The following is a 46887-nucleotide window of genomic DNA, read 5'->3' as shown; positions in this document are numbered from 1 at the left end:
TGACCGTATCTTTATAGCGTCCATGAACACTATCGAATTCGAAGAGATGGGCGTTCATTTCAGGTTTGGCCAAATCGTTGATCGCAACGATCTCTACGTCTTGGCGCCCGGATTCCATTACGGCCCGCAGTACGCCTCGCCCGATACGTCCAAAGCCATTGATTGCCAGTTTCAGTGTCATTTTGCGCTCCGTCTGAATAGCCGTCCGGCTTCGGTTTCATGATCAGTTAGCGCTAACAAAATCAGGTGAGCGAAAAAGTCAAGCAAAACCTCTGTCAGCGCCAGAAGGCCAGCCAGTCAAGAAAGTCGTACAACTTCTTTCCAAGGAACAATAAATGCTCGGTCCCATAGAGTGCATAGTCGAGCATGAACCCGCCAAGAATTAAAATTCCGAGCCAGATGGCGAGTTGGTTGGTCATTACGGCCCCGAACAATAAAGCCCGCCCAGATAACCTGAGCGGGCAATGCTGTTCAAGCAATCAAGCTGATGTCAGTTAAGACGACCCATTGCGACGGCTACATCAGCCATACGAACCGAAAAGCCCCATTCGTTGTCATACCAGGCCAGAACCCGGACCATGCGATTGTCAACAACGCGGGTCTGATCCGGCGCAAAGATCGAGCTTTCTTCGGTATGATTAAAATCGGTCGAAACCAGTGGTGCGGGTTCGTATCCCAGAACGCGTTGCATCGGACCTTGTGCTGCATCCTGAACGATTGCATTCACCTCTTCTGCGGTGACGTCACGCGACGCGCGGAAGGTCAGGTCAACAGCGGACACATTTGGGGTAGGGACCCGGATGGCCGATCCGTCGAGGCGGCCTTTCAGGTTCGGCAGTACTTCACCCAGTGCCTTGGCAGCGCCGGTGCTGGTTGGAATCATCGACATAGCAGCAGCACGGGCGCGGTACAGATCGCTGTGGCGGCGGTCCAGGGTCGGCTGATCGCCGGTGTAAGCGTGGATCGTGGTCATGATGCCATGCTCGATACCGATGCCTTCGTCCAATACCTTGGCAAGCGGGGCAAGGCAGTTGGTGGTGCACGAACCGTTAGACACCATTTTGTCTTCGGTGGTCAGGTCATTGTGGTTCACACCAAAGACGATTGTCTTGTCTACATTCTTGCCCGGGGCCGAAAGCAGAACCTTCTGGGCGCCGCGGTCAAGGTGAGTTTTGGCTTTATGACCATCATTGAATTTGCCGGTGCATTCCAGAACGACGTCGCAGCCATCCCAATCCAGCTCGTTCATGTCGTAGGTCGAGAACATCTCCATCGGGCCGCGGCCCAAATCCATCGTGTTGCCATTGATGGATACGTCACGCGGGAAACGACCATGTATGCTGTCATATTTCAGCAGATGAGCCGAGGTTTCCAAGGGCCCGGTTGCATTGACCTTGATCACTTCGATGTCGTTGCGAGCCGATGCCGCGATGTGCGACAGGGTACAGCGGCCGATGCGGCCAAAACCATTGATACCGACCTTGATGGTCATCAGACGTCTCCAAATGCGCTTGCTTTGCAGGCCATATAGCCGCGAATTGACAATCTCAAAAGGGCAAAAGTGGCATATTTTTAAGGTGTTAGCGCAAACCTGCGCCGGTTGCGCTAACGCTTGCGCTAAGCGTTGGATCAGGTAGGTTCCGAATGCGGCAGGTGAAAGGAAAGGAAGCACCATGAGCGGTTTGTTGGCCCTGTTGGACGATGTAGCAGGGATAGCCAAGGTTGCGGCGGCGTCCGTTGACGATGTGGTCGCGGCTGCAGGTAAGGCCGGGGCGAAAACAGCCGGTGTGATTATTGACGACGCGGCCGTTACCCCAAAATACGTTCAGGGATTTGCGCCAGCGCGCGAGCTGCCGATCATCTGGCGCATTGCGCGCGGATCTCTGTTCAACAAGATTATCCTGTTGCTTCCGGTCGCCTTGCTATTGGCGAACCTGGCCCCCTGGCTGATAACACCTCTGCTTATGATCGGCGGGTCCTATTTATGTTTCGAAGGGGCCGAAAAGATCTTTCACGTACTGTTTCCGCATGGCAGTCACGTGATCGAAGACGACATGAATGTGCGCGATCCCGGCCATCTGGAAGAGCAAAAGGTCAGGGGGGCCATCAAGACCGACTTTATCCTGTCTGCGGAAATTATGACAATTGCGCTGGCGGCCATTGAAGCTCCGAATCTGTGGATGCAGGCAGCAACACTGGCGGTCGTTGGAATCGGGGTCACGCTGGCAGTGTACGGGTCTGTTGCGTTGATCGTGAAAATGGATGACGTCGGGCTGTACCTGGCGAATAACGCACCTACACCGATAGGGCGTGGTTTGGGGCGCGGGTTGGTCAAGGCGATGCCAGCTGTAATGAAAGTGCTTTCGATCGTCGGAACCGCTGCGATGCTGTGGGTTGGTGGGTCGATCATCATTCACGGAATGGAAGTGCTGGGTTTTGGCTGGTTGGGCCACCACATACACGACTGGGCCTATGCCATCGGGCATTCCGTGTCGGATCAGTGGACTGCAGTTGTGGAATGGGTGTCCAAAGCCACTATGGACGGCATTTTTGGTCTGGCTTGGGGGATGGTTCTGATTCCAGTGGCCACAAAGCTCATCGCACCGCTCCTGAGCAGCATATCGGGCGACTCTCAAAAGCACTGACGCAAGGTCACAGATGTCCAGGTCATGCCGTGTTCTTATGCTCGGCGTGACCTGAAGAATTGAGAGTCCCATGACCGAATGCACCCTTTCGGACGCCCTTGATGCTGTAGAATGCAGCGAGGGGCGCGTCCAATGTCCCTTGCCGCCGAACTGGATGCAGGGACGTACGAGTTTTGGCGGATTTACTGCCGCTATGTTGCTTAACGCTGCGCGTACACAGCATCTCGATCTGCCACCGCTTCGCTCGGCCCTGATCAATTTTACGGCTCCTATTGGCGAAGGGCCGTCCATCGAAACCGAGATGATGAGACAAGGTCGCAATGTCACCACGCTGAGCGCTCGGGCCGACATTGGTGGAAAGACAGCGGCGATGGGAACCTTCTCGTTCGGTGCGGCACAACAAAGCCTGGTCTCGGTTGCGTGTCCGCCCATACCCAGCCCGGCGCCAGAGGATACCCCCGGTTATCTGCCGCCCGGCGTCACCAAAGGACCGATCCCGTTTTTTAACAACTTTGATGTTCGGCTTATCGAGGGGGCGCTACCGTTCACCGGTTCAGACAGCGGGTATGTACGGGTCTGGGCTCGTCACAGAGATGAACGAATGCGGGATCGAATCGAAGGGTTGATAGCGCTGGCCGATGTGCTGCCGCCGAGTATTTTCTCGCTGTTGACAAAGCCGGGCGCGAATTCGTCGATGAACTGGATGGTGAACCTGTTGTCCGAGACGGTTCAAACCGACGACGGCTGGTGGCTGATGGAAAACCAACTGACTGCTGGTCGAGATGGCTATAGCTCGCAAGTGATGCGGATGTGGAATACGGACGGAGAGCTTGTGGTAGACGGGATGCAATCCGTCATCATCTTTGTCTGACAAGTAATGCATCCATTAAAAAAGCCCCGGTCGTGACCGGGGCTTTCTATAGCCTAGTTTGCCTGCGAAACGCGGGTTTAGCCTAGCAGTTCCTTAACCTTGGCAACAGTCGCCTCGGCTGTGATGCCAAAGTGCTTGTACAACTCGCCAGCGGGGGCGGATGCACCAAAGCTCGACATGCCAATGAAACCAGCCTTGGCTTCGCGGCCGCGTTCACCCAGAAGCCAGCGATCCCAGCCTCCGGCGCGGACGGCGGCCTCGATGCCGACGCGGACCGGACCACCGGGCAGAACGCGCTTGCGATAGCTTTCGTCCTGCTGTGCGAACAATTCCATGCAGGGCATGGAAACAACGCGGGTGCCGATGCCTTCAGCTTCGAGCATAGCCTTGGCTTCCATCGCCAAGGACACCTCGGAACCGGTGGCAATAAGGATGGCCTGACGCTTACCTTCGGCCTCTGCCAGAACATAGGCACCTTGTGCGGTCAGGTTCTTGGCTTTGTGCTGGGTCCGTACGGTCGGCACACCCTGACGGGTCAGTGACAGGACGGAAGGGCAGTTCTTGAAGGTCAGCGCCAGTTCCCATGCTTCGGCGGTCTCAACGGTGTCTGCTGGGCGGAACACATAGGTGTTCGGCGTTGCGCGCGAGATCGCCAGATGCTCGACTGGCTGGTGGGTCGGGCCGTCTTCACCCAGACCAATCGAGTCATGGGTCATGACGAAGACAGACGGCACCTTCATCAGTGCTGCCAAACGCATGGATGGACGCGCATAGTCGGTGAAGGCCATGAACGTACCGCCATAGGGGCGGATGCCGCCATGCAGCGCCATGCCGTTCATCGCGGCTGCCATGCCATGTTCGCGGATACCGTAATGGATATAGCGACCCTTGCGGTTTTCGGGCAGGAACACGCTCATATCCGAAGACTTCGTGTTGTTCGAACCGGTCAGGTCAGCCGAACCGCCTACGGTTTCCGTCATGATCGGGTTCACGACGTTCAGAACCTTCTCAGACGATGCGCGGGTGGCCAGTTTCGGTTGATCTTCCGACATCTGCTTTTTGAACGAGCGGATGACGCCTGCAAGTTTCTTGGGAGCTTCAAACGCATAAGCGCGGTTGAACTCGGCCTGCTTGCGCTCGGATAGCTGCGCGAAACGCTCTTCCCAGGCAGCGCGTTCGGACGCACCACGGGCTCCGATGGCTTCCCATGCTGATTTCACGTTGGCCGGTACTTCAAACGCGTCATGCGGCCAGCCATAACCGTCTTTGGCAGCTTTCAGCTGGTCCTGATCGGTCAGTGCACCGTGGCCTTTCGACGTATCCTGCGCAGCGTGACCCAGAGCAATGTGACTCTCGCATGCGATCATTGTCGGTTTGTTGGATTTCTTAGCCTGGATGATCGCCGCATCAATCGCCTTGGGGTCGTGGCCATCGATTTCGATGACATGCCAGCCTGAAGCTGCAAATCGACGAACTTGGTCCGTACGATCGGCGATATCAACTGTTCCATCGATGGTGATGTTGTTGTTGTCCCAGAAGACGATCAGTTTGCTCAGCTCGTGACGACCGGCGAGGGTGATCGCCTCTTGGCTGACGCCTTCCATCAGGCAGCCGTCGCCTGCAATCACGTAAGTAAAGTGGTCAACGACCTTCTTGCCGTAATGCGCGCGCTGAATTTCCTCGGCCATGGCAAAGCCGACGGCGTTGGAAATGCCCTGACCCAACGGGCCAGTCGTGGTTTCGATGCCATCCACCAGGAAGTTCTCGGGGTGGCCTGCAGTTTTGGCGCCCAACTGACGGAAGTTTTTGATTTCTTCCAGAGTAACGTCGCCGTGGCCAGTGAGATACAACAGCGAATAGACCAGCATCGAACCATGGCCAGCCGACAGGATAAAGCGATCCCGATCAGGCCAGTTCGGGGCCGATGCATCAAACTTCAGGTGCTTTTCGAACAGCACGGTCGCAACATCGGCCATGCCCATCGGCATGCCGGAATGGCCGGAATTAGCAGCGGCAACAGCATCAAGGGTCAGGGTGCGGATAGCCGCAGCCTTGTCCCAGTGTTCGGGGTTGGCAGTACGCAGCGCAGTCAGGTCCACGGGTGTTGTTCCTTTGGATTACAGGCAGATTGCGCGCTCAATACCATCCAACCCTCAAAGTGCAAGCAGAACCGGGCGTGACACGCCGTCCTTGGTTCAACAGTGGTGCTCAAGTACTTGAAAGCAAAGAGTGGGTATTTTCCGGAACATTCCGTTAGACTAGGGACGAGCGGGGCTGGATTCGATTCGGCCAACCGAGCAACAGAATGAACCTTGGTAAAGAGGTGACAGGGGCATGAGTCAGATCGAGGAACTACAGCGCCGTATAGTAGCCGCCATGGAGCGGATCGGTTCGGGCGTCGAGGCATTGGGTGAGGCGGCCCCCGCTGGCAGAAATCAGGATCAGGAACTGCGCGCAGCACTTGATGAAGAGCGGGTCGCGAATGCTCAGTTAGAAGAACGCCTCAAATCCCTGAAAGAAAGACACGATCAGGAAATCGACGCGATGCGCGCCGATATCGAGACACTGCGGGCGCAACCGGTAGATAGCGCCGAGGCCGATGGCTTGCGTCAACAGCTTGCTGAAGCCGCCGAGAAGCTGGCCGCAGTTGAGGCTGCACGGGCCGACTTGGTCGAGGCTAAGGCAGCACTGGAAGATCGTGATGAAGTTACGGCGCTCAAAGCCGAAATTGAATCGCTGCGAGCCGAACAAGAAAACGCCGAAGATCCTGCACCGTTGCGGGCAGAGTTGGAACAACTCAAGCCAATTGCGGGTAAGGCAGAGGAGCTGGAAACCGAAATTGCAAAGCTTCGGTCTGAGCTTGCCGACAGCGAAAGGGTTGCGGAGCTAAGCGCAGAACTGGATATGCTGCGGGCCGAACGCGCAAGCCACGGCGCGGCGATGTCTCGCCTTGATGACGATCTGCAGCGACTGCGCAAGGCGAACGATCAGTTGCGCGAAGCGGTTGAGGAATTGCGTGCCGCAGCCGAAGATGGTGTGCCGGATGCTGAATTGCTGAACCGCGCGACCGTTGCCGAGCTTGAGGCGACCCGGGCTGCACGTGCAACAGACGCAGCCGAAGCCCACGCTGTTCTGGCGCGGCTGGAGCCATTGTTGACCCATGCCAATCTGGCTGAAGGAGAGGTGGAATAATGCCCGAGGTAACCATTCATATCGGTGGGCGCGGCTTTGAAGTCTCTTGTCAGGAAGGCGAAGAGGTGTTCCTGCAATCTGCTGCCAAGATGTTGGACGACGAAGCACAGGTCTTGTCAGACCAGATCGGTCGCATGCCGGAATCACGGATGCTGCTGATGGCGGGTCTGATGCTGGCTGACAAAGCAGCAGCCAGCGAGGATCGTATCAAATCCGTCGAATCCAAACTGGCCGAAGTCGAAGCTGAACTGACAAACCTGAAGAATGCGCCCGCACCTGAACCCGAGCGTGTCGAAGTTGCCGTAGTACCGCCATCGGTCACCGATACATTGGCTGAATTGGCCGCAAGGGCAGAGGCGCTGGCGTCGGTTGTCGAGGAGAAATCTGCAAAATGAACATACTGCGCGCAATCGCCTGCGGAGCACTGTTGACGGTACCCGCCACCGCAGCGCTGGCCGAGATTGATATCCTCTCGGTCACTTTCACCTGTGAAAACAATGTGCCGGTGCCAGTAAGCTATTTCAACGCCTCAGACGGGTCCGGTGCAGCAGCCTTGATTGTGGATAACAGCCTGGTGGCAATGCGTCAGGTACCCAGCGGTTCGGGCATTCGGTATGAGTCAGTAGGGAGCGACGGAACATATATCCTTCGCTCCAAAGGCTGGAATGCTACGATCAGCTATCAGGCGGCAGGATCTGCCGCCAATGAGCAGGTCATTTATCAGGAATGTACCAGCCGGTAATGCCTGATCAGGCGTTAGCTTCACGGATTTTGTCGGCTGCTTCTTTGTTGTAGCCGACACCGTTGTCGTCAAACAGGGTGTCCAGCTCACCGGACAGCGTCATTTCGGTGATGATATCGCAACCGCCGACAAACTCGCCTTTGACGTAAAGCTGCGGAACGGTTGGCCAGTCGGAATAATCCTTGATGCCCTGGCGGACTTCCTCATCGGCCAGAACGTTCACGTCAGTGTAGTCCACGCCCATATAGTTCAGAACACCAGCCACGCGTGAAGAGAACCCGCATTGCGGCATTTCCTTGGTGCCTTTCATATACAGCACCACATCGTTGGCTTTGACGGTTTCGTCGATTTGGGTCTTAACGTCGCTCATTTCGCGTTTCCTTAATCTTACCCGTATGACCGGGCTGTCATTTCGTCAGAGGGATCGGCGGCTTTGCCGCGAACTCCGTTCTTCCATTTTCTGGTTCGCTTTGTGAACCTTGTCGATATCGGCAACTTTCGTAACCCCGTCAGGCTCCCAAGGTCGGCGTTTCAAAGCCTCAGGGTCCGGACGCATGTCTGATAGCCGCCGTTTGGTGTTGCGCTTCAGATAGGCCTCGATCAGCGCGGCGGCAACTATCAAAGCTGCGATTGCTGATATCCAAACCATCCATAAACTCATTTATTCGGAGCCATGATTTTGGCATACTCCTGAGGGTCTTTGGGGACACGAACCACAATTCCGTGTCCACCACCTCCGCCGGAGTCATAGCTCGCATTTACAAGCTGCTCGCCTTGCCCGGGTTCTATTCCACGCTCCGGTTTGGGATCTGATTTGGCTCTGCTGCGTGCCAATAGGGCCACGAGGATCACAGCTGCTAGAATTCCAGCAATGACCATCGCTGTTTGCATCACTCCGGCACTTTCGTTGTCAATGCCAGCGCATGAAGCTCACCATCGGGGCCGTCCATCTTGCCCTTTAGTGCTGCATAAACCGCACGTTGCTGTTGAACCCGATTTTTCCCGCGAAAGCTCTCGTCCACAACCATTGCAGACATATGAACACCATCATGCCCGCCGACCTGAATTTCCGCATCGGGAAAGGCTTCTCGCAGCAGGTGTTCAATTTCGTGGGCGCTCATCGGCATGTAGGTTTCTCCTGAAGGTCTTTATCAAGATGTAGAGCGATGCAGGAGCCCGTGCAAGGGTGTGCAGTGCTCTCAGAAATAGCAAATCCTGCGCCGTATATCAGGCGCAGGATATTGAGCTTTCGCTGTCTGTTTCCAGCAGTCAGGCCACGGCCTCGGCAAAGCTGGAGCGGAAGGTTGCTGTCAGCTCTTCCAAAGGTGCTTCGGATGCGCCGATCTTGACGCTGTCACCGGTGAAGCGACCCACAGATACCAAAGGAACACCTGCCTGACCTGCGGCGATCATCAGCGCTTCGGCCTGATCAAAATTGCAGGCAACCAGATAACGCGCCTGATCTTCACCGAACAGGAATTCGGTTGATGCGTCATCCAGGTGAATGCCGACTTTGGCGGCTTCGGCCAGTTCAAACGCTGCCAAAGCAAGGCCACCATCACCCAGATCGGTGCAGGCTTTGATCATGTCGCGGTTCGCGCGGATAAATTCGCCGTTGCGCTGCTCGGCCTCAAGGTCAACATGCGGCGCATCGCCGTCTTCGCGATTGAAAACTTCGGCCAGCAGGGCGGACTGACCCAGATGGCCATTGGTTTCCCCAATCACCATCGCAACGTGACCTTCACGCACTTCATTGCCAATGATTTCATCGGTGTGAGACAGCAGACCAACCGCACCAATGGTCGGGGTCGGCAGGATCGCCTGTCCATCGGTTTCGTTATAGAGCGAGACATTGCCTGACACGATTGGCATGTCCAAAGCAGCAACCGCAGCGCCGATGCCCTGTATCGCGCCAACGAACTGGCCCATGATCTCTGGCTTTTCCGGGTTGCCAAAGTTCAGGTTGTCAGTCGTCGCCAACGGTTTGGCACCAACTGCTGTCAGGTTGCGATACGCTTCGGCTACAGCCTGTTTGCCACCTTCTTCAGGGTTGGCCTGGACATAGCGCGGCGTCACGTCCGACGTGAATGCCAGTACCTTGTCGCTTCCATGTACCCGGATCATGCCCGCGCCCAGACCCGGCGTGCGGGCTGTGTCCGCCATAACCATAGTGTCATACTGTTCGTAGACCCACTGTTTGCCGGCATAGTTTGGTGAAGAGAGCAGGGCGCGCAGACCATCGATCGGGTCGATCTGAGGTACTTCTGCCAGTTCTTCAGCCTGGGGTGTCGCCACCCACGGGCGATCATATTCAGGAGCGGTCGAGGCGAGTTTGGACAAAGGCAGATCCGCTTTGACTTCGCCGTTGTGCATGATCAGAAAACGGTCTTCGGCAATCGTTTCGCCAACGATGGCAAAGTCCAGATCCCACTTTACGAACACCGCACGGGCCTCGGCCTCAAGTTCGGGCTTGAGAACCATGAGCATGCGTTCCTGAGACTCGGACAGCATCATTTCATAGGCTGTCATGTTCTCTTCGCGCTGCGGTACTGTTTCCAGATCGAGGCGTACGCCCAAACCGCCTTTATCGCCCATCTCAACGGCCGAGCAGGTCAGGCCCGCAGCGCCCATATCCTGAATCGAGATTACGGCACCGGTCTGCATCAGCTCCAGTGTCGCTTCCATCAGGCGTTTTTCGGTGAAGGGGTCGCCAACCTGAACGGTGGGACGCTTTTCTTCGATCGTGTCGTCGAATTCGGCCGAGGCCATTGTCGCACCACCAACACCGTCACGGCCTGTCTTTGCGCCAAGGTAGACGACGGGCATACCAACGCCAGAAGCTGCCGAGTAGAAAATCTTGTCGCTGTCCGCCAGACCGGCAGCAAATGCGTTTACGAGGCAGTTGCCATTGTATGCAGGGTGGAAGCGAACTTCGCCACCGACACAAGGGACGCCGAAGCAGTTGCCATAGCCTCCAATGCCTTCGACCACGCCGTTGACCAACTGGCGGGTCTTGTGATGACCCGGCTCACCAAAGGACAGGGCGTTCATCGAAGCAATCGGACGTGCACCCATGGTGAAAACGTCGCGCAGGATGCCACCCACGCCGGTCGCCGCGCCCTGATAGGGTTCGATGTAAGACGGGTGGTTGTGGCTTTCCATCTTGAAGACCACGGCCTGACCATCGCCGATATCGACAACACCGGCATTCTCACCGGGACCGCAGATGACCTGAGGGCCTGAAGTTGGCAATGTACGAAGCCATTTCTTGGAGGACTTGTAGGAACAATGTTCGTTCCACATCGCCGAGAAAATGCCCAGTTCGGTAAAGCTCGGCTCGCGCCCAATGATCTCAAGGATCATATCGTATTCTTCGGGTTTCAACCCGTGTGCAGCAATCAGATCCGGTGTGATGGCGGGCTCTTGCATGGTCTGTCCTGTTTTCAAGGTGGCCGAGTTTGGGCGCCTTTTAGGGCAAGGGCGCGCCGGTGGGAAGGGTCAAGAGCGCGCAGCCCCTTCAGAAGCGCTGTCCGACATAAACATAAAGCTGATCTTCATCCAGATTGTTACGTGCCCAGTCCACTGAAAAATCAACCGGGAACTTCTTGGACACGCGATAACGTGCACCCAAACCAAAGGCGGAATGCGTTCCACCATCTGAGAGATCGGAAAAGCTGTCGCCGGTTTGACCGACACCACCAAACGCAACAGCGCCGATACGCTTGGTGAATTGATGGCGATACTCTACCTGTAGCGAGGCTGAGCGAAAGTCGAGGAACTGGGTCACCGGGAACCCGCGAAAGGCGTCTGTCCCACCTAACGAGCATTGATCAAAGAACGGAGTCTCTTGCGATGCCGCGCACGTTGATACTCGAGCTGCGATAACGCCATTGGGGATGGGGTTGAAGTACTTGGTGAAGTTCACGAACGACTTGGAGTAATCACCAGTAATACCCTCGAGCGTGTAACTATGTGACGCCTCAAAGTTGAGATTGAACCCTTTTGTTGGGTAGATGGTATCGTCGCGGGTATCCCAGTTGGCCACCAAGGCGGGGGTGACAATTTCCATATTGAGAAATCGATCGAATGGCGGCGGTATAGGTGGCAAGCCTAGACCATCGGGGCTGATCGATGTGTTCAGATAACGAACCGCAATCCCTGCTGAAATATCTTGTGTGAAACCGTATGACAGTTCGAGCCGGCCAAGATCGCCTTCCTGGGTGATCGGCAGACGCCCGATGGGGGTGAAGAGATCGTAGTTGATATTGGCCTTTGCATAGAGCGATTTGATCAGCCAGCGATTATTGTCGAAGGCGAAATTTGCGGCGCCACCATAAGCCTCGCTGCCATTGCTGGATCGCAGAGTAGCCAAGCCAATCAGCGAAGGTTTTGAACTTTCATCAATTGTGAACAGATATCCTGCAGCAAGAGTAAGCCCGGAACCAATTGTTGGATCTGAGAAGGGAATGGGAACCACGATGACCGAGCCATTCCCAAACCCTACGGTTTCTTCTTCCTGTGCGTCATCGAAAGTATCGACATTAGGCTCAAGCGTGACTGAACCGGCAATGGTGACAGACGCGCTGCATGCAAGAATTGGCAGAACTAGAGTAATGGCATGAGGTCGCATGCACTTTACCTTATTCGAAAAGAAAAAGGGGCAGCGAAGATATCTCCGCTGCCCCTGAAAGTTGGTTGGGTCAGGCTGGTCCCTGTTCCTTGTTGACCGCATCACTTGCAGCCGCGCCAATTGCGGCCTTTTGCTGGTCGGACAGGTTTTCAGCCTCTTCGAGGCCCGGTATAGCAACGCGCACTTCGCGACGGGCAAAGTCGATGCCATTTTCCTTGAAGGCCGCTTTGACCCGGTTGAAGATTTCCTTGCGCAGCGTGAACTGCTTGCCGGGTTTGGCCATGAATTTACCGCGGATGATCATGCCGACATCGTCAAAGTCGAACACGCCCTGTGACTTGAACGGCTGGAGGAAGCCATCCTTGTGGGTTTCGTCCTCCATCATCTCGGCACCGATCTTTTTGAAGATCTTCTTCACTTTGTTCGGATCCGTGTCGAAAGGAACAGTGAATTTCAGCTTCATGATGACCCAGTCACGGCTGTAGTTGGTCAGCTTCTGAATCTCACCATAAGGAATGGTGTGAACCGGACCGCGGTGGTGACGCAATTGCATCGAACGGATCGAGATTTTCTCGACCGTACCCGTGGTTCCGCCGACATCAACGTATTCGCCAACACGGAAGGCATCGTCGATCAGGAAGAAAATACCACCTACGATGTCCGAAACCAGCTTCTGTGCACCAAAACCGATGGCCAGACCAAGGATACCAGCACCGGCCAGCAGCGGTGTGATGTCCATGCCTAGTGCGCCTAGCGCGAGCAGGCCGAAGATAACCGCAATTGCGACCTGTGCCGTAACGCGCAGCAGCGGCAGTACGGTTGCCAGACGTGAACCGCCTGTACCGCCGCCTTCGCCCGCTTCCTCATCCGGGCTTTGGCCTTCGGTCTCTTCTTTCGCGAGTCGACGGTTTATCCAGAGTGAGACGACCTCGTTCAGGATGTAGCCGAAGGCAACGAGGATGAAGAATTGGATCACACGTCCGCCAGCATCAGTTCCGGCGCCTGCGATTTCCTGCAGGTCCAGGTCCCAGGCATTTGCGATCATCAGAACGATGAAGATACCTGCCAGAACACGACCGATGCGAATATAGCTGCGTTTCGTGGATTTGTAGGCACGTTCAGCGATTGCGCCATGTCCCATGATGGGCGGTTGCAAATGCCGTACCAATCCTCTGATCAGCGTGTCGAGCGCTGGCAGGATCAGCAACCAGAACATTGTCGCAAAGTGTGCACCTTCGGCGGCCATCGCGACCAGTTGCGGGTCTTTGGTGGCTGCAAGATATTCAACCACGAACCACATGACGAAGGACACGCCGATTGCGAAATAGGGATAAAATTCGGCTACCCATTCATCAAACTCGGTCCGGTCGGGATCGGTGCCGCGCATCATGTCGCTCAGTCCTTTGCGTGCGGTCCAGGCAATCAGGCCGATATAGATATGGATCGATGTGTTCAGCCAGAAACCCAGTCGGGTCTCGCCCATTTCGACACCGTTGAGGGTGTTGAAGCGGATGATGAACATGGTGAACCCGATCAGCAGGAACAGACCGATCAGGTTGCGATGCAGGTATTTGGCCCAATGATCGTCGATGTTAACCAGTCGAAGTTCGGATCTTTCAGGGGCGAGCACGAAACGGGAAATTGCAGCGCCAAGCCTTGGGAACCAAATCAGGAAAAATACGAATGGAGCAACCTGTGCGATTTGCTCGGGGTTCAGCAGTTGACGACCAACAAAGACGAGCGTGTAGTAGAAGACCACTAGACCCAGCAGTTCCCGGCAAAAACGTTTGATCAGGAACATGACTGCTCCGCGCAAATCGTGTTCGGCATCTCCCGGAACGGCTTTGATCCAGCGACGTGTCCAGATACCAACGATCTTTTCAGCGGCAAAACCTATGGCCAGCGCCAGGAAGGTAAAGCCGAACAAGGTCATTAAGCCGCTTGAGCCAAATGCCTTGCCAAAATTGGTAATTGCTTCGATCTGCAAAGTTACAAGGGACGGCAACTTTCTGATTACATCCACCCAGGATGCAGCCATTGCTGTGGCTGTTTCGGTGACGCGCGTTACCAGACCCTTCTTTGCAGGCGCCTGAGCCTGTTTGGCCGCAACAGCATCAAGCCGTTCAAGCAGTATCGAGCGGACCTGATCGTCAGACATACGGGCGACGAGATCGTCCACCTGATCGGGCGTCAGGTCATCTGGAATGGTGACCGGAGCGGGTGCGGAAGAGGAGGTGCTGGTTGATGGCACCTGTGCGAACGCTGGTACCGCGAAACAAATCGCGGCAAGCAACGCCAGCACAAGGCGTAGTGGGTGGAACATTTGCTTTCCCTCGAAGGCAGAAAATTTGTTTATTTTCCCGCATCATAGCCATATCGGGGGGAAATTCCCAGTGAAATTGGGATGGTGCGACCTTCGAAACTACAAAGTACGAAAAAAAAGGCCGAGCACTAAGCTCGGCCGTAGTCCAACAGGGAGGTATGAAGATGATGAGCGTTTCAGCATCACCGCCTTCGAGTGCTCATTTAGTTATCACTGTATGTACGTTCAAGATTTTTTCACAAACATTGGTACATGTCCGCTATGTCATAGGCGCATAGCTAGAGTTTTCCCAATTGCCTCAAATGTTTGCGGTGCGCGATGATCTCATCCTGAACGAAATCCCGGAAGGCGGCGACACGTTTAGAATGTCTTAATTCTTCGGGATAGGCGAGATAGACAGGCACATCGGCGCTTTCAATGTCTGAAAGTATCGGGACGAGATCAGGAAAATCCTCGGTCACATAGTCAGGCAGCACACCAATACCCAGATTGTGCAGTACCCCCTGCAATACACCGAAATAGTTGTTCACGGTCAGCAGCGAGCTTGGGTTGCAGGTCATGAGATGCCGCACCATCGAGGCACCAGCGCCAACCTGAGGCGCTGACGGGGTCTGGCAGATCAAACGATGCTTGGCGATGTCTTCGAGTGTCTGAGGCGCGCCACCATGGGTGTCCAGATAATCGCGGGTCGCATAAAGCAGCATTTGAACCGTCATCAGCCGTTTGCGCACCAGATCTGCCTGGCTGGGTTCTTTCATGCGGATTGCAACGTCAGCTTCGCGCATCGGAAGGTCCAGAACACGCTCTTCCAGCATCAGGTCGATGTTGAGATCGGGATATTGCTCATAAAGCTTCGGAAGGCGCGGGGCCAGCCAAAGGGTTCCAAACCCGAAGGTGGTCGTTACGCGTAGAACGCCGAACACTTCATCTTCGCTGTCCCGGATACGCGCAGCAGCTGCATCCAATCGTTTGGACATGGCAGAGGTTGCGTCGAACAGAAGTTCACCCTGTTCGGTCAGAATCAGGCCGCGTGCATGGCGATGAAAAAGGGTGGCATCCAGTGATTCTTCCAGTGCGCGAATTTGCCGACTGACTGCAGATTGGGACAGATTCAGCTTGTCTCCCGCATGAGTCAGACTGCCCGCGTCAGCTACTGCGTGAAATATTCTAAGCTTGTCCCAATCCATAACCGCAACTTTCGTTATCCTCACGCAGCCCTATATGAAAGAGGTAACAAATTCCACATTCAAACGGCGAAATCGTTACGCAATAGGGGAAAATCACTATACAGGTCAGCTTTTATGACCTAAAATGTTTACAAATACAGCACACTAATCCGACGAGGGGAGACGTCAGATGAGTCAGCCGAAAATATCGCTCAACGACCGTTTCGATCTATCCAAAAGCCCTGTTCTTCTGAACGGGACGCAAGCGCTTGTTCGCCTCATGATGATGCAAAAGGCGCGTGACCGTGATGCCGGGTTGAATACCGCCGGTCTGGTCACTGGGTACCGGGGATCACCTTTGGGCGCGGTAGACCTGCAAATGTCGCGGGCGCAAAAGCAGCTTGCCGAGAATGACGTCACTTTTCAGTTTGGATTGAATGAGGATCTGGCGGCGACCGCTTTGTGGGGAAGCCAGCAAGCCGGGTTGCGTGGAGATGGCAAGTTCGATGGCGTTTTTGGTCTTTGGTACGGCAAAGGACCCGGGGTTGACCGTTCCGGCGACGTGATGCGTCACGCGAACATGGCAGGAACCGGCAAGCATGGCGGTGTCCTGATGGCCATGGGCGACGATCACACGGGTGAAAGCTCGACTGTGTTGCATCAATCCGAATGGTCATTGGTCGATATGTATATGCCGGTGGTCAGCCCGGCGGGCGTACAGGAAATCCTTGATTACGGTATCTATGGTTTCGCACTCAGCCGGTTTGCAGGTGTCTGGGTTGGTTTGAAGACCATGAAGGATACGATCGAAGTAACCTCGGTTGTCGATGGTCGCCCAGATCGTATGCGGCTTGTCACACCCGAGTTCGACATGCCTGAGGGTGGTTTGAACATCAGATTGGGTGACACACCACATCTGCAGGAAACACGGGTTATTGATTACAAGCGCTTTGCGGCTGAGACTTTTTCTCATGCCAATAGGCTGGATCGCCGGGTTTGGGGTAAATCCGGGGCCAAGATCGGTATCGCCGCTGCAGGCAAGAACTGGCTGGATCTTGTCCATGCCATGTCGCTGCTGAACATCGACGAGAATGAGGCCGAAAGACTTGGGATTACCACCTACAAGATCGGGCAGACTTTCCCGCTTGATATGAAGGGGTTCCACGACTGGGCCGAAGGGCTGGACCTGATCATTATCGTCGAAGAAAAGCGCAAGCTGATTGAGGTGCAGGTTAAGGAAGCGATCTTCGACGACCGTCGCGGGCGCCGGGTGTACGGTTGGTATAAGGGTGGAGCAGGCACATTGCATCGTGAAGAGCTGTTCCCGACCCGAGGCGCGCTCGACCCGATCATGATTGCGGAAAAACTGGGCGAAATCCTGATTGAGGAGGGGCGTGATACCGACGGTGTCCGTGCCGGTCTGGACCAATTGAACCAGGCACGCCGAGCTGACAACGCGCAAGAGATTGCGACCCGTCTGCCCTATTTCTGTTCGGGTTGCCCGCATAACAGTTCGACCAAAGTACCAGATGGCAGCCGTGCCTATGCTGGGATCGGGTGCCACTACATGGTGCAGTGGATGGATCGGAATACCACCGGCTTCACCCAGATGGGTGGTGAGGGTGCCAACTGGATCGGTGAGGAGCCTTTCTCGACCACAAAGCATGTGTTCCAGAACCTTGGCGACGGTACCTACAACCACTCGGGTGTTCAGGCCATTCGCGCAGCCTTGTCTGCAGGAACCAACATTACCTTCAAAATCCTGTTCAATGATGCCGTTGCAATGACCGGCGGGCAGGATAACGAAGGTGATCTGACTGCCGAGCGCATCGTTCGTGAGGTCAAAGCCATGGGCGTGCGCCATGTGGCGGTGGTCTACGACGAGAAGGAAGATGTGAACTTCAAGGCGTTACCGTCAGACGTGGAAACATTTGAGCGCGCTGACCTGATGAGCGTTCAGGAAAAATTCCGAGAGATAGAGGGCGTGTCTGTCCTCGTATACATCCAGACATGTGCCGCTGAAAAACGTCGCCGCCGCAAGCGGGGCAGCTTTCCTGATCCGGACAAGCGGGTATTCATCAACACCGATATCTGCGAAGGCTGCGGTGATTGCGGCGTTCAGTCCAACTGTGTTTCGATTGTTCCAAAAGAGACTGAACTAGGCCGAAAGCGTGCGATTGATCAGTCAAGCTGTAACAAGGACTTTTCTTGTCTCAGCGGGTTCTGCCCATCGTTCGTGACGCTCGAAGGTGCAAAAATCCGCAAGGAGGCTACAACCGATCTGGACCTGCCAGACTTGCCAGATCCGTCTCTGCCGGTGATCAAGGGAACGCATAACGTAGTCATCACGGGCGTTGGCGGTACGGGTGTTGTCACCATCGGCGCGGTTTTGGCGCAGGCTGCCCAGATCGACGGCAAGGGCGCTGGTATGATGGAAATGGCTGGCCTCGCCCAAAAGGGCGGTGCGGTTCATATCCACTGCAGACTAGCCAACAAACCCGAAGATATCAGCGCCATCCGTGTGGCAACCGGAGAGGCGCACGCGTTAATCGGTGGTGATCTCGTAGTGTCGGCCGGGGCCAAGACGTTAGGTCTGACGCAAACCGGCCAGACAGGCGCCGTGGTCAACAACCACGAAATCATCACAGGCGATTTCACACGGGATACCGAATTCAATATTCCAAGCGACCGCTTGGAACTGGCCCTCGAGGCCCGCCTGAAAGATGGGCTGGATCTGTTCGACGCCACCGATCTGGCACGTGCGGTGATGGGTGACTCGATCTATTCCAACATGATGGTCTTTGGTGCAGCCTGGCAACGTGGACTGCTTCCGGTCAGCCATAAGGCCATTCTGCAGGCTATAGAACTGAATGGTGCTGCAATCGAACGGAACAAACGGGCCTTCGAGGTTGGTCGCTGGGCCGTTTTGCACCCAGATGAAGTAGACAAAATCCTGAAACCTGGCGTGACCGAACTGCCGAAAACACTGGATCAGAAGATTGATCTGCGTGCGGAGCATTTGACGGCTTATCAAGGGAACCGACTTGCCAAGCGCTATCGCAAGCTTGTTGACGCCATTGAGGACCGTGAGGTTAAGGAAGCGGTCGCCAAAGGATATCACAAGCTGTTGTCCTACAAGGATGAATACGAAGTCGCGCGTTTGTTGCTGAGTAGCCGTGAAAAGGCTGCGGCTGAATTTGATGGTGACTTCAAGATGACCTTCCATCTCGCGCCGCCTATTCTGGGTGGTAAGGGGTCTGATGGTCGCCCTCGTAAACGCGCCTTTGGTGAATGGCTGTCAGGGCCGCTTAAGCTGATGGCCAAAATGAAGGGTTTGCGTGGGACGCCGCTCGATATCTTTGGATACAGTGCTGAACGGCGCATGGAACGCGCGCTGATCCGGCAGTACGAAAAGGACATGAAAGAGGTATTGCCGAAGCTTTCGCCCGAGACAAAAGACGCTATTGCAGCTCTAGGTCGACTTCCCTTGGATATTCGTGGGTTTGGCCCGGTATTGATTGCCAATGAGACCAAGGCTGCCAAACGGCGCGAGGAATTGCTTGCGGCAATTCGGCAAGGTGGCGAAAAGCTCAAGGAGGCGGCCGAGTAGATCGTCACAGGACTGTCATGCAAGCTAGGCAAAACTGTTGCGACAACCTATGTAGCAGGCAGCAAACCGGAGACCTTTATGCCCTCGCGCCGCCACGTCGCTCGTGACATTTCTTATGCCTATTCTGCCGAAACCAAAGGCGGCAGAATGGTCATCAAGCTTATGGAAAACACAACAGGCCGTCTGCGCCTGATCAAGCGTGCGGACGGATATGAGCAAGAGGTGGTCAACGGTCGCGACTTCTGGTCCGTTATGGTCGAACGTTATGGACTGTCGCTGGATGTGGTCGGGGGATCGCTGACGAACATACCAAAGGACAGGCCACTGATCCTGATCGCGAACCATCCCTACGGAATTCTTGATGGTTTGATGATGGGTCACATCTTGTCTCAGGCTCGTGGCGATTTTCGCATTCTGGCGAACCACGTGTTTCGCAAGGCCGAAGACCTGAACCGAATTATCTTGCCGATCTCGTTTGACGAAACCAAGGAGGCCATGAAGCTGAACCTGGAAACCCGCAAAAACGCGTTGAATTATCTGGGCGAGGGTGGGGCCATCGGAATATTTCCTGGCGGGACAGTCAGCACGGCAGTCAAGCCATTCTCACACCCAATGGATCCAGGTTGGCGTGGTTTCACCGCACGTATGGTGGCAAAATCCAATGCTACTGTTGTGCCGGTTTTCTTCGATGGTCACACGTCACGTTTGTTCCAGATCGCAAGCCATCTTCATTATACCCTTCGCATGGGTTTGCTTATCAAAGAGTTCAAAAAGCGTGTCGATACACCTGTAAAAGTCGTGATCGGAGAGCCCATTGGCCGCGACGTATTGGACCCGCTGGCGAAGGATACGCGCAAGATGATGGATTTCCTGCGCAAAGCCACGTATGAGCTGTCTCCAAAGCCGTTGAAGTCGTATGACTACGGTTATGAATTTGAGGAACGGCATCGCGCCTGAAGGGGCAAATGGCAGTAGGTATCTTTGATTCCGGGTTGGGCGGTCTGACCGTCCTGGACGCAGCTCAGAAACGTCTGTCGGACGTTGATTTTCTGTATTTTGCGGATAGCGCACACGCGCCTTACGGCGTGCGCGATGCAGAAGATATCTATCAACTCACCCGCAAGGCAGTATCCGATCTGTGGTCGCGTGGGTGCGATCTGGTGATTCTCGCCTGTAACACAGCGAGCGCCGCCGCGCTGCGCCGGATGCAGGAAGAAGGTGTACCAGAAGGCAAACGCGTTTTGGGCGTGTTCGTGCCACTGATCGAAGCCCTGACCGAGCGGCAATGGGGCGACAACAGTCCACCTCGCGAAGTGGCGGTCAAGCACGTGGCGTTGTTTGCGACACCCGCAACCGTATCGAGCCGTGCCTTTCAGCGGGAGCTCGCATTCCGTGCAATCGGCGTGGATGTTGAGGCCCAGTCCTGCGGCGGCGTCGTTGACGCGATCGAAGACGGGGACATGATCCTGGCCGAGGCATTGGTCCGGTCCCATGTCGATGCGCTGAAACGCAAGATGCCCGAACCGCAGGCAGCTATTTTGGGCTGCACCCACTATCCGCTGATGGCCGAAACATTCCAGAAAGCGCTTGGGCCAGATGTCCAGGTTTTCAGCCAGGGTGATTTGGTTGCTCAAAGTCTTGCCGACTATCTGCAGCGCCATCCAAATATGCTGGGGACCGGCGAGGGTGGATTCGTGACAACCGGTAAACCGGACTTTGTCAGCGATCGCGCAACGCAATTCCTCCGACGACAAATCGCATTTGAGGCGGCCTGACTTAGGTCAAGGAAACAGCCGCATTGATTCTGTAGTTCGATGATCGTCACATCGGCGATCGATACGTATGACACTCAAATACAAAGAGGTCTGACATGACCCATAAAATCGCAATCCTTGGCGCGTCCGGCTATACCGGTGCGGAACTGGTGCGGCTGATCGCCGAGCACCCGAACATGGAAATCGTGGCTTTGGCGGCCGAGCGCAAAGCCGGTCAATCCATGGCACAGGTCTTTCCCCATCTGCGGCATCTAGATCTGCCGGTGCTGTGCAAAATCTCTCAGATCGACTTTTCCAAGGTTGATCTATGTTTCTGCGCGCTGCCGCACAAAACCAGCCAAGAGGTCATCCGTGACTTGCCCAAGACACTGAAGATCATCGATCTTTCGGCCGATTTCAGGCTGCAGGATGCTGAGGAATACGAGAAGTGGTACGGCAATCCTCATACGGCGCTCGAACAACAGGAAGAGGCTGTGTACGGTCTGACCGAGTTCTATCGGGAAGAAATCCGCAATGCCCGGCTTGTTGCCGGAACCGGTTGTAATGCCGCAACCGGGCAGTATGTCTTGCGGCCCCTTATTTCTGCGGGGGTGATTGATCTGGATGATATCATTCTCGACTTGAAATGCGCTGTTTCAGGGGCAGGGCGGTCGCTGAAGGAAAACCTGCTGCATGCAGAATTGAGCGAAGGGGCCAATGCCTACGCCATCGGCGGATCGCACCGGCATCTAGGTGAATTCGATCAGGAGTTCTCCAAGCTGGCCGGGCGGACTGTGCATGTGCAGTTTACACCGCACCTGATTCCAGCCAACCGGGGCATTCTGGCGACCACCTATGTGAAAGGTGATCCGCAAAGTGTTTATGAGACGCTGTGCGCCACCTACGAAAATGAACCATTCATCCAGATGTTGCCATTTGGCGAGGCACCGTCGACCCACCATGTCCGGGGCTCCAACTTCTGTCATATCGGTGTGGCTGCGGATCGGATCGAACGTCGCGCCATTGTGATCGCAGCATTGGATAACCTGACAAAAGGTAGCAGCGGGCAAGCCTTGCAGAATGCCAACCTGATGTTAGGTGAGGCTGAGACCCAGGGGCTGATGATGGCCCCTCTATTTCCGTGAGGGCGGTATGAAAACACTCAAGAAACGTCGTCGTGTACAGATCATAGTTCTGGCCGTTGTTGCCTTGGCTTTGTCGACGGCGTTGATTGGGTATGCCATGCGGGACGGCATCAATTTCTTCCGTTCACCCAGCCAGGTTATTGCTGAGCCGCCACAACCAACCGAAGTGTTTCGCATCGGAGGACTGGTTGAACAAGGCTCTATCATCCGCGGGCAAGGTGAAACTGTCCGCTTTGTTGTTACGGATGGGGGCGAGAGCGTTCCGGTATCATTTACCGGGGTGCTGCCTGATCTGTTTTCTGAAAATCAGGGTATGGTGGGCACCGGAAGCTACGTGAACGGTGTGTTCGAAGCAACTGAAATCCTTGCAAAACACGATGAGACATACATGCCGAAAGAGGTCGTGGATGCGTTGAAAGAACAAGGTGTTTACAAAGAGGCCGACGAGGGCTGATTTTCATCTGAAATCCATGGATGGATGACCAAAGGGGCGTTGCCAGGGAAAGACCTGCAGCGCCCTCATTATTTCGGCTGTCTTAATGAAGTTGTCTGACCGTTTGCAGAGTCAAGCGGAGGTTGTTGCATGCAGACGGTTCGTCAGATTGCCCAAGGGATTGTGGCGCGTGAAGGGGGATTTGTGGATGATCCCGATGATCCAGGTGGGGCGACCAAATACGGTGTGACAATTCACACCATGCGGCGGTTGGGTTTGGATCTGGATCACAACGGTATGGTGAATCGTGCCGACGTTCGCGCTTTGACACGCGATCAGGCAGTGGATGTTTTTCTGACCCACTATTATCGCAAACCGCGCATAGAACTGCTGCCCGAAACGCTGCAACCTTCTTTGTTTGACATGTATGTAAACGCAGGCGCGCAGGCGGTGAAAATCCTGCAACGGCTTCTCCGAGAAATGGGATTTGAGGTGAACGTGGATGGTGCTCTGGGGCCGCAGACCGCTCAGGCATCTCATTCGGCCGCTGATCCAAATCCGATTGCGTTGCGGGATGCGTATGGCGTTGCAAGGCGGAACTACTATTTCAGATTGGCAGACCGCAGACCTGCCTCGAGAAAATATGCGCGCAGTCGGTCTGGTGGCAAAGGCGGATGGATCAAACGGGCTGAGGAATTTCTTTCGCCGACCTACCACCTTAGCGACGCAGAGTTTCAAATGAGGGTTTCAGGATGGGATTGATTTCTGGCTTGTTGGGTTTTCTGTTCGGAAACGGGCGCAATGTCGTGCGCGAAACTGCCGAAGTGTTTCGTGAAAATACCGAAGCCGGGGCAGAGCGAAGCGCGACCATGCGGGCGCAGGCCATGACGCAATTCGGGGCAGAATTTCATACGTCCGGAAAGAGTGGCTTTGACCGCTTTATGGACGGCCTGAACCGATTGCCTCGGCCCGCACTTGCTTTGGGGACGCTGGGATTGTTCGGGGCAGCCATGGTCGATCCATTGTGGTTTGCCGAGCGGATGCAGGGCATCGCATTGGTCCCCGAACCTCTGTGGTGGCTGCTGGGGGTGATCGTCTCTTTCTATTTTGGCGCTCGGCATCAGGCCAAAGTTCAGGATTTGCAGCGAGAGATCACCGCGACTATGGTTCGTGCGCCGGCTGTGGTGGCCAATCTCGAGGCGCTCGATCGATTGCGCAACGATACTCCGGGTGCTGCGGATCCGGGTCACGACGCTCAGCAAAAAATCGATGTAGCGCAACCGGATGCGAACCGGGCACTCGAGGACTGGAGACAGTTAAGGCGACCCTGAGCCGCGACACTATGTGCGCTGTTTCCGGGCGAAAGTGATTGGCGCTTGCCCGGAGACAGGATTATACCCTTGGCCATGATTACAGAGCTCGGCCACTTCGCACTGATCCTAGCCTTTTTTGTAGCCATCGTCCAAAGCGTAGTCCCCCTGATCGGGGCGGCAAAACGTTGGACTGGCTGGATGGTATTTGCTGAACCTGCGGCAATATCTCAGTTCATCCTGACAGCCTTTGCTTTCGGCGCACTGGTCTGGGCGTTCGTCACATCCGACTTCTCGCTCCGTATCGTCGTCGAAAACAGCCATTCGGCAAAGCCGATGCTGTACAAGATCAGCGGCACATGGGGGAACCACGAGGGTTCCATGCTGCTTTGGGTGTTGATCGTCGCGCTGTTTGGCGCCATGGCCGCTATATTTGGAGGGGGCTTGCCGCCAACCTTGAAGGCACGTGTTCTGTCGGTTCAGGCTGCGATCGGAGTGGCGTTTTTCGCGTTTATCCTGTTTACTTCGAACCCGTTCGACCGACTGGTAGTAGCACCCTTTGATGGGCGGGATCTGAACCCATTGCTACAGGATCCGGGTTTGGCCTTTCATCCGCCATTCCTCTATCTGGGTTACGTTGGCTTGAGTATGGCATTCAGCTTTGCAGTTGCTGCGTTGATTGAGGGCCGCATTGATGCTGCGTGGGGGCGTTGGGTACGCCCTTGGACGCTTGCTGCCTGGATCTTCCTGACCATTGGTATCGCATTGGGGTCGTGGTGGGCCTATTACGAGCTGGGTTGGGGCGGTTTCTGGTTCTGGGACCCGGTTGAGAACGCCTCTTTCATGCCATGGCTGCTGGCGGCGGCGCTTCTGCATTCGGCGATCGTAGTTGAAAAGCGGGAGGCTCTGAAAAGCTGGACCATCCTGCTGGCGATCATTGCGTTCGGTTTTTCGCTGATCGGAACGTTCATTGTCCGATCCGGTTTGCTGACTTCGGTACACGCGTTCGCGAACGATCCTGAACGGGGTGTGTTCATTCTGTTCATTCTGGTGATCTTCATCGGTGGCGCGCTGACTCTGTTTGCAGCTCGCGCTCAGGCGATGGAGGCCAAAGGTGTGTTTGGCATGGTCAGCCGGGAGAGCGCGCTGATTTTGAACAATATCCTGCTGGCTGTAAGCTGTTTTGTCGTGTTCGTCGGTACGATGTGGCCGATGGTTGCCGAGATGGCTTTTGACCGGAAATTGTCGGTTGGTGCACCATTCTTCAATTCGGCATTTACACCGTTCATGATTGCATTGGGGATTGCCTTGCCGATTGGCGCGATCCTGCCTTGGAAGCGTGGAAAACTGGGACGTGCTGCCTGGTCGCTGCGATATGCGTTCATTCTGGCTGTTGCGCTGGCGCTGCTGGTTTGGGTTATGCAGACAGGGCGCAGCGCGATGGGTCCGATCGGGTTGTTCCTTGGGGCATGGATTACCTTTGGTGCCATTGTTGATCTGTGGAGCCGCACGGGCCGCAATGGCAGTTTCAAGCGCTTGCTGCGCCTGCCCGGTGCTGACTGGGGCAAGGCCGTGGCGCATACCGGGCTGGGCGTCACCATGTTCGCAATCGCTGGTCTGACTGCATGGGAAGTAGAGGACATTCGCGTCGTCCAACCGGGACAACCGTTTGAGGTAGGGCAATACACTTTGACCCTGCAGGACGTAAAACGCGTTCAGGGGCCAAATTATTTTTCGACCATGGCCGACATAGCGGCAGAAAAAGATGGTCGCCCGATCGCCACATTGCATCCTGAAAAGCGGGACTACCCGGTAGCACGGATGCCCACGACTGAGGCTGCAATTGACTACCGGTTCCTGCGAGATCTCTATGTCGTGATCGGTGATCAGCAGGCTGATGGCGGTTGGGTTGTACGTACCTACATCAAACCGCTGGCGAACTGGATCTGGGGTGGATGTATTCTGATGGCCCTCGGCGGCGTGCTCAGCCTGTCTGACCGCAGGTTCAGGGTTGCGGCGGGAGCTCGTAAGTCAACCGCCTCAGGAGTGCCGGCGGAATGAAACGTCTTGTCCTGATATTGATGATTGTCGCCACGCCACTGCTGGCGGTTCAGCCTGATGAAGTACTTGACGACCCCGTACTTGAGGAGCGGGCGCGTGATCTGAGCACGGGGTTGCGCTGTCTTGTTTGCCGAAACGAAAGCATCGATGAAAGCAATGCCGATCTGGCGCGCGATCTTCGTTTGCTTGTTCGGGAACGTCTGGTCGCAGGCGATACGGATGAAGAGGCGATCGAATTCATCGTTGATCGCTATGGTGAGTACGTCCTGCTGAAACCCACAACGTCTGGCTCCAATCTTCTGTTATGGCTGGCTGGTCCGATCATGCTGTTGATTGCGGCTGTTGTAGGGTGGAGCTTTCTGCGTTCGCGCTCAGCCAAACAAGTTTCCGGGAACGTCGACGCATTGAGCGATGACGAAAAAGAGCGCCTGCGCCAAATTCTCGAAGACTGACGCGTGGTTCCACTTTCCCTTCCATGGTAACTGCGTCAGGGTCTGACAAAGCTCTGCGCAGATGAGGTTTTTTATGGAATACGAAGCGATCCTTCTGGATATCACTGATGGATTGGCGGTGCTGACATTGAATCGGCCCGACAAGATGAATGCACTGACAACTCAGATGCGCGCCGAGATTACGCATGCGATGAAACATGCAGCACGGCATGCACGTGCAATTGTGCTAACCGGCGCAGGGCCCGCGTTCTGTTCGGGGCAGGATCTGGGTGACGCATCCAGCACCGGGAAGATTGATCTTGAGCGTGCTTTGCGTGATGAGTACGAGCCCATGCTCGAAGCCGTGTACGATTGCCCTGTTCCCACCATTGCAGCGGTGAATGGTCCGGCAGCGGGGGCAGGGGCCAACCTTGCATTATGTGCCGATGTCGTGATTGCGACTGAGAGTGCATACTTCCTTCAGGCCTTCGCCCGCATTGGCCTTTTGCCTGATGCTGGCGGTACATGGTTCATGCCGCGTCAGATGGGTTTTGCCAAGGCGATGGGGGCTGCATTGTTTGCGGAAAAGATCAGCGCACGGCAGGCGGATGACTGGGGTTTGATCTGGGAAGCGGTTGCTGACGCAGATTTTGCCACCCATTGGCGCAAGCGCGCAGAGTACCTGGCCAATGGACCAACCGCTGGGTTTGGTGCGATCAAACAAGCAATCCGTGGCACCTATGACAAAACGCTTCCGCAGCAATTGGCGACCGAGGCGCATTTGCAGGGCGATTGCGGCCGGACACGTGATTTTGCGGAAGGTGTTGTAGCATTCTTGGAAAAACGCCCCGCGAAATTCGAGGGGCGTTAATCCAGTAAACTTTAAGCGCGACGGCGCTTACGTGTGCGGCGCTCTGGCGCCGCCGCATCGTCGCCCGTACCGTCTGATGCCGATGAGAACGGCCCAAGCGCATCCGTGATCTGATCCAGGGTCGGGCGTTCACTACGTGGGCGGGTATCGAGTGCTTCACGCATCTTGCGCAGGTGGGTTGGCATGGTGCCACAGCAACCACCGATGATTGTCGCACCTGCATCACGGGCCATAGCGGCATAGTCACCCATAAGCTCTGGCGTGCCATCATAGTGGATATGCCCATCCACATACTTGGGAATGCCCGCATTGCCCTTCGAAATGATAGGACGTTCAGTTCCCTGAGCGCCGAAGCCCAGAACCGTCCGCAGAATGTCGGACGCACCGGTGCCGCAGTTTGCACCAAAGGCGATCGGTGGGTTGGGCAGGGTTTCTACCAACTGTGCCAGATCTGCAGAGGTCACACCCATCATTGTGCGTCCCGCAGTGTCAAAACTCATGGTGCCACACCAAGGCATATCGACCAGTGCGAATGCTTCGGCGGCGGCGCGGAATTCCTCAGGTGCACTGATGGTTTCGACCCAAAGAACATCAACGCCACCAGCTTTGAGCGCTTCGGCCTGTTCATGGAACATCTCGACGGCTTCGCTGTGCGACAGGCTGCCGACAGGTTCCATGATTTCTCCGGTCGGGCCAACTGACCCTGCGACGATAATCGTGCGTCCGGCCTTGTCTGCAACCTCACGGCCGAGTTCAGCTCCGGCGCGGTTGAGTTCCGCAACTCGGTTTTGCGCATCATGCAGCTTCAGTCGTGCCGAGGTGCCACCAAAGGTATTGGTCAGAAACAGGTCGCTGCCCGCATCAACCGAACCCTGATAGAGCGCGCGGATTTTATCCGGAGCGTCCACATTCCAGAGCTCAGGTGCATCGCCTGATTGAAGACCCATATTGAAAAGGTTGGTCCCAGTGGCCCCATCCGCGAGGATGGCATCTGTGGATTCCAGAAGTTTGCTCAGCGCGTTTGTCATTGGAGTATTCCGAAAAAGAGGGCGCCATGGCCGATCAAATTTAGAGACGCCCCATGTCTCACGACCGGGGCGTCAAATCAAATTCATAAAACTCATGAAGATCATGAGGAAGGCAGCAATGCCTTAGTCAACTTCGCTGAGAACCTGCGATTTTGCTTCAGGCAGAAGTTCAGCCATCTTCGCACGGATCTCATCATCCGATGCCAAGCTACCCAGATCACCAGCCACCTTGCGCACAACATCCTCGTGTCCGGCTTCTTCGAAATCGGACAACACTACGGTTTTTGCATATTCTTCGGCGTCCGCGCCGGATTTGCCCAACTTTCCTGCAGCCCAAAGGCCGAGCAGTTTGTTGCAGCGGGCCTGCGCCTTGAACTGCATCTCTTCATCATGAGCAAACTTGGCTTCAAAGGCATTTTCGCGTTCGTCGAACGTGGTCATTGGTTAGGGACCCCTTGGATAACGATTTCTTTCCTGATGATATGACTATACGTGAGGCCGGGTGCAAGAGATTTGCGCTGCGTCAAAGCCCCTCGGGCCTGCGAACTTGCGAGAAAGTGGGGCTTGGACTATGAGGGCGCCAAAGGAGAGGGACTCATTCCCACACCCCAGACTGGAAGGTTCGCTTATGGCGCGTCGCAAAAAGATCTACGAAGGCAAGGCCAAGATTCTGTATGAAGGCCCCGAGCCGGGCACAATTGTGCAGTATTTCAAGGACGATGCCACTGCGTTCAACGCCGAAAAGAAAGACGTCATCGACGGCAAAGGCGTTCTGAACAATCGTCTGAGCGAGTTCTTCATGACTGGTCTGAGCCAGATCGGCGTGCCGACCCATTTCATTCGTCGCCTGAACATGCGCGAGCAATTGGTTCGCAGCTGCGAAATCGTGCCGTTGGAAGTAATTGTACGCAATTACGCCGCTGGTTCGATGTCCAAACGTCTGGGTATCGCCGAAGGCACGCAATTGCCGCGGCCGATTGTCGAATATTGCTATAAGGACGACGCGCTCGGTGATCCGCTGGTTACCGAAGAGCACATTGCTGCCTTTGGCTGGGCCAGCCAGCAGGATATGGACGACATCCTGAGCCTCGCACTCCGCGTGAATGACTTCATGAGTGGTATGATGTTGGCTGTCGGCATTCGTCTGGTCGATTTCAAGATCGAGATCGGTCGCGTATATGAAGGCGATTTCCAGCGTTTGATCATTGCCGATGAAATCAGCCCCGACAGTTGCCGTTTGTGGGACATTGAAACCGGTCAGAAGCTGGACAAGGACGTCTTCCGCCGCGATCTGGGCAATCTGACGGATGCCTATTCCGAGGTGGCGCGTCGTTTGGGCGTTTTGCCCAAAAGCAATGTCGCGAAACCTACGCTGATCAACTGATCCGCAAGCGCAAACTTGCAATGATCCAAGTGCCGCCACTTATCAGGCGGCACTTTTCGTATTCTGTATAAGTATTTGACAGATTTGACTGTCATGCAGCATGTTTAGAGCTGACAACTAATCCGGCTTACTAACAAGGTGACACTCGGTATGAGCGAACTGTTCGACCACGCTGTGTTCTTGAAGTTTCTCGCGGCTGTTCTGGCTATATTCAATCCGCTCTATAATATTCCGATTTTCCTGAGCATGACGAGTCAGTGTACCAAGCCCGAGCGGCGCAGGGTGGCTCTGATCGTGATGATTTCGGTCACTTTGATCGCTTTGATTGCCGTGGGGATTGGAGAAGAGGTTTTGGCGATTTTCGGGATTGATGTTCCCTCTTTCCGCATCGCCGGAGGGATCATCATCTTCGGGATTGGTATGTCGATGTTAAATGCCGAAGACCGTCCCGCAGGTGATCAGGCCGCACTCGCCGAAGGGCAGGAGCGGAAACTCAATTTTGCCGTGGTTCCGCTGGCGATACCTCTGACCATCGGTCCGGGAACCATTGCCATCACCATCGTTTTCTCACATCAGCTTTCGGATGGTGCTGAAATGGTAACTCTGGGCTCTGCCGTGCTGATAGCTTGCGCAATTGTTGGGCTGGGATTGCTGTTTGCGGACCAGATTTCCCGGTTGCTTGGGGAAACCATGATCAATGTGCTGACCCGGATCATGGCGATTCTACTGGTCGCAGTAGCGGTCGAGATGGTTCTGACAGGCACTTTCAACGCCATCGATGCGCATTACCCGGGTCTGACCTCAGGCGCTGACGGCTGATCAACTGACGGGTTGCCTTGGCTGCGGTAATCCGTCCGTCTTATCGAGGGTTGTCCAAATACCATAAGCAGGGTATCTCCCCGCGCAACGGAATTGGCCCCGGGGGCGCGGGCCGCAGGTGGAGTTGCGAAAATGAAGGCACGGGTGCATGTGATGCTCAAGAACGGGGTGCTGGACCCGCAGGGCGAGGCGGTTCGTCACGCATTGGGCGCCATGGGTTTCGACAAGGTCGAAGGCGTGCGTCAGGGCAAGGTGATCGACCTGGAACTTGCTGAAGGCGCGACCGAGGCGGACGTGGCTGAGATGTGCGAGAAGCTGTTGGCCAACACGGTCATCGAACGCTACGAGATCGAACTGGTCTGACTTTTTTCGGTCGTGATGCGACCAAACCACTGATTTGTGACCAAGGAGTGCCTGTTATGCGCGCAGCCGTCGTCGTTTTCCCCGGTTCCAACTGTGACCGAGATCTTGCGGTCGCCTTTGAGCAGGCGGGCTTTCAGGTCGATATGGTCTGGCACAAGGACGCCAAACTGCCAGAAGGCATCGACATCGTCGGCGTACCGGGTGGCTTTTCTTATGGCGATTATCTGCGTTGTGGCGCGATTGCAGCGCAGTCGCCGATCTGCAAGGCAGTTGTCGAACACACCGAGCGTGGCGGGTATGCTTTTGGTGTTTGCAATGGTTTCCAGATACTGACGGAAACCGGCATCCTGCCGGGCGCGCTTCTGCGTAACGCCGGACTAAAATACATCTGCCGCACCGTCGGATTGAAGGTGGAAACAAGCGACAGCGCATTCACCGAAGGCTACAATGCGGGTGACGTCATCGGGATTCCGATTGCGCACCACGATGGCAACTACTTTGCCGATGATGAGACTTTGGCAAGACTTCGTGATGAAGATCGCATCGCGTTCACCTACACCGAGAACCCAAATGGTTCCCGCGGCGATATCGCCGGCATCCTGTCGCACAACCGTCGCGTGCTTGGGATGATGCCGCATCCGGAACGGGCTGCGGATGAAGGCCATGGTGGCACCGATGGAACGGCGCTCTTCCGCGCATTGTCAGGTGTTTTGACACCTGCGTGACTTGAGGTCGTGGCCGCTGGGGCTTAGCTTCGGGGGATGAGTTCCGAAGTACAATCAGGCTGGGCAAATTTCATAAGCCGGTTCCGCGGTGCGCCGCTGGGCTGGCGATTGCGATTGGCGATTATTGTACTGCTGATTGCAACGGTTGCCACTGTCTGGATAACCAACAGCCTGCTGACGAACCGGTTTACTGAATCGACGCGAAACCGTGCCGAACTGCGCCTAGCGCTGTATTCCGGTAACCTTCTGAGCGAACTACGTAGAAATGCCATCGTGCCGCAATTGCTTGCGCGCGACCCGACGCTCATCGCTGCACTACAATCCAGCGATTTCTCGTTGTCTACGCAACGCCTGATCTCGTTTGTTGAAGAGATTGGTGCGGCTTCACTCATGCTGCTGGATAGCGACGGCCGCACCGTTGCCGCAACCGACCGTAACCGGTTGGGTGAGGCGCATCGTAGTGCCGCCTATTTTATCGATGCTATTCGCGCAAACTCGACGATATTTTCGGTGATCCCGCGTGAATCCGGCGGCTATAGTTTTGTCTACTCCCGGCGGCTTGAAGCTGGCTCTGAAATCCTGGGCGTAATCGTTGTTGAGGTCGATCTGCAGAAGTTCGAGCGCGCCTGGGCGGGGATTTCTGACGCCGTAATGGTGACGGACAGTACAGGCACAATCATTTTGTCGACCGAGCCGCAATGGCGTGGCCTTAATGAAAGCGCGGCGATGCTGCGCCAGCCGCCTCAGGGCGCCATTCAGCGAGCCATTCGTGCAACGACGGATTGGACGGCTCTGCCACCCGACGCTTATTTGCAGGGCGAGGCTGTGATGCGGATGGAAACCCGTATTCCTTTCCGAGGCTGGCAGATGACGTCTTTCACCACCTATTCGTCGATCCGCGAGAAGGTGAATAGTGTGCTGGCCCTCGAAATCATGGGCTTCGCGATTCTTCTGGCGCTGGCGTTTTATGCACTTAGCCGACGCACCGCTTTGCGCGCCGCTTTGTTCCAGCGTGAGTCGGCGGAGCTTCGCGCATTGAATACAAGGCTGCAGCGGGAAATTGCTGAACGCGAACGGGTTGAAAAGACGCTGGAAGTGGCCGAGCAAACCCTGGCCCAGAGTTCCAAACTTGCCGCCTTGGGTGAGATGTCTGCCGCAGTCAGTCACGAGTTGAACCAGCCGCTCGCTGCGATGAAAACCTACCTCGCCGGTGCGCGCCTTTTGCTGCGGCGAAATCGTCCTGAAGAGGCGCTGGCCAGTTTCGGCCGGATCGATGGCCTGATCGAGCGGATGGGCGCAATCACACGCCAGCTCAAGTCGTACGCACGCAAAGGTGCGGACGCGTTTTCACCAGTAAATCTTGGTGAGGCACTGGCCTCTAGCCTGTCTATGATGGAGCCGCAGCTGCGCCAGCGGCACGTGAAGATTACTCAGATCCTGCCCGAAGAACCTGTTATAGTGATGGGGGACCGGATGCGGATCGAGCAGGTGATGGTGAACCTCTTGCGCAATGCGCTGGACGCCACCAAATCTGTTATTGAGCCGGATGTGGAAATCATTCTGGCGGCGGGCGACACAGCTGTGTTGACGGTCCGCGATAACGGCCACGGTATCGAGGATATCGAGAACCTCTTTGAGCCGTTTTATACAACCAAGCGTCCCGGGGATGGCGTTGGACTGGGTCTTGCCATCTCATCCGGGATCGTGAACGACCATGGGGGTCGGCTGACTGCGCGCAACGGACAAAACGGTGGCGCGGTATTCGAAATGCAACTGCCGATACTGGGAAGCGACGGCCTTGAGGCCGCTGAATAACGAGGAAGTACTATGGCACAGGCCATGAAGATAGCCATTGTTGATGACGAACAGGACATGCGCCAGTCGATCAGCCAATGGCTGGCACTGTCGGGATACGACACCGAGACCTTTTCCAGCGCTGAAGATGCGCTCAAGGTGTTGGGGCCGGAGTATCCAGGCATTGTGATCTCTGACATCAAGATGCCGGGTATGGACGGTATTCAGCTGCTGAAGAAACTGATGGGAGCGGACAGCACGCTTCCCGTGATCATGATCACGGGCCACGGTGACGTACCTATGGCTGTCGAGGCGATGCGTGTCGGTGCGTTCGATTTTCTCGAGAAACCATTCAACCCGGACCGTATGTCCGAACTGGCGAAACGTGCCAGCAACGCGCGACGTTTGACATTGGATAACCGCGCGCTGCGTCGCGAACTGTCCGGCGGCACCCAGATCATGAACAAGCTGATTGGTGCCAGCCCGGTAATGGAACGCCTGCGCGAAGATATTCTGGATCTGGGGCAAGCCGATGGTCATGTATTGATCGATGGCGAAACCGGAACCGGGAAGACACTCGTCGCTCATGCGCTTCATGCTGTCGGCAGTCGTGCGGGTAAGAAATTTGTTCTGGTGTCATGTGCAGCTCTGGAAGAAGAGGCGCTGTCGAAACGGCTGTTTGGCCCGATGATGCCCGAAGATGCTCAGCTACCAGCGATCGAAGAGGCACGCGGTGGTACACTGGTGCTCGAGGATGTAGAGGCGCTCAGCGATACGCTCCAGGCTCGACTGTTGAGCGTAATGAATGAGCAGGGCACACCGGCAGAAACCCGGATCGTTGCCATCTCGAATCTGCAGGAAGCCGGGAAAACCAGCGAAGACGTTTTGCGTCCTGACCTGTTCTATCGTCTGGCCGCGCTGCGGATCACCATGCCGCCGCTGCGTCAGCGCGGTGAGGATATTCTGACGCTGTTCACGCGTCTCAGCGAGCAGTTTGCAGAGGAATACGGCTGCGAGGCACCTCAGGTTAGTGCTCAGGAAGCTGCGCAACTGCTGCAGGCACCTTGGCCCGGAAATGTGCGCCAGCTGATCAATATTGCAGAACGGGCTGTTCTGCAGTCTCGACGGGGTTCTGGTACCATCGCATCGTTGCTGATGTCGGATCACGAAGAGATGCAGCCGGTCATGACAACCGAAGGCAAGCCGCTCAAGGAATACGTCGAAGCGTTTGAGCGGATGTTGATCGACAATACGATGCGTCGTCACAAAGGCTCGATTGCTTCGGTGATGGACGAGCTGTGTCTGCCACGCCGGACCTTGAACGAAAAAATGGCCAAATATGGCCTTCAACGTTCCGATTACCTCTGACCAACAAATCCGGAGAGGGGACACCCTCTCCGGATATTTTTTAGGCCAAACACCCCTGAAAATTAGCTCTTTGACGGCTTTTTGCTGATTTTGATGCCTATCGGCAGATGCTGATCGTGCAGTTTGCCCATTGTCTTTTCCACAGGACTGCTTTTATTGTGACGGGACGGGCCGGGCTAATTTTGCGCCCAGAAGTCCCGAATCTTTGAGTTTCGCTGCTTTGCCGCAGATGGTGATCATTCCCACAAGGCCAGGCAGACCGATTGTGCCCCTCACGGGGTATTGGAGCACCTGAGCCCGGAATACGGGCGAAAGGAATAAATGGGCGGGCTGCGGCATGGATCGCGCCTGTCGGAGAAGAACCGCGATGACGCGCGCGCAACGATTGAGTGAACGGGCAGGGGGCCAGAGCGCCAGACCCTGCCGCGCGCCGTCCTATATCGCCCTGACAAGACACCACCCCAAAAGCGCCTGTCCGCCCGGACGGGTAAGGACAACGCGTTTGGCGCGGTGCACCAAGGACACATGGCTAAGAAAATGCTTATCGATGCCACCCACGCGGAGGAAACCCGCGTCGTGGTGGTCGATGGAAACAAGGTCGAGGAGTTCGACTTTGAATCCGAAAACAAGCGTCAGCTTGCAGGAAACATCTACCTCGCAAAGGTAACACGGGTCGAACCGTCTCTGCAGGCGGCATTTGTTGATTACGGCGGCAACCGGCACGGTTTCCTCGCCTTTTCGGAAATTCATCCCGACTACTATCAGATTCCGGTCGCAGACCGCGAAGCCCTGATGGAAGAAGAACGCGCCTACGCCGAAGCGATGAAGGCACGTGACGAAGCTGAAGAGGCGAAGCCCAAAAAGCGTCGTTCGCGTTCGCGCACCAAGGCAGAGGGTGTCAAATCCGACGACCCGGTCGAAACCATGGATCCGTCCTCAGAACCTTCCGGGATGGAAACCATTGATCTGGATGAGGGTGAAGAAAACGCCGATGTCTCAATTCCTGAGGGCACATCGCCCGTAGAATTGGTGGCTGAAACTCCGGTTGAGGAGCCCGAAGAGGTCACTGAAACCGAAGGTCAGGCCGAATCTGGTGAACAGCAGGAAGATGATGCTGCCGAGCAAGAAGCCGAGCCGGTAACTGAGACTGCTGAAGTAGAAGTCGAAGCCAATGCTGAGGCGGAAGCCGAAAGCACAGAAGAAGCTGGTGAATCTGAGTCCGGTGAAGAAGCCGAGGGATCTGAGCAGCCTGAAACTGCTGAAGATGAGCAGGTAGAAGCTGCTGCTGAAGAATCCGAAGGTGACGAAGCCGCTGAGTCGGAAGCTGAAGAGGTCGAAGCACGTTCAGAAGCAACGGACAAAGACGAGACAATTGAGTCTGTCGCTGATGAAGATGACAGCGAAGATATTCGTCCTCCGCGCAAACCGCGCCCGCGTCGTTACAAGATTCAAGAAGTCATCAAGGTGCGCCAGGTTCTGCTGGTGCAGGTCGTAAAAGAAGAGCGTGGCAACAAGGGTGCTGCGTTGACAACCTATCTGTCGCTGGCGGGTCGCTATTGCGTTCTGATGCCGAACACTGCCCGCGGTGGTGGCATCAGCCGTAAGATCACTAACGCCGCCGACCGTAAAAAGCTCAAGGACATTGCCTCGGATATCGATGTGCCGACTGGTGCGGGTTTGATCATCCGGACTGCCGGGGCGAAGCGTACCAAATCCGAGATCAAACGCGATTATGAATACCTGCAGCGTCTCTGGGAGCAAATCCGGGCGCTGACACTGGAATCCATCGCACCCTCCAAGATCTATGAAGAAGGCGACCTGATTAAACGCTCGATCCGCGATCTCTATAATCGCGACATTGACGAAGTTCTGGTCGAGGGCGAGGGTGGCTACCGCATCGCCAAAGACTTCATGAAGATGATCATGCCGTCGCATGCCAAGAACGTGAAGCGGTATGAAGACGCGCTGCCTCTGTTCGCACGCTATCAAGTCGAAAGCTATCTGGCGGGAATGTTCAACCCGACAGTTCAGTTGAAATCAGGCGGCTACATCGTGATCGGTGTGACCGAGGCGCTGGTTGCGATCGACGTGAACTCTGGCCGGGCCACCAAAGAAGGTTCGATCGAGGAGACCGCGCTCAAGACCAATCTTGAGGCCGCCGACGAAGTGGCGCGCCAACTGCGTCTGCGCGACCTCGCAGGTCTGATCGTCATCGACTTCATCGATATGGACGAGCGCAAGAATAACTCGGCCGTCGAAAAGCGCCTTAAAGACAAGTTGAAAACGGATCGTGCCCGTATTCAGGTCGGTCGTATTTCTGGCTTTGGTCTGCTGGAGATGAGCCGCCAGCGTCTGCGCCCCGGCATGATCGAGGCGACAACGCAGCCTTGCCCGGCCTGCCACGGCACCGGTCTGATCCGCTCGGACGACAACATGGCACTGTCGATCTTGCGTCAGATCGAAGAGGAAGGCACACGTCGCCGTTCCCGCGAGGTTCTGGTGCGCTGCCCGGTCAGCATTGCCAACTTCCTGATGAACCAGAAGCGCGAGCATATCGCTCAGATCGAAGGACGTTATGGCCTTTCAGTGCGCATTGAAGGCGATATCCATCTGGTCAGCCCCGATTTCTCGATGGAGAAATTCAAGACCGCCAGCCGGATAGTGCCAGAGGCCACTGCGCCCGTGGTATCTGTAGACGCTTCGCTGATGGATCTGGTGGATGCTTCGGAGGACGAGGAAGAAGAAGAAACAGTTCAGGCTGAAGAGGAGACCAAGCCCAAGCGCAAGCGTCGCCGCCGTCGCCGGAAGAAGGGCGGCGGAAACGGAGAAGGGTCCGAGGCTGCGTCAGAAGAAGGCGAGAAGCCGACCGAGGCCGAAGACGCCGATGGTAGTGATGCTGCCACTGAAGAGAAGACTGACGCCGCAGATGCCGTAGAAGCCGAAGCTACACCTGCGGAACAAGCGCCTGAGGCAGAGAAACCTGCCAAGCCAAAGAAGCGTCGTGCACCACGCCGCCGCAAGAAAGATGCAGACGCTGAGAAAGCCGAGGAGCCTGCAGAGGTCGCGAATGCCGAAGCTGAGCAGAACGCTGAGGAGGCACCTGCGGAGGAAGGCGTTGTGATCGTGGCCGAGGCAGAGGTCGTCGAAACGGCGGTCTCTGAGCAGATCGAAGTGGAAGCTGAAGTTGTAGAGACTGAAGTAGAAGCACCTGCTGCGACGGAAGAGCCTGCAGAGGAAACCGCAGCGACCGTCGAAGAAGAGGTTGCGGCGGCAGAGGAACAAGCGTCCGAACCAGAGCCGGAACAGGTCGAACCTGAAACGCCAGAGCCTGTCTTGGAGGTCGTGGCAGAAGAGCCGGTGCCAGAAGAACCAGCTCCTGCCAAACCCAAGCGTCGGGGATGGTGGTCTCTGGGTCAATAATCAAAGAAGGCGGGCTAACAGGCCCGCCTTTTTCTTTCTGATACGTCAGTTTTATCAGTCAGCTCTTTTGGATCACATAGATCTGATGATTGCCCGTATCTTCCTGACTAATCAGCTTGTTGCCGGACTCGGTGCAATAATGTGGAACGTCGATCACTGCAGCCGGGTCATCCGCCAGGATGCGTAGCAACCCGCCAACCGGCATGGATTTCAGCCGTTTCCGGGCCTTCAGGACGGGCAGCGGGCACAGCAGGCCCAGTGCATCCAGTGTTTCAATATCACTTGTCATGCGAGTCAGATATTTCCACTTGAGGATGGTGTCCAGCATGCAACCACGAGGATGTGACCTATTGGCCCCGTGACGTTGGCGGTGCGATACCATATGTGCTGAAACATGTTCGGAATTGATATCATCGACGCGGGGCTGCTACCCGCCATGTTCATTGCGATGATCGGGGGGCTGATCAGCTTCCTGTCGCCATGCGTGTTGCCCATTGTGCCACCTTATCTGGCGTATATGAGCGGAGTCACGATCAACGAGATGCAGGACGAGGCGCGCGCACGGCGTAAGGCGACTTTGTCGGCGTTGTTTTTCGTGCTTGGATTGTCGACCGTATTCCTCTTGCTTGGGTTTACAGCTTCGGCGTTTGGGGCATTTGTCCTGCAAAATCAGGTGCTTTTCGCTAAGCTTTCCGGCGCTGTGGTCATCGTGTTTGGCCTGCACTTTCTGAACGTATTCCGCATTCCGCTGCTGGATCGGGAGGCCCGGGTAGAGACCGGAGATTCCGGTGGGTCAGTCTTTGGTGCCTATATTCTGGGGCTTGCCTTTGCATTTGGCTGGACGCCCTGCATCGGACCTCAGTTGGGTGCGATCCTGTCATTGGCTGCATCAGAAGCGTCGGTTGCCCGTGGAACGCTTTTGCTGGGTGTTTATGCGGCAGGGCTTGGCATACCGTTCCTGCTTGCTGCGATGTTCCTGAACCGCTCCATGGCCGTAATGAACCGCATCAAGCCCTATATGGGCACCATCGAAAAGGTTATGGGCGCGCTGTTGCTGTTCGTCGGTATCATGCTGATCACGGGCCTGTTCACCGAGTTCAGCTGGTGGCTGCTCGAGACATTCCCAGCGCTTGCAACCTTGGGCTAACATCCTGAAACAGGACGATATGCGGGTCTTACCTTGGCCGCATTGCTAGGCTAATCTGCGCGGCAGAGGTCAAAGCAATGAGCAGTCAGAAAACGCAGCAAAAGGTGCGCAAACGCAGGGTATTTTACATACCTGGCTATGACCCGATTCATCCCCGCCGCTATCGCGAGCTTTACCGCAAAGAAGGGCATCTGCAGTCTAAAATCTCAGGATATGAGATTGCAGTTTCTGCCAGATCCGGCGATGGGCCATATGGTTGGCACGTGACATCGCGGCAGGATGGTGTTGATACAGAGACGGATGTCGAGGTTCTGGTCTGGTCGGATATCGTGCGGGACAGCATGGCGCGATCCATTGGGGCCACATATCTGCAACTGGCTCAAACGGCATGGATTTATATCTCAACTGGTGTTTTGTGGCGCTTGATGAGACTACGCAAGGGTCCTGTCATTGCCGCGCTTTATCCTGTCGGAATGCTCTTGTTCCAGCTGTTTATCGCTGTCCTCGCTGTTTGGGGTGTTTTCGCGGTGCTGAAGATAATTGCTGGTTGGATCGCCTTATTGCCTGCGCTCGTCGCAGCCTACGTGCTACTGAACTGGTTTCGCAAAATAGATAACCGTTTGTTTGCCTACTATCTGATGCATGACTATGCCCATTCTGCGCGCTATTGGGGGGAAACGTCTCCCGAGATGCGTGCGCGCCTGGCCGAGTTTAAATCTCTGATCGCGCAAGCCCTGAGCTCTGATGCAGATGAAGTGCTGGTTGTCGGTCATAGCTCTGGTGCACATCTGGGTGTTTCCGTGTTGGCGGATTTGCTGCGTGTTCAGAAAAACAAGGGGCAGGGCCCGACACTGTCATTCCTTACACTGGGGCAGGTGGTGCCGATGGTTTCGTTCCTGCCCAAAGCCGATCAGTTGCGATCTGACTTGAGCTTTCTGTCCAAGCGCACAGAGCTGACCTGGATTGATGTATCAGCACCCGGTGATGGGTGCGCCTTCGCTTTATGTGATCCTGTGTCAGTCAGTGGCGTTGCTGGTCCTGAAAAGCGTTGGCCGCTGGTGTTATCCGCTGCGTTCACCCAAACCCTGTCTCCGGAACGCAGGCAGGAACTGCGGTGGAGGTTCTTTCGATTGCATTTCCAGTACCTCTGCGCGTTCGACCGACCGGGCGACTATGATTACTTTCGGATAACCGCTGGCCCTGAAACCCTGTCTCAGAGGTTCGACGGTAGGGCGCCATCCAGGTCACGCATCGATGTCTCTGTATCCAAATACACATCGGTGGCTGCATGACGCCCCCAAAGCCTCAGGCTCGCCCAGATAAGGTATCGCTCTGGCGCTACTTGAAGCTCTTTCGTCAGGATTTGCTTTCCGCGCAACCCCAGCGACTGTATCGGGCCTGGATGGCCGAGTTTCGTACGCCGTTTTTTCGGTCATACATGATCAACCAGCCTGAACTGATCAACACGGTACTTAAGCAGCGACCAGACGACTTTCCCAAATCGAACCGCATCAGTGAGGGGTTGCGTCCGCTGCTTGGTGACTCGGTTTTTCTGACCAATGGCGATACCTGGAAGCGCCAGCGCCGGATCATAGATCCCGCGTTTGAAGGCGGTCGCTTGAAGGACACGTTCCCGGCTATGTTGGCTGCGGCGCAGGCTTGCGTAGATCGTCTGCGCTCGCAAAGCGGCAGTGAGATCGAGTGTGAGGAAGTCACAAGCCATGCCGCCGCAGATGTCATCTTTCGCACGCTGTTTTCGGTTCCGATTGAGCATGAGATCGCAGCGCAGGTTTTTGAGAAGTTTCGCGCATACCAGAGGGAACAACCGCTTCTGAACCTCGCAGCGTTCATACCTCTGCCACGTTGGGTGCCACGGTTTCATTCGACCAAAACCCGCAGGAACGCCAAAGAAATCCGAGCACTCATTGGACGTCTGACGACCGAAAGGGCAGCCGCCATATCGGTGGGTCAGGCACCGGATGATCTTGCCACCAAGATCATGACAACCCCGGATCCGCAGACCGGACACCGTTTCAATACGGACGAAATGATCGATCAGGTGGCCATATTCTTTCTGGCGGGTCACGAAACCAGTGCGTCTGCTCTGGCGTGGACACTGTATCTGATGGCGCTTTATCCGGAGTGGCAGGAGAAATTGGCAGCTGAGGCGCAGATGCTCGATGAGCCTTCGTTTGCCGCAGTCTCAAAACTCAGACTCAGCCGGGATGTATTTCGCGAGGCGCTGAGACTGTATCCTCCGGTTCCGATGATGGTGCGTGAAACAACGTGTCCCGAACGCTTTCGAGACCGGGATGTGCCCCAAGGATCGCAGATTGTCCTGAGCCCATGGCACCTGCACCGTCAGGAACGCCTGTGGGACAGGCCGGATGAGTTCGACCCGACCAGATGGGGAACCGAGAATGGCAAGAAATGTCAAAGGGAGGCCTACATCCCCTTTTCGGCAGGGCCACGTGTCTGCACAGGTGCTGGCTTTGCGATGGTGGAGGGACCTCTGATCCTGTCAATGCTCTTGCGCCACTTTCGGTTCGATTTGATCGAAGGTCGGACACCGGTTCCAGTCGCACATCTGACTGTGCGTTCGAAAGACGGAATTTGGTTACGGCTGGTTGAGCGCTAACAAACTACCATCGTCCAACGCCTTGCTGTATGCGGTTGAAAAAAGCGGAATCATTATTGAACGGGAAAAGAGTTATGTCCAAGGCAGAACAGCGCGAGCAAATGTCCAACGGTGCAGGTTTCATTGCGGCCTTGGATCAAAGCGGCGGTTCGACCCCTAAGGCGCTTGCGCTGTATGGCGTTGAAGCATCTGACTACAACAATGACGAAGAGATGTTTGGCGAAATCCAGAAAATGCGCGCGCGTATCATTCTGGCGGACGATTTCACCAAGGACAAAGTGATCGGCGCGATCCTGTTCGAACGCACACTAGGCGAAACAATCGACGGTCGTGGTGTTGCCGACTATCTCTGGTCGGTAAAGAACATCGTACCGTTTCTGAAAATCGACAAAGGCCTGGAAGAGCAGGCTAACGGTGTTCAGATGATGAAGCCTATCCCGGGACTGGTGGAAACGCTGGCGAAGGCTGAAGGTGTGTTTGGTACCAAGGAACGCTCGGTGATTCACGAGGCAAATGCAGAAGGTATCGCTGCTGTTGTCGCCCAGCAATTCGATGTCGCGCGCGAGGTTATCAGCGCAGGCATGGTTCCGATCGTTGAGCCCGAAGTGAATATCCATTCCGAGACCAAGGCTGAGGCTGAGGATATTCTGAAAGCAGAAATCCTGAAGAACCTCGATCAGTTGGCCGATGGGCAAGATGTGATGCTGAAATTGACTATTCCCAACAAAGCAAACCTTTATGATGCTCTGGCAGATCACCCGCGTGTTCTGCGCGTTGTCGCGCTGTCTGGTGGATACACGACCGAAGAGGCATGCGATCTGTTGAACCAGAATGGCAAAATGATTGCGTCATTCTCGCGCGCTTTGACTGAAGGTCTGTCCAAGCAGCAGTCGGACGGCGAATTCAACGCTGCTCTGGGTGGCAACATTGACAAGATCTATCGCGCTTCTGTCTAATAAAGCCCCCCCTCAAGGGGAGCCTTATTACGTTGGTTTTTGGAAGGAGCGGCGCAACTGCGCCGCTTTTTCTCTTTGCGCGCAGCCCATTGCGTGATCATTGATCAATCCCATGGCCTGCATAAACGCAAAAACGGTAGTGGGGCCTACGAACTTCCATCCGCGTTTTTTGAGATCTTTCGACATCGCAACCGATTCAGGTGATGTGGATGCGGTTTGTGGTTCTGGCGGGTTTTCGGCTTCGTACCGCCAGACATACCCTGCGATTGATCCTTCAGAGGCGATCAGTTCCTGAGCACGCTGTGCGTTGTTGATGACCGCTTCGATCTTTCCGCGATGGCGCACAATGCCTTCGTCCTGCAAAAGCCGTTCGATATCAGCATCAGAAAAACCTGCTACTTTATTGAAATCAAATCCACAAAACGCCTTACGAAAGTTCTCTCGTTTGGCCAGAATTGTGCGCCAGCTCAGCCCGGACTGAAAACTCTCGAGGCAGAGCTTTTCAAACAGGCGCTGATCATCTGCGACCGGATATCCCCATTCATTGTCGTGATACTCAAAGAACTCAGGTGCTGCCTGACACCACGCGCAGCGCTGTTCACCATCTGGGCCGGTAACTGTTTTGCTCATAGTGTACCCTTTTTGTTCCCGTCAGTTTAGTCAGGAAAAAGGAAGATCGGCAAGGATTCAATTCTGTTGCTGATACCAGTTCAGAATGAAAACACGAATGGCTGAGGCGAGACCGGTTTCAGGATCCCGAGAAACATCAATTTCAGCCGCTAACACATTGATTGGAATGTCTTTGGTTTTCGCGATCTCGCGAAATGCCTGCCAAAACTCATCCTCCAGAGAGACGGAAGTCCGGTGACCTTTCAGGGTCAGAGAGCGTTTTATAGGACGGCCGCTCATTCTTCGATCTCGTGACCGTCCAGATTGCGGTCAGATTTTTGTTTATGTGTTCGATCAAGATCTTTTTCAGCTTTGCTCCGACCGAAACGCACCGCATTTTCATCCGCACGTTTCTTTTTTTGGGCCTTGGCCCTTTGCTTGCGAACTTGGTTGAGGTTGATCAGCTTACTCATTTTCGGGGCGGTATGTTTTGCAACTGCACAAACAGCTCACCACGCGTGGCGTCCGACAGGCAATCGACCTGTACCTGCGCATCAAATTCAGGACCTGATGTTTCAGGGACTGGCGTGTGTTGGGATATCTGCTGGATGATTTCACCGCCAAGGCTGATCAAGGCGGGGCGTACTTCGTCAGCAAGATCGCGATACTCCGTCGGAGCCTCTTCCTCTCCATCCGTCCAGCGCGCTATCCAGCAGGTTTGGATCTCTTTGGCTGCTTCAATTTGCGCCTCAAAGAACTTACGGGCGCTGATCGGATCAATACCTGCGCCCTGAGCTTGTTCGACGGTCTTGGACAACACGACATTTTCGCGCTCGACATCTTCGACAGGTTTGTCATTGGCGTATTTGAAGGCGGCAACGTCGCGCATCCACTCCAACCGCTCGTCAATCAGCCCAAAAAGCTGGGCGTCCGCCAAAGCCGGAGTGCCCGACAGGATCAGGCACACCGGCAGAGCGTTACGCAGACGGATCACTTGGGACCAATCATCTGTTCGGGACGTACAACAGAATCAAAGGTTTCTTCATCGACAAAACCGAGCGCGATGGCCTCTTCTTTCAAAGTGGTGCCGTTTTTATGCGCTGTTTTGGCTACCTTGGTGGCGTTGTCATAGCCGATGGTCGGAGCCAGGGCAGTAACCAGCATCAGCGATTCCTTCATCAGCTTGTCGATGCGCGGTTCGTTGGCTTTGGTGCCCATCAGCATCCGTTCGGTGAAGCTGTCGGTTGCATCGCCCAACAACTGGATCGACTGCAGCAGATTGTAGGACATCATCGGGTTGTAGACGTTCAGTTCAAAATGCCCCTGGCTGCCTGCGAACTTGATCGCGGCGTCGTTGCCCATCACATGAGCTGCCACTTGGGTCAGTGCCTCAGCCTGTGTCGGGTTCACTTTGCCCGGCATGATCGACGATCCGGGCTCATTCTCGGGCAGGATCAGTTCCCCCAGTCCCGAGCGCGGGCCCGAACCCAGAAATCGAATGTCGTTGGCGATTTTGTAGCAGGATCCTGCGACGGTCGCCAAGGCACCCGACAGAAATACCATGGCGTCATGGGCGGCCAGTGCTTCGAACTTGTTGGGAGCCGTGACAAAGGGCAGGCCGGTGATGTCGGCCATGTTTGCAGCAACAGCTTCACCCCAGCCTTTTTGAGTGTTCAGACCGGTGCCAACGGCGGTGCCGCCCTGAGCAAGCTCATAGATTGCGGGCATTGCAGCTTTTACACGGGCAATCCCCTGACGAATCTGATGTGCATAGCCGCTGAATTCCTGCCCCAGAGTCAAAGGCGTCGCATCCTGCGTATGGGTGCGACCGATTTTGATGATGTCTTTGAATTCTTCCGATTTCTGTTCCAGACCCGAAGCCAGCTTTTCCAGCCCGGGCATCAGTACATCACGAACACTCATGGCCGCAGCAATGTGCATTGCGGTTGGGAACGTATCGTTGGACGATTGTCCCATGTTGCAGTGATCGTTGGGGTGGACTGGCTTTTTGGAGCCGATTACACCGCCTAGAATCTCGATCGCGCGATTGGCGATAACTTCGTTCGAGTTCATGTTCGATTGGGTGCCGGAACCGGTCTGCCAAACCACCAGAGGGAAGTTGTCGTCGAACTTGCCCTCAATAACCTCACCAGCAGCCTCAATGATCGCGTCGGCGATTTTCGCGTCCAGCTTGCCTGTTGCCTTGTTTTGCATGGCACAGGCTTTCTTGATCACGCCCAGCGCACGCACGATGGCGACGGGCTGCTTTTCCCAGCCGATGGGGAAGTTCATGATCGAACGCTGTGTTTGCGCGCCCCAATACTTGTCGGCGGGAACCTCAAGCGGGCCAAAGCTGTCGGATTCGGTGCGGGTCTGAGACATCGGTCACTCCGTCTGGTATGCAGTCGTATGCCGTTTAGCCATAGCAGAGCCAAGGCGCAATCGGCCAGTTGCGCGCACCATAAACCCAAGGGCACCAAAGGTATAGGCAGGCGGAAGCGTCATTTTTCTTGTTAACATCGGAAACAGCACCATTGTGCGCGCTGACTGCTGAGCTACAATAAACATATCGCCGTGGTGGAGGTTGCATGCGCGTTTCAGTTAGGACCCGTCCTTCGTTTTTGACCGCCCTGGCGGCGATGTTCACGCTTTGGGTGACGCTGTTTGTCGGACAGGCACATGCAACAGGTATTGGGCCGTTTATCGGAGATTATGTTGGTTCAGCCAATGTCGTTGATGTAGATGGTACGACTACACCCCGTGACATGAGCGTTTCGATCCATGAAACCAGCAGCGGTTTCAATGTCAGCTGGCATACGACGACGTACAAGCATGACGGGCGGGTGAAAGAGCAAAAATTCTCGGTGGATTTTCGCCCTTCGGATCGGCCGGATGTTTATTCGGCGGCGATGAAGCGAAATGTTTTTGGCCACGAAGTTCCCCTGGACCCGATGAAAGGCGAACCTTTCGTCTGGGGCCGCATCGTAGGGGATACTTTGACCGTGTTCTCATTGTTTATCGACGAGGATGGCGGATACGAACTGCAGCAGTTTGACCGCACACTGGCCGATGGCGGCCTTGATCTGTCTTTCACACGGTTTCGCAATGGTGTGAAATCGCGGTCGGTTGATACGTTCCTTCAAAAACAATAAACCCCGCACAGGGCGGGGCTTACAGACGACTTAATCAGTCAATTACTTGCGGAAGCTATCCAGCGATACGACATCTGCGTCGTGATGCTCTTCCGGCTCGTCAGGCATCACTTCAATCGTTTGCTCGACGATGTGATCAAGCTCTTCATCTTCTTCCGTATCGTCCGGGCTTTCAAAGCGCAGGCCGAATTCTACTGAAGGGTCTACGAATGTCTTGATCGCAGAGTACGGAATATAGAGCGGCTCAGGCGCATCACCGAAATTCAGCGTGATTGAAAAACCGTCATCGCCAACCTCGAG

At 55.4% G+C, this 46887-nt stretch carries 47 protein-coding genes; 27 read left to right on the top strand and 20 right to left on the bottom strand.

Translation table 11 applies throughout. The features are described from left to right. The 3 genes from E1297_RS36875 to gap form a co-directional block, all read right to left on the bottom strand. Positions 1-181: glyceraldehyde 3-phosphate dehydrogenase NAD-binding domain-containing protein (locus E1297_RS36875; RefSeq protein WP_244328016.1), on the bottom strand; the 181-nt coding region annotated here is incomplete at its 3' end. A gap of 94 nt (positions 182-275) precedes the next feature. After that, on the bottom strand, positions 276-419 hold the full coding sequence (locus tag E1297_RS49300; protein WP_196223486.1) for a hypothetical protein: 144 nt from the start codon (positions 417-419) through the stop codon (positions 276-278). A gap of 71 nt (positions 420-490) precedes the next feature. Then, entirely contained in the window at positions 491-1492 is a 1002-nt protein-coding gene (gene gap / locus E1297_RS36870) for a type I glyceraldehyde-3-phosphate dehydrogenase (RefSeq protein ID WP_155147045.1), read from the bottom strand. Between the two features lie 181 nt (positions 1493-1673). On the opposite strand from gap, the gene E1297_RS36865 reads away from it, so the two are divergent. Continuing rightward, positions 1674-2645, top strand: a complete 972-nt coding sequence (locus E1297_RS36865) for a DUF808 domain-containing protein (RefSeq protein ID WP_155147043.1) — start codon at positions 1674-1676, stop codon at positions 2643-2645. Between the two features lie 70 nt (positions 2646-2715). Then, on the top strand, positions 2716-3516 hold the full coding sequence (locus E1297_RS36860; RefSeq protein WP_155147041.1) for a thioesterase family protein: 801 nt from the start codon (positions 2716-2718) through the stop codon (positions 3514-3516). A gap of 77 nt (positions 3517-3593) precedes the next feature. On the opposite strand, the gene tkt is transcribed toward E1297_RS36860, so the two are convergent. Beyond that, positions 3594-5615: a transketolase gene (tkt, locus tag E1297_RS36855; protein ID WP_368669802.1), complete on the bottom strand. Its 2022-nt coding sequence runs from the start codon at positions 5613-5615 to the stop codon at positions 3594-3596. A gap of 235 nt (positions 5616-5850) precedes the next feature. Here tkt and E1297_RS36850 point away from each other — a divergent pair, with 235 nt between their 5' ends. Genes E1297_RS36850 through E1297_RS36840 form a run of 3 tightly spaced genes read left to right on the top strand, consistent with a single transcriptional unit; the run spans position 5851 to position 7450 of the window. Further along, positions 5851-6708 carry a hypothetical protein gene (locus tag E1297_RS36850; protein ID WP_155147039.1) on the top strand — a complete coding sequence of 286 codons (858 nt, stop codon included), beginning with the start codon at positions 5851-5853 and terminating at the stop codon, positions 6706-6708. Then, on the top strand, positions 6708-7103 hold the full coding sequence (locus tag E1297_RS36845) for a cell division protein ZapA (RefSeq protein ID WP_155147037.1): 396 nt from the start codon (positions 6708-6710) through the stop codon (positions 7101-7103). The genes E1297_RS36850 and E1297_RS36845 overlap by 1 nt, the downstream gene beginning before the upstream one ends. Then, positions 7100-7450, top strand: coding sequence for an MliC family protein (locus tag E1297_RS36840; protein WP_155147036.1), 351 nt, complete (start codon positions 7100-7102; stop codon positions 7448-7450). Before E1297_RS36845 ends, E1297_RS36840 begins: the two co-directional genes overlap by 4 nt. A gap of 7 nt (positions 7451-7457) precedes the next feature. Here the strand turns inward: E1297_RS36840 and grxD are convergent, their stop codons facing one another. From grxD to E1297_RS36805, 7 genes are all read right to left on the bottom strand, one after another. Next, positions 7458-7820, bottom strand: coding sequence for a Grx4 family monothiol glutaredoxin (gene grxD / locus E1297_RS36835; RefSeq protein WP_155147033.1), 363 nt, complete (start codon positions 7818-7820; stop codon positions 7458-7460). A gap of 45 nt (positions 7821-7865) precedes the next feature. After that, positions 7866-8099, bottom strand: a complete 234-nt coding sequence (locus E1297_RS36830) for a hypothetical protein (RefSeq protein WP_155147031.1) — start codon at positions 8097-8099, stop codon at positions 7866-7868. 241 nt (positions 8100-8340) lie between these two features. Then, the gene (locus E1297_RS36825) at positions 8341-8577 is read right to left on the bottom strand and encodes a BolA/IbaG family iron-sulfur metabolism protein (RefSeq protein ID WP_155147029.1); all 237 of its coding nucleotides are present in this window, start codon (positions 8575-8577) and stop codon (positions 8341-8343) included. Positions 8578-8719: 142 nt separating this feature from the next. Beyond that, positions 8720-10879 carry a phosphoribosylformylglycinamidine synthase subunit PurL gene (gene purL, locus E1297_RS36820; RefSeq protein WP_155147027.1) on the bottom strand — a complete coding sequence of 720 codons (2160 nt, stop codon included), beginning with the start codon at positions 10877-10879 and terminating at the stop codon, positions 8720-8722. Positions 10880-10967: 88 nt separating this feature from the next. Beyond that, a complete protein-coding gene (locus E1297_RS36815) occupies positions 10968-12080 on the bottom strand; it encodes a BamA/TamA family outer membrane protein (RefSeq protein WP_196223485.1) in 1113 nt (370 codons plus the stop codon). A 70-nt stretch (positions 12081-12150) separates the two neighbouring features. Next, positions 12151-14403: a mechanosensitive ion channel family protein gene (locus E1297_RS36810; RefSeq protein WP_155147023.1), complete on the bottom strand. Its 2253-nt coding sequence runs from the start codon at positions 14401-14403 to the stop codon at positions 12151-12153. A gap of 278 nt (positions 14404-14681) precedes the next feature. Next, entirely contained in the window at positions 14682-15590 is a 909-nt protein-coding gene (locus E1297_RS36805; protein ID WP_155147021.1) for a LysR family transcriptional regulator, read from the bottom strand. 169 nt (positions 15591-15759) lie between these two features. Here E1297_RS36805 and E1297_RS36800 point away from each other — a divergent pair, with 169 nt between their 5' ends. The 10 genes from E1297_RS36800 (at position 15760) to E1297_RS36755 (ending at position 27184) form a co-directional block, all read left to right on the top strand. Beyond that, complete coding sequence (locus tag E1297_RS36800) at positions 15760-19179, top strand: indolepyruvate ferredoxin oxidoreductase family protein (protein WP_155147019.1); 3420 nt, start codon at positions 15760-15762, stop codon at positions 19177-19179. Between the two features lie 78 nt (positions 19180-19257). Further along, entirely contained in the window at positions 19258-20136 is an 879-nt protein-coding gene (locus E1297_RS36795) for a lysophospholipid acyltransferase family protein (protein WP_155147017.1), read from the top strand. An 8-nt stretch (positions 20137-20144) separates the two neighbouring features. Then, complete coding sequence (locus E1297_RS36790; protein ID WP_155147015.1) at positions 20145-20954, top strand: glutamate racemase; 810 nt, start codon at positions 20145-20147, stop codon at positions 20952-20954. Positions 20955-21049: 95 nt separating this feature from the next. Then, entirely contained in the window at positions 21050-22078 is a 1029-nt protein-coding gene (gene argC / locus E1297_RS36785; protein ID WP_155147014.1) for an N-acetyl-gamma-glutamyl-phosphate reductase, read from the top strand. Positions 22079-22085: 7 nt separating this feature from the next. After that, positions 22086-22532, top strand: a complete 447-nt coding sequence (gene ccmE, locus E1297_RS36780; RefSeq protein WP_155147012.1) for a cytochrome c maturation protein CcmE — start codon at positions 22086-22088, stop codon at positions 22530-22532. 129 nt (positions 22533-22661) lie between these two features. After that, entirely contained in the window at positions 22662-23273 is a 612-nt protein-coding gene (locus E1297_RS36775; protein WP_155147010.1) for a holin-associated N-acetylmuramidase, read from the top strand. Continuing rightward, complete coding sequence (locus E1297_RS36770) at positions 23264-23842, top strand: holin family protein (protein WP_155147008.1); 579 nt, start codon at positions 23264-23266, stop codon at positions 23840-23842. The genes E1297_RS36775 and E1297_RS36770 overlap by 10 nt, the downstream gene beginning before the upstream one ends. A gap of 75 nt (positions 23843-23917) precedes the next feature. Then, positions 23918-25882 (top strand): heme lyase CcmF/NrfE family subunit, encoded by a 1965-nt coding sequence (locus tag E1297_RS36765; protein ID WP_155147230.1) that lies wholly within the window; start codon positions 23918-23920, stop codon positions 25880-25882. Next, positions 25879-26334 (top strand): cytochrome c-type biogenesis protein, encoded by a 456-nt coding sequence (locus tag E1297_RS36760; RefSeq protein WP_155147006.1) that lies wholly within the window; start codon positions 25879-25881, stop codon positions 26332-26334. The genes E1297_RS36765 and E1297_RS36760 overlap by 4 nt, the downstream gene beginning before the upstream one ends. Before the next feature lie 73 nt (positions 26335-26407). Then, entirely contained in the window at positions 26408-27184 is a 777-nt protein-coding gene (locus E1297_RS36755) for an enoyl-CoA hydratase-related protein (protein ID WP_155147004.1), read from the top strand. An 11-nt stretch (positions 27185-27195) separates the two neighbouring features. Here E1297_RS36755 and bmt read toward each other — a convergent pair whose 3' ends face one another. Together bmt and E1297_RS36745 are read right to left on the bottom strand one after the other, a co-directional pair. Continuing rightward, positions 27196-28212, bottom strand: coding sequence for a betaine--homocysteine S-methyltransferase (gene bmt / locus E1297_RS36750; RefSeq protein WP_155147002.1), 1017 nt, complete (start codon positions 28210-28212; stop codon positions 27196-27198). Between the two features lie 123 nt (positions 28213-28335). Continuing rightward, positions 28336-28653, bottom strand: coding sequence for a DUF1476 domain-containing protein (locus E1297_RS36745; protein ID WP_155147000.1), 318 nt, complete (start codon positions 28651-28653; stop codon positions 28336-28338). 187 nt (positions 28654-28840) lie between these two features. Here E1297_RS36745 and purC point away from each other — a divergent pair, with 187 nt between their 5' ends. The 7 genes from purC (at position 28841) to E1297_RS36710 (ending at position 38085) form a co-directional block, all read left to right on the top strand. Next, positions 28841-29596, top strand: coding sequence for a phosphoribosylaminoimidazolesuccinocarboxamide synthase (gene purC, locus E1297_RS36740; RefSeq protein ID WP_155146998.1), 756 nt, complete (start codon positions 28841-28843; stop codon positions 29594-29596). A gap of 150 nt (positions 29597-29746) precedes the next feature. Then, on the top strand, positions 29747-30415 hold the full coding sequence (locus E1297_RS36735; protein WP_155146996.1) for a MarC family protein: 669 nt from the start codon (positions 29747-29749) through the stop codon (positions 30413-30415). 132 nt (positions 30416-30547) lie between these two features. Continuing rightward, positions 30548-30778, top strand: coding sequence for a phosphoribosylformylglycinamidine synthase subunit PurS (gene purS / locus E1297_RS36730; RefSeq protein ID WP_155146994.1), 231 nt, complete (start codon positions 30548-30550; stop codon positions 30776-30778). A gap of 56 nt (positions 30779-30834) precedes the next feature. After that, positions 30835-31503 carry a phosphoribosylformylglycinamidine synthase subunit PurQ gene (purQ, locus tag E1297_RS36725; protein WP_155146992.1) on the top strand — a complete coding sequence of 223 codons (669 nt, stop codon included), beginning with the start codon at positions 30835-30837 and terminating at the stop codon, positions 31501-31503. Between the two features lie 114 nt (positions 31504-31617). Beyond that, positions 31618-33318 (top strand): ATP-binding protein, encoded by a 1701-nt coding sequence (locus E1297_RS36720; protein ID WP_209016224.1) that lies wholly within the window; start codon positions 31618-31620, stop codon positions 33316-33318. 12 nt (positions 33319-33330) lie between these two features. Then, the gene (locus E1297_RS36715; RefSeq protein ID WP_155146990.1) at positions 33331-34665 is read left to right on the top strand and encodes a sigma-54 dependent transcriptional regulator; all 1335 of its coding nucleotides are present in this window, start codon (positions 33331-33333) and stop codon (positions 34663-34665) included. 525 nt (positions 34666-35190) lie between these two features. Further along, complete coding sequence (locus E1297_RS36710) at positions 35191-38085, top strand: ribonuclease E/G (protein WP_155146989.1); 2895 nt, start codon at positions 35191-35193, stop codon at positions 38083-38085. A 58-nt stretch (positions 38086-38143) separates the two neighbouring features. Here the strand turns inward: E1297_RS36710 and E1297_RS36705 are convergent, their stop codons facing one another. After that, positions 38144-38413 carry a sulfurtransferase TusA family protein gene (locus E1297_RS36705; RefSeq protein ID WP_244328015.1) on the bottom strand — a complete coding sequence of 90 codons (270 nt, stop codon included), beginning with the start codon at positions 38411-38413 and terminating at the stop codon, positions 38144-38146. A gap of 66 nt (positions 38414-38479) precedes the next feature. Between E1297_RS36705 and E1297_RS36700 the strand changes: the two genes are divergently transcribed. The 4 genes from E1297_RS36700 to E1297_RS36685 all read left to right on the top strand — a co-directional run bounded on the left by E1297_RS36700 (position 38480) and on the right by E1297_RS36685 (position 42826). Next, on the top strand, positions 38480-39232 hold the full coding sequence (locus E1297_RS36700) for a cytochrome c biogenesis CcdA family protein (RefSeq protein ID WP_155146987.1): 753 nt from the start codon (positions 38480-38482) through the stop codon (positions 39230-39232). Positions 39233-39309: 77 nt separating this feature from the next. Further along, a complete protein-coding gene (locus E1297_RS36695; protein WP_155146985.1) occupies positions 39310-40524 on the top strand; it encodes a hypothetical protein in 1215 nt (404 codons plus the stop codon). Further along, complete coding sequence (locus E1297_RS36690; protein WP_155146982.1) at positions 40521-41870, top strand: cytochrome P450; 1350 nt, start codon at positions 40521-40523, stop codon at positions 41868-41870. The genes E1297_RS36695 and E1297_RS36690 overlap by 4 nt, the downstream gene beginning before the upstream one ends. Before the next feature lie 74 nt (positions 41871-41944). Beyond that, the gene (locus E1297_RS36685) at positions 41945-42826 is read left to right on the top strand and encodes a fructose bisphosphate aldolase (protein ID WP_155146981.1); all 882 of its coding nucleotides are present in this window, start codon (positions 41945-41947) and stop codon (positions 42824-42826) included. A 27-nt stretch (positions 42827-42853) separates the two neighbouring features. On the opposite strand, the gene E1297_RS36680 is transcribed toward E1297_RS36685, so the two are convergent. From E1297_RS36680 to fumC, 5 genes are read right to left on the bottom strand one after another with little or no spacing between them, the layout of a single operon-like run. Next, positions 42854-43456 (bottom strand): DNA-3-methyladenine glycosylase I, encoded by a 603-nt coding sequence (locus E1297_RS36680; RefSeq protein WP_155146978.1) that lies wholly within the window; start codon positions 43454-43456, stop codon positions 42854-42856. Between the two features lie 57 nt (positions 43457-43513). Beyond that, positions 43514-43735: a ribbon-helix-helix domain-containing protein gene (locus E1297_RS36675; protein ID WP_155146977.1), complete on the bottom strand. Its 222-nt coding sequence runs from the start codon at positions 43733-43735 to the stop codon at positions 43514-43516. After that, complete coding sequence (locus tag E1297_RS36670; RefSeq protein WP_155146975.1) at positions 43732-43908, bottom strand: DUF4169 family protein; 177 nt, start codon at positions 43906-43908, stop codon at positions 43732-43734. The genes E1297_RS36675 and E1297_RS36670 overlap by 4 nt, the downstream gene beginning before the upstream one ends. Then, positions 43905-44429, bottom strand: coding sequence for a gamma subclass chorismate mutase AroQ (gene aroQ / locus E1297_RS36665; protein ID WP_155146972.1), 525 nt, complete (start codon positions 44427-44429; stop codon positions 43905-43907). Before aroQ ends, E1297_RS36670 begins: the two co-directional genes overlap by 4 nt. Then, positions 44426-45817, bottom strand: a complete 1392-nt coding sequence (gene fumC, locus E1297_RS36660) for a class II fumarate hydratase (RefSeq protein ID WP_155146971.1) — start codon at positions 45815-45817, stop codon at positions 44426-44428. The genes aroQ and fumC overlap by 4 nt, the downstream gene beginning before the upstream one ends. A gap of 206 nt (positions 45818-46023) precedes the next feature. On the opposite strand from fumC, the gene E1297_RS36655 reads away from it, so the two are divergent. Continuing rightward, the gene (locus tag E1297_RS36655) at positions 46024-46587 is read left to right on the top strand and encodes a hypothetical protein (protein WP_155146969.1); all 564 of its coding nucleotides are present in this window, start codon (positions 46024-46026) and stop codon (positions 46585-46587) included. Between the two features lie 42 nt (positions 46588-46629). On the opposite strand, the gene E1297_RS36650 is transcribed toward E1297_RS36655, so the two are convergent. Further along, on the bottom strand, positions 46630-46887 hold a 258-nt coding region (locus E1297_RS36650), incomplete at its 5' end, for a ClpXP protease specificity-enhancing factor SspB (protein ID WP_244328014.1).

The organism is Roseibium sp. RKSG952, assembly GCF_009711355.1.
The sequence above is the reverse complement of the archived record's forward strand: the minus strand, read 5'-3'. Positions and strand labels throughout refer to the sequence as shown.

Excerpts from the sequence above, each read along its gene's own strand:
- E1297_RS49300 (WP_196223486.1), bottom strand. The coding sequence starts at position 419 with ATGACCAACCAACTCGCCATCTGGCTCGGAATTTTAATTCTTGGCGGG.
- gap (WP_155147045.1), bottom strand. The coding sequence starts at position 1,492 with ATGACCATCAAGGTCGGTATCAATGGTTTTGGCCGCATCGGCCGCTGT.
- E1297_RS36865 (WP_155147043.1), top strand. The coding sequence starts at position 1,674 with ATGAGCGGTTTGTTGGCCCTGTTGGACGATGTAGCAGGGATAGCCAAG.
- E1297_RS36860 (WP_155147041.1), top strand. The coding sequence starts at position 2,716 with ATGACCGAATGCACCCTTTCGGACGCCCTTGATGCTGTAGAATGCAGC.
- E1297_RS36850 (WP_155147039.1), top strand. The coding sequence starts at position 5,851 with ATGAGTCAGATCGAGGAACTACAGCGCCGTATAGTAGCCGCCATGGAG.
- E1297_RS36845 (WP_155147037.1), top strand. The coding sequence starts at position 6,708 with ATGCCCGAGGTAACCATTCATATCGGTGGGCGCGGCTTTGAAGTCTCT.
- E1297_RS36840 (WP_155147036.1), top strand. The coding sequence starts at position 7,100 with ATGAACATACTGCGCGCAATCGCCTGCGGAGCACTGTTGACGGTACCC.
- grxD (WP_155147033.1), bottom strand. The coding sequence starts at position 7,820 with ATGAGCGACGTTAAGACCCAAATCGACGAAACCGTCAAAGCCAACGAT.
- E1297_RS36830 (WP_155147031.1), bottom strand. The coding sequence starts at position 8,099 with ATGGTTTGGATATCAGCAATCGCAGCTTTGATAGTTGCCGCCGCGCTG.
- E1297_RS36825 (WP_155147029.1), bottom strand. The coding sequence starts at position 8,577 with ATGCCGATGAGCGCCCACGAAATTGAACACCTGCTGCGAGAAGCCTTT.
- purL (WP_155147027.1), bottom strand. The coding sequence starts at position 10,879 with ATGCAAGAGCCCGCCATCACACCGGATCTGATTGCTGCACACGGGTTG.
- E1297_RS36815 (WP_196223485.1), bottom strand. The coding sequence starts at position 12,080 with ATGCGACCTCATGCCATTACTCTAGTTCTGCCAATTCTTGCATGCAGC.
- E1297_RS36810 (WP_155147023.1), bottom strand. The coding sequence starts at position 14,403 with ATGTTCCACCCACTACGCCTTGTGCTGGCGTTGCTTGCCGCGATTTGT.
- E1297_RS36805 (WP_155147021.1), bottom strand. The coding sequence starts at position 15,590 with ATGGATTGGGACAAGCTTAGAATATTTCACGCAGTAGCTGACGCGGGC.
- E1297_RS36800 (WP_155147019.1), top strand. The coding sequence starts at position 15,760 with ATGAGTCAGCCGAAAATATCGCTCAACGACCGTTTCGATCTATCCAAA.
- E1297_RS36795 (WP_155147017.1), top strand. The coding sequence starts at position 19,258 with ATGCCCTCGCGCCGCCACGTCGCTCGTGACATTTCTTATGCCTATTCT.
- E1297_RS36790 (WP_155147015.1), top strand. The coding sequence starts at position 20,145 with ATGGCAGTAGGTATCTTTGATTCCGGGTTGGGCGGTCTGACCGTCCTG.
- argC (WP_155147014.1), top strand. The coding sequence starts at position 21,050 with ATGACCCATAAAATCGCAATCCTTGGCGCGTCCGGCTATACCGGTGCG.
- ccmE (WP_155147012.1), top strand. The coding sequence starts at position 22,086 with ATGAAAACACTCAAGAAACGTCGTCGTGTACAGATCATAGTTCTGGCC.
- E1297_RS36775 (WP_155147010.1), top strand. The coding sequence starts at position 22,662 with ATGCAGACGGTTCGTCAGATTGCCCAAGGGATTGTGGCGCGTGAAGGG.
- E1297_RS36770 (WP_155147008.1), top strand. The coding sequence starts at position 23,264 with ATGGGATTGATTTCTGGCTTGTTGGGTTTTCTGTTCGGAAACGGGCGC.
- E1297_RS36765 (WP_155147230.1), top strand. The coding sequence starts at position 23,918 with ATGATTACAGAGCTCGGCCACTTCGCACTGATCCTAGCCTTTTTTGTA.
- E1297_RS36760 (WP_155147006.1), top strand. The coding sequence starts at position 25,879 with ATGAAACGTCTTGTCCTGATATTGATGATTGTCGCCACGCCACTGCTG.
- E1297_RS36755 (WP_155147004.1), top strand. The coding sequence starts at position 26,408 with ATGGAATACGAAGCGATCCTTCTGGATATCACTGATGGATTGGCGGTG.
- bmt (WP_155147002.1), bottom strand. The coding sequence starts at position 28,212 with ATGACAAACGCGCTGAGCAAACTTCTGGAATCCACAGATGCCATCCTC.
- E1297_RS36745 (WP_155147000.1), bottom strand. The coding sequence starts at position 28,653 with ATGACCACGTTCGACGAACGCGAAAATGCCTTTGAAGCCAAGTTTGCT.
- purC (WP_155146998.1), top strand. The coding sequence starts at position 28,841 with ATGGCGCGTCGCAAAAAGATCTACGAAGGCAAGGCCAAGATTCTGTAT.
- E1297_RS36735 (WP_155146996.1), top strand. The coding sequence starts at position 29,747 with ATGAGCGAACTGTTCGACCACGCTGTGTTCTTGAAGTTTCTCGCGGCT.
- purS (WP_155146994.1), top strand. The coding sequence starts at position 30,548 with ATGAAGGCACGGGTGCATGTGATGCTCAAGAACGGGGTGCTGGACCCG.
- purQ (WP_155146992.1), top strand. The coding sequence starts at position 30,835 with ATGCGCGCAGCCGTCGTCGTTTTCCCCGGTTCCAACTGTGACCGAGAT.
- E1297_RS36715 (WP_155146990.1), top strand. The coding sequence starts at position 33,331 with ATGGCACAGGCCATGAAGATAGCCATTGTTGATGACGAACAGGACATG.
- E1297_RS36710 (WP_155146989.1), top strand. The coding sequence starts at position 35,191 with ATGGCTAAGAAAATGCTTATCGATGCCACCCACGCGGAGGAAACCCGC.
- E1297_RS36705 (WP_244328015.1), bottom strand. The coding sequence starts at position 38,413 with ATGCTGGACACCATCCTCAAGTGGAAATATCTGACTCGCATGACAAGT.
- E1297_RS36700 (WP_155146987.1), top strand. The coding sequence starts at position 38,480 with ATGTTCGGAATTGATATCATCGACGCGGGGCTGCTACCCGCCATGTTC.
- E1297_RS36695 (WP_155146985.1), top strand. The coding sequence starts at position 39,310 with ATGAGCAGTCAGAAAACGCAGCAAAAGGTGCGCAAACGCAGGGTATTT.
- E1297_RS36690 (WP_155146982.1), top strand. The coding sequence starts at position 40,521 with ATGACGCCCCCAAAGCCTCAGGCTCGCCCAGATAAGGTATCGCTCTGG.
- E1297_RS36685 (WP_155146981.1), top strand. The coding sequence starts at position 41,945 with ATGTCCAAGGCAGAACAGCGCGAGCAAATGTCCAACGGTGCAGGTTTC.
- E1297_RS36680 (WP_155146978.1), bottom strand. The coding sequence starts at position 43,456 with ATGAGCAAAACAGTTACCGGCCCAGATGGTGAACAGCGCTGCGCGTGG.
- E1297_RS36675 (WP_155146977.1), bottom strand. The coding sequence starts at position 43,735 with ATGAGCGGCCGTCCTATAAAACGCTCTCTGACCCTGAAAGGTCACCGG.
- E1297_RS36670 (WP_155146975.1), bottom strand. The coding sequence starts at position 43,908 with ATGAGTAAGCTGATCAACCTCAACCAAGTTCGCAAGCAAAGGGCCAAG.
- fumC (WP_155146971.1), bottom strand. The coding sequence starts at position 45,817 with ATGTCTCAGACCCGCACCGAATCCGACAGCTTTGGCCCGCTTGAGGTT.
- E1297_RS36655 (WP_155146969.1), top strand. The coding sequence starts at position 46,024 with ATGCGCGTTTCAGTTAGGACCCGTCCTTCGTTTTTGACCGCCCTGGCG.